Annotated in this window: 37 protein-coding genes, 1 tRNA gene and 1 pseudogene (1 of these 39 running past the window's edge); 24 read left to right on the top strand and 15 right to left on the bottom strand. The window is 62.4% G+C overall.

The features are described from left to right. From yidD to KIH76_RS08185, 7 genes are all read left to right on the top strand, one after another. Nucleotides 1-294, top strand: partial view of a membrane protein insertion efficiency factor YidD gene (gene yidD / locus KIH76_RS08215; protein WP_219070310.1) — the 3' portion only. The gene continues 30 nt to the left of window position 1, outside the view; only the last 294 of its 324 coding nucleotides appear in the window; the start codon falls outside the window, past its left edge; its stop codon occupies nucleotides 292-294. A gap of 5 nt (nucleotides 295-299) precedes the next feature. Then, nucleotides 300-1,310, top strand: coding sequence for a membrane protein insertase YidC (yidC, locus tag KIH76_RS08210; protein ID WP_219070308.1), 1,011 nt, complete (start codon nucleotides 300-302; stop codon nucleotides 1,308-1,310). Nucleotides 1,311-1,418: 108 nt separating this feature from the next. Further along, the gene (locus KIH76_RS08205) at nucleotides 1,419-1,949 is read left to right on the top strand and encodes a Jag family protein (RefSeq protein ID WP_219070262.1); all 531 of its coding nucleotides are present in this window, start codon (nucleotides 1,419-1,421) and stop codon (nucleotides 1,947-1,949) included. A gap of 147 nt (nucleotides 1,950-2,096) precedes the next feature. Further along, nucleotides 2,097-2,813 carry a 16S rRNA (guanine(527)-N(7))-methyltransferase RsmG gene (rsmG, locus tag KIH76_RS08200; protein ID WP_219070260.1) on the top strand — a complete coding sequence of 239 codons (717 nt, stop codon included), beginning with the start codon at nucleotides 2,097-2,099 and terminating at the stop codon, nucleotides 2,811-2,813. A gap of 256 nt (nucleotides 2,814-3,069) precedes the next feature. Next, entirely contained in the window at nucleotides 3,070-4,056 is a 987-nt protein-coding gene (locus KIH76_RS08195) for a ParA family protein (RefSeq protein ID WP_338023632.1), read from the top strand. Between the two features lies 1 nt (nucleotide 4,057). Continuing rightward, nucleotides 4,058-5,476: a ParB/RepB/Spo0J family partition protein gene (locus KIH76_RS08190; protein WP_219070257.1), complete on the top strand. Its 1,419-nt coding sequence runs from the start codon at nucleotides 4,058-4,060 to the stop codon at nucleotides 5,474-5,476. Nucleotides 5,477-5,505: 29 nt separating this feature from the next. Then, a complete protein-coding gene (locus KIH76_RS08185; RefSeq protein ID WP_274608030.1) occupies nucleotides 5,506-5,841 on the top strand; it encodes a GIY-YIG nuclease family protein in 336 nt (111 codons plus the stop codon). A 155-nt stretch (nucleotides 5,842-5,996) separates the two neighbouring features. Here KIH76_RS08185 and trxB read toward each other — a convergent pair whose 3' ends face one another. Continuing rightward, nucleotides 5,997-6,956 (bottom strand): thioredoxin-disulfide reductase, encoded by a 960-nt coding sequence (trxB, locus tag KIH76_RS08180; protein ID WP_219070254.1) that lies wholly within the window; start codon nucleotides 6,954-6,956, stop codon nucleotides 5,997-5,999. A 339-nt stretch (nucleotides 6,957-7,295) separates the two neighbouring features. Here trxB and KIH76_RS08175 point away from each other — a divergent pair, with 339 nt between their 5' ends. Beyond that, nucleotides 7,296-8,708, top strand: a complete 1,413-nt coding sequence (locus KIH76_RS08175; RefSeq protein ID WP_219070252.1) for an ATP-binding protein — start codon at nucleotides 7,296-7,298, stop codon at nucleotides 8,706-8,708. Between the two features lie 148 nt (nucleotides 8,709-8,856). Next, nucleotides 8,857-9,441 carry a sugar O-acetyltransferase gene (locus KIH76_RS08170; protein WP_236036930.1) on the top strand — a complete coding sequence of 195 codons (585 nt, stop codon included), beginning with the start codon at nucleotides 8,857-8,859 and terminating at the stop codon, nucleotides 9,439-9,441. Between the two features lie 799 nt (nucleotides 9,442-10,240). Here the strand turns inward: KIH76_RS08170 and KIH76_RS08165 are convergent. From KIH76_RS08165 to KIH76_RS11685, 3 genes are read right to left on the bottom strand one after another with little or no spacing between them, the layout of a single operon-like run. Then, nucleotides 10,241-14,284 (bottom strand): murein biosynthesis integral membrane protein MurJ, encoded by a 4,044-nt coding sequence (locus KIH76_RS08165; RefSeq protein WP_236036920.1) that lies wholly within the window; start codon nucleotides 14,282-14,284, stop codon nucleotides 10,241-10,243. Further along, on the bottom strand, nucleotides 14,281-16,551 hold the full coding sequence (locus KIH76_RS08160; protein WP_219070248.1) for a DUF6049 family protein: 2,271 nt from the start codon (nucleotides 16,549-16,551) through the stop codon (nucleotides 14,281-14,283). Before KIH76_RS08160 ends, KIH76_RS08165 begins: the two co-directional genes overlap by 4 nt. 34 nt (nucleotides 16,552-16,585) lie before the next feature. After that, nucleotides 16,586-17,359, bottom strand: a complete 774-nt coding sequence (locus KIH76_RS11685; RefSeq protein ID WP_214374457.1) for an NUDIX hydrolase — start codon at nucleotides 17,357-17,359, stop codon at nucleotides 16,586-16,588. A gap of 86 nt (nucleotides 17,360-17,445) precedes the next feature. Here KIH76_RS11685 and KIH76_RS08150 point away from each other — a divergent pair, with 86 nt between their 5' ends. Next, nucleotides 17,446-18,864, top strand: coding sequence for a CCA tRNA nucleotidyltransferase (locus tag KIH76_RS08150; RefSeq protein WP_214374455.1), 1,419 nt, complete (start codon nucleotides 17,446-17,448; stop codon nucleotides 18,862-18,864). Nucleotides 18,865-18,946: 82 nt separating this feature from the next. Here KIH76_RS08150 and KIH76_RS08145 read toward each other — a convergent pair whose 3' ends face one another. From KIH76_RS08145 to KIH76_RS08110, 8 genes are all read right to left on the bottom strand, one after another. After that, entirely contained in the window at nucleotides 18,947-19,639 is a 693-nt protein-coding gene (locus KIH76_RS08145; RefSeq protein ID WP_219070246.1) for a LytR C-terminal domain-containing protein, read from the bottom strand. A gap of 31 nt (nucleotides 19,640-19,670) precedes the next feature. Continuing rightward, complete coding sequence (locus KIH76_RS08140; protein ID WP_219070244.1) at nucleotides 19,671-20,573, bottom strand: 4-(cytidine 5'-diphospho)-2-C-methyl-D-erythritol kinase; 903 nt, start codon at nucleotides 20,571-20,573, stop codon at nucleotides 19,671-19,673. After that, complete coding sequence (gene rsmA, locus KIH76_RS08135; RefSeq protein ID WP_219070242.1) at nucleotides 20,570-21,475, bottom strand: 16S rRNA (adenine(1518)-N(6)/adenine(1519)-N(6))-dimethyltransferase RsmA; 906 nt, start codon at nucleotides 21,473-21,475, stop codon at nucleotides 20,570-20,572. Before rsmA ends, KIH76_RS08140 begins: the two co-directional genes overlap by 4 nt. Beyond that, nucleotides 21,475-23,424, bottom strand: coding sequence for an aggregation-promoting factor C-terminal-like domain-containing protein (locus KIH76_RS11785; protein WP_420829266.1), 1,950 nt, complete (start codon nucleotides 23,422-23,424; stop codon nucleotides 21,475-21,477). Before KIH76_RS11785 ends, rsmA begins: the two co-directional genes overlap by 1 nt. A gap of 790 nt (nucleotides 23,425-24,214) precedes the next feature. Then, nucleotides 24,215-24,288, bottom strand: a tRNA-Thr gene (locus KIH76_RS08125). A 229-nt stretch (nucleotides 24,289-24,517) separates the two neighbouring features. Continuing rightward, nucleotides 24,518-25,507: a DsbA family protein gene (locus KIH76_RS08120; protein ID WP_214374450.1), complete on the bottom strand. Its 990-nt coding sequence runs from the start codon at nucleotides 25,505-25,507 to the stop codon at nucleotides 24,518-24,520. Between the two features lie 212 nt (nucleotides 25,508-25,719). Next, nucleotides 25,720-28,056, bottom strand: a complete 2,337-nt coding sequence (locus KIH76_RS08115) for a serine/threonine-protein kinase (RefSeq protein ID WP_214374483.1) — start codon at nucleotides 28,054-28,056, stop codon at nucleotides 25,720-25,722. A gap of 127 nt (nucleotides 28,057-28,183) precedes the next feature. Then, nucleotides 28,184-29,581 carry an ATP-binding protein gene (locus tag KIH76_RS08110; RefSeq protein ID WP_236036919.1) on the bottom strand — a complete coding sequence of 466 codons (1,398 nt, stop codon included), beginning with the start codon at nucleotides 29,579-29,581 and terminating at the stop codon, nucleotides 28,184-28,186. Between the two features lie 232 nt (nucleotides 29,582-29,813). Between KIH76_RS08110 and KIH76_RS08105 the strand changes: the two genes are divergently transcribed. Next, entirely contained in the window at nucleotides 29,814-30,668 is an 855-nt protein-coding gene (locus KIH76_RS08105) for an alpha/beta hydrolase (protein WP_236036918.1), read from the top strand. Between the two features lie 149 nt (nucleotides 30,669-30,817). Here the strand turns inward: KIH76_RS08105 and KIH76_RS08100 are convergent, their stop codons facing one another. Then, complete coding sequence (locus KIH76_RS08100; RefSeq protein ID WP_219070240.1) at nucleotides 30,818-32,893, bottom strand: cation:proton antiporter; 2,076 nt, start codon at nucleotides 32,891-32,893, stop codon at nucleotides 30,818-30,820. 422 nt (nucleotides 32,894-33,315) lie between these two features. On the opposite strand from KIH76_RS08100, the gene KIH76_RS08095 reads away from it, so the two are divergent. The 3 genes from KIH76_RS08095 (at nucleotide 33,316) to KIH76_RS08080 (ending at nucleotide 39,714) form a co-directional block, all read left to right on the top strand. Next, nucleotides 33,316-33,975 (top strand): nucleoside deaminase, encoded by a 660-nt coding sequence (locus KIH76_RS08095; RefSeq protein ID WP_214374448.1) that lies wholly within the window; start codon nucleotides 33,316-33,318, stop codon nucleotides 33,973-33,975. A gap of 594 nt (nucleotides 33,976-34,569) precedes the next feature. Then, the gene (locus KIH76_RS08085; protein WP_236036917.1) at nucleotides 34,570-37,512 is read left to right on the top strand and encodes an alpha-galactosidase; all 2,943 of its coding nucleotides are present in this window, start codon (nucleotides 34,570-34,572) and stop codon (nucleotides 37,510-37,512) included. Between the two features lie 321 nt (nucleotides 37,513-37,833). Then, on the top strand, nucleotides 37,834-39,714 hold the full coding sequence (locus KIH76_RS08080) for a glycoside hydrolase family 13 protein (protein ID WP_219070238.1): 1,881 nt from the start codon (nucleotides 37,834-37,836) through the stop codon (nucleotides 39,712-39,714). A gap of 39 nt (nucleotides 39,715-39,753) precedes the next feature. Here the strand turns inward: KIH76_RS08080 and KIH76_RS08075 are convergent, their stop codons facing one another. Then, complete coding sequence (locus KIH76_RS08075) at nucleotides 39,754-41,067, bottom strand: ATP-binding protein (protein ID WP_219070236.1); 1,314 nt, start codon at nucleotides 41,065-41,067, stop codon at nucleotides 39,754-39,756. A gap of 484 nt (nucleotides 41,068-41,551) precedes the next feature. On the opposite strand from KIH76_RS08075, the gene KIH76_RS08070 reads away from it, so the two are divergent. From KIH76_RS08070 to KIH76_RS08040, 8 genes and pseudogenes are all read left to right on the top strand, one after another. Then, nucleotides 41,552-41,746, top strand: coding sequence for a hypothetical protein (locus tag KIH76_RS08070; protein WP_219070234.1), 195 nt, complete (start codon nucleotides 41,552-41,554; stop codon nucleotides 41,744-41,746). Between the two features lie 265 nt (nucleotides 41,747-42,011). Next, nucleotides 42,012-43,289, top strand: a pseudogene (locus KIH76_RS11780) (choice-of-anchor A family protein); the annotation flags it as partial. 207 nt (nucleotides 43,290-43,496) lie between these two features. Then, on the top strand, nucleotides 43,497-46,445 hold the full coding sequence (locus KIH76_RS08065; protein ID WP_420829267.1) for a SpaA isopeptide-forming pilin-related protein: 2,949 nt from the start codon (nucleotides 43,497-43,499) through the stop codon (nucleotides 46,443-46,445). A gap of 321 nt (nucleotides 46,446-46,766) precedes the next feature. Next, entirely contained in the window at nucleotides 46,767-48,461 is a 1,695-nt protein-coding gene (locus KIH76_RS08060; protein ID WP_219070230.1) for a SpaH/EbpB family LPXTG-anchored major pilin, read from the top strand. A 213-nt stretch (nucleotides 48,462-48,674) separates the two neighbouring features. Further along, entirely contained in the window at nucleotides 48,675-49,682 is a 1,008-nt protein-coding gene (locus KIH76_RS08055) for a Cna B-type domain-containing protein (RefSeq protein ID WP_219070228.1), read from the top strand. A 724-nt stretch (nucleotides 49,683-50,406) separates the two neighbouring features. Continuing rightward, nucleotides 50,407-51,300, top strand: coding sequence for a class C sortase (locus tag KIH76_RS08050; RefSeq protein ID WP_219070226.1), 894 nt, complete (start codon nucleotides 50,407-50,409; stop codon nucleotides 51,298-51,300). A gap of 253 nt (nucleotides 51,301-51,553) precedes the next feature. After that, a complete protein-coding gene (locus KIH76_RS08045) occupies nucleotides 51,554-52,960 on the top strand; it encodes an ATP-binding protein (RefSeq protein ID WP_219070224.1) in 1,407 nt (468 codons plus the stop codon). A gap of 52 nt (nucleotides 52,961-53,012) precedes the next feature. Then, nucleotides 53,013-54,506, top strand: coding sequence for a THUMP-like domain-containing protein (locus KIH76_RS08040; protein ID WP_219070222.1), 1,494 nt, complete (start codon nucleotides 53,013-53,015; stop codon nucleotides 54,504-54,506). Between the two features lie 13 nt (nucleotides 54,507-54,519). Here the strand turns inward: KIH76_RS08040 and crgA are convergent, their stop codons facing one another. Beyond that, nucleotides 54,520-55,062: a cell division protein CrgA gene (gene crgA / locus KIH76_RS08035; protein ID WP_219070300.1), complete on the bottom strand. Its 543-nt coding sequence runs from the start codon at nucleotides 55,060-55,062 to the stop codon at nucleotides 54,520-54,522. A 202-nt stretch (nucleotides 55,063-55,264) separates the two neighbouring features. Between crgA and KIH76_RS08030 the strand changes: the two genes are divergently transcribed. Both KIH76_RS08030 and KIH76_RS08025 read left to right on the top strand, forming a co-directional pair. Continuing rightward, nucleotides 55,265-56,032, top strand: coding sequence for a DUF881 domain-containing protein (locus KIH76_RS08030; protein WP_214374435.1), 768 nt, complete (start codon nucleotides 55,265-55,267; stop codon nucleotides 56,030-56,032). Between the two features lie 248 nt (nucleotides 56,033-56,280). Next, nucleotides 56,281-57,474 carry a class E sortase gene (locus KIH76_RS08025; protein ID WP_219070298.1) on the top strand — a complete coding sequence of 398 codons (1,194 nt, stop codon included), beginning with the start codon at nucleotides 56,281-56,283 and terminating at the stop codon, nucleotides 57,472-57,474. The last annotated feature ends 197 nt before the right edge of the window (nucleotides 57,475-57,671 follow it).

The following is a 57,671-nucleotide window of genomic DNA, read 5'->3' as shown; positions in this document are numbered from 1 at the left end:
TCGATTTCCGCGAACCGTCCGGCCTGTTGCAAGTATTACCCCTCCTGCTCGAACTATGCCGTCGAGGCATTGGAGCGGTATGGGGCGTTCCGCGGCGGGTTGCTCGCCGTATTGCGTCTGCTGCGTTGCCGGCCGTGGAGTCGCGGCGGCATTGACGATGTGCCGCAGCGGTATTCCGTTTTTTATCGATTTTCATGGTCGAAGGCCCATGAGGAGCCCCGACTGACACCACTGGCCTGGCATGATGATGCCGACGAGCCGGATCATCATGCGCAACGTAAGGAGATGGCCTAGCGATGATCAATTACGATAACTTCCTGCTGGACAGCGGCTTCTGGGGCTGGCTGTACAAGCTGCTGACCCCGGTCGAGTGGCTGATGACCCAGATCATGGCCATCTTCCACAGCTTCCTGACCCTGCTCGGCATGTCGCCCGTCGGCTTCTCGTGGGTGCTGTCGATCATCTTCCTCGTGCTCGTCGTGCACGCGTGCGTGTTCCCGCTGTACTACAAGACGATGAAGTCGATGCGCAAGATGCAGGCGATCCAGCCGCAGATGCAGCGCATCCAGAACAAGTACAAGGGCAAGAACGATCAGGCCAGCAAAGAGGCCATGCAGCGCGAGATGATGAAGCTGTATCAGGACAACGACGCGAACCCGGCCGGTTCGTGCCTGCCGATGCTCATCCAGTCGCCGGTCTTCATGTGCATGTTCTACGTGCTCTCGGCCATTCCGTACATCGCGCGCGGCAAGCGTGAGGCGCTCGGCGCGTTCGACGTCGCCACCGCCAAGCAGTTCTCGCAGACCACCGTCTTCGGCGTGAACGTCACCGACGTGTTCGGCTCTGCTTCCACGCACGGCAAGATCATCATCGGCGTCTTCGTCGCGCTCATGTGCTTCTGCCTGTGGTTCACCACGTACTTCAGCATGAAGCGCAACACGAACCAGGAGGCGATGGTCGGCCAGGCCGCGGCCATGCAGAAGGGCATGCTGTGGATGTTCCCGATCATGTACATCTTCTCCGGCGTGACCATGCCGTTCGCCGTGCTCGTCTACTGGCTCACCAACAACGTGTGCAACCTCGCCCGCACCGCGTGGCAGGTCTACGCCTTCCCGACGCCCGGTTCGCCGGCCGCCAAGGACAAGGAAGTGCGCGACCACAAGCGAGAGAACGAGCGCCGTGCGAAGGCTGGACTGCCCAGCCTCGAAGAGGAGAAGCTCATCAAGGCCAAGGAAGAGGCCGAGCTCAAGGAGAAGCAGGGCTATCAGCGCGCGCAGCCACAGCGCAAGAACCGCAATAAGAAGAAATAACGTGCCATGATCTCACGGAAACGGGCGTGATTCGTTTCCGTGAGATTTTTTGGTTTAGACTGACTGTAGATTTGACCACCTTTGGCCTCGCTGATAAGGAGTTGTGATATGGCGCAGGACGACGAGAAGACGATCGATCAGCTCAACGAGGAAGCTGACATCGCCGCTGACTATCTCGAGGGACTGCTGGACATCGCCGATTACGACGGCGACATCGAGATGGGCGTGCGCAACGGACGGCCGATGGTGCAGATCGTCGCCGACGACGATACCGACATCAAGCATCTGATCGGCCGCAACGGGGAAGTGGTCGACGCGTTGCAGCAGCTGACCCGGCTGGCTGTGCAGCAGAAGACCGGCGAGCGTTCGCATCTGATCGTGGACGTGGACGGATTCCTCAAGCGCAAGCGCCAGCGCCTGCGTGACATCGCGCTCGACGCGATCGACGAGGTGAAGGAGACCGGCGAGCCGGTCGACCTGAAGCCGATGAACTCGTTCGAACGTAAGGTCGTGCACGACGTGGTCCGTGAGGAGGGCATGAAGTCGCGTTCGCACGGCGAGGAACCGCATCGCTATGTGACCGTCTATCTCAAGGCCGCCGCCGACGATTCCGCCGAGACCGACGAGGTCGACGAGTAGTTCGATCCGTATTTTCCTCGATCGTATCGTCATTTCGACCGAGCGCAGCGAGCGGAGAAATCTTCTGGGAGGTGGAAACCTCCGGTAAGATCTCTCCGCTCGCTTTCGCTCAGTCGAGGCGGTATGACCAGTCATGAAGGGCATTCCATGAACACCGACGTTTCACATGAAACATCCGAACCCGTCGAACCGGTCGTCGACCAGCTCGACGGTTCGCCCGTACTCGCCGAGGTGCTCGGCGACGCGCTCCCCAAACTTGAGGTGTTTCACGAGAAACTCATGCGCGAGGGCGAGCCGCGCGGTCTGATCGGTCCGCGTGACGTGCCGATCGTGTGGGAGCGACATATCCTCAACTCCGCGGCGATCGTGCCGTTCGTGCGCGAGGCGACCAAGGACGAGCGGTTCAAGACCGTCGCCGACATCGGATCGGGCGGCGGATTCCCGGGCATCGTCGCCTCGGCCTGCCTGCCGGACCACCGGTTCACGCTGATCGAGCCGATGGAACGCCGGGTCGAGTGGCTGAACGAGTGCGTCGAGGAGATGAACCTCAAGAACGTGACCGTGTTGCGCGCGCGATCCGAAGAGGTGATTACGAACCTGCGCAAGCATGCCTCTGGCCTGCATCCGTTCGCGGTGGTGACCTGTCGTGCCGTCGCTCCGATGACCAAGCTGTCCGGCTGGACGCTGCCGCTGCTGAAACCGCATGGCTGCCTCGTCGCATTGAAGGGGCGCTCGGCCCAGGCAGAGATCGACAAGGCCGCCAAGGAGATCGCCAAGCGCGGGGGAGTGCGGCCGCGTGTGGTTGAAGCCGCCGTCGGACCGGATCTGGAGCCCACCCACGTCGTGATTGTGGATAAACGATAGTAGTTATCCACAGACTTGAACACCAGTGAACGCAAGTTATCCACAATCTGCATCTGTGTATAACTTCCGGCGTCAAGCCTTGAAAAATAGCGACTTTGGCAATCGCCTATCAAAGATATGCACATGTTATCCACAGCTTTATCCACACCGTTATCCACATGCATGTGGATAACGGTGTGGATAACTGCTGAAAACGACGTTTCATGTCCACGCGAACGATGAAACTGGAACGTACTGTCTTGTGAAGGAGGAACTCGTGTCCACAGCAGATGACCAGACCGTTGGGGGCCTGCAGGAACCGGAAACGGTGACGCAGACCATCAATCGCATCTTCAAGGATTCTGCTTCTCCTCTGGGTGCGCAGATCGCGCAGGAATCGTTGCGGTACAAGGCCATCGAGGCCGCCGTCTTCCCCAAGCCGCAGCAGACCCGAATGATCGCGGTCGCCAATCAGAAAGGCGGCGTCGGCAAGACCACCACAACCGTCAACATCGCCGCGGCCCTGGCCCTCGCCGGCGCCCGCGTGTTGGTCATCGACATGGACCCGCAGGGCAACGCGTCCACCGCGCTCGGCATCCCGCACGGCTCGGGCATGCCGTCCGTCTACGACGTGATCGAGGGGCGTCTGACCATCGAACAGGTCAAACAGGTCTGCCCTGACTTCTCCACGCTCGACGTCGTGCCGGCGTCCATCGACCTGTCCGGCGCCGAACTCGAGGTCGCCGACTCGCCGAACCGCAACAACCTGATGCGCGACGCGATCAACGAGTATCTCGCGCACTGCGGCGATCACTATGATTACGTATTCATCGACTGCCCGCCAAGCCTCGGTCTGCTCGTCATCAACGCGATGTGCGCGGTCAACGAGATGCTCATCCCGATTCAGGCCGAATACTATGCGCTCGAAGGCCTCGGCCAGCTCATCCACACGATCGGCCTCGTGCAGGAGCACTTCAATCCGTCGCTGCTCGTCTCGACCATGCTGGTCACCATGTTCGACCGGCGCACGCTGCTCAGCCGCGAGGTCTACGACGAGGTCAAGCAGCACTACCCGTCGATCGTGCTCGACACGACCATTCCGCGAACCGTGAAGATTTCCGAAGCGCCGAGCTTCAGCCAAAGCGTGATTTCCTACGAGCCGCAGTGCATGGGCGCCACCGCATACCGCGAGGCGGCGCTGGAAATCGCGAAGCGTTCGGCGCAGGCGTTGCAGGCGATTGCGATCAAGCGAGGAGAACACTGAGATGGCAAAGTCACGTTTGGGCAAAGGACTGGGTGCGCTGTTTCCCGATCTTCCCGGAGAACCGCACGAGCAGAAGACCGACGAACAGTCGGTGATCGCCGGCATGCCGGCGGCTGCAGCCACCACCGGGACGGGTGCCGTGATCGCGAAGAACGACCATCCCGTCAAGACCACGGTCGTCGTGCCGGCGAAGGACGCGTCGACCGTCGCGGCGATCGCGTCCGCGGCCGCGTCGATGGGCCGGAACAGTTCCGGCGATCCGTTGAGCGCCGTGGGCAAGACCGATGCCGCAACCGACGGCGGCAAGGCCAAGGCGGCCAAGACCAAGCGCGCCGCGATGCCCGGCATCGGCGATATCGCGCATCCGAGCGACCTGTTCTTCGGCGGCGATCACACGGCTCCGTCGGCCGTCTCCGCCGTTCCTGCTGCCGCGGCGAACGTTGTCACGCCGACTGCCGCAGCCGAACGTCCGACGGCCCAGACGGCCGCCGGCAAGCAGTCCAAGAACGACAAGGACACCGAGGAAGTCGAACTCAAGCCGGTGCAGGGCGGCTATCTGGCCGAACTGACCATCACCGACATCGGTCCGAACGCGCACCAGCCGCGGACCGTCTTCGATGAGGACGAACTGGCCGAACTGTCCGCGTCCATCAAGGAAGTCGGCATCCTTCAGCCGATCGTCGTGCGTAAGCGTCCGGCCTCCCAATTGGCCGCCGCGCAGCGCGATCCGAACGCCGACGAGCTGAGCCGCACGCCGTACGAGCTGATCATGGGGGAGCGCCGGTGGCGGGCCTCCCAGTTGGCGGGACTCAAGACCATCCCGGCCATCGTCAAGACGACCGCGGACGACGACATGCTGCGTGATGCGTTGCTCGAGAACCTGCACCGCGTCGCGCTCAACCCGCTCGAAGAGGCCGCCGCGTACCAGCAGATGATCGACGAGTTCGGTCTGACGCAGGCGCAGCTGTCGAAGTCGGTGTCGAAGTCGCGTCCGCAGATCGCGAACACGCTGCGACTGCTCAACCTGCCGGCGAGCGTGCAGAAGAAGGTGGCCGCCGGCGTGCTGTCGGCCGGCCACGCGCGTGCGCTGCTCGCGCTGGGCAGCGAGGACGAGATGGAGCAGCTGGCACAGCGGATCATCGCCGAGGGACTGTCGGTGCGTTCCACCGAAGAGATCGTGGCGATGAAGGTCGCCGAAAGCGATCAGCCGCGCAAGGCCCGCGCCAACAAGAACAATCCGTGGGCCAATTCGCCGATCCGCGAGCATCTCGAGAACCGTTTCGACACCAAGGTGTCGATCAAGGGCTCCGAGCAGCACGGCCGCATTGAGATCGTGTTCTCCTCGCCCGAAGACATGAACCGCATCCTCGACCTGCTCATGCCCGACGGCACCCCCGCCCCCGACTCTGGTTGGAAGTAAGATAATGAAGCTTCCCGTCATTTCGACCGATGTGCCATCTTTTTCTGTCATTTCGACCGAGCGAAGCGAGCGGAGAAATCTTGTACTACGTATACATCTTGACCAACTGGAATAACAAGGTGATGTACGTAGGCATGACGAATAACTTGCTTCGCCGGTTGAGTGAGCATCGAAATCACAGAGTGGATGGCTTTACTGACCGATATAACGTGACCAAACTGGTTCACTACGAATCCGTGGAAGATGTTCGCGTGGCGATCGAGCGTGAAAAGCAGATTAAGAAGTGGAACCGTGACAAGAAGAACCGTCTTGTCGAACTGACTAATCCGCAGTGGAATGATCTCGCTAAGGATCTGGTCGGGTAATAAAGATTTCTCCGCTCGGCTATCGCCTCGGTCGAAATGACGCTCTATTTGTCATTTCGACCGAGGCGTCATATATTCTCCTGTCACTTTGACTGAGCGCTCTACTTTTTGTCATTTCGACCGAGCGAAGCGAGTGGAGAAATCTTAAAAAGCCACTACTCCTGTGTGAGGTAGGACTGGGTGTCGAGGGCGGCGCGGCAGCCCATGCCGGCAGCGCTGATGGCCTGGCGGTAGACGCGGTCCACCGCGTCGCCGGCCGCGAATACGCCCGGCACCGACGTGCGCGTGGACGCGCCGTCGACCACGATATAGCCGTCCTCATCCAGCTTGACCGCGCCGCCGAGGAATCCGGTGCTCGGCGTGTGGCCGATCGCCACGAACACGCCCTCCGCCGGCAGTTCGCGCGTCTCGCCGGTCACCACATCGCGCAGTGTCACCGACGTCGCACCGGAATCGTCGCCGTTCACCGACTCGACCACCGCGTTCGTCACGAACGAGATCTTCTCGTTCTCGCGGGCGCGATCCACCATGATCTTCGAGGCGCGGAACTCGTCGCGGCGATGCACGAGCGTCACCGACGAGCCGAAGCGGGACAGGAACTGCGCCTCCTCGAACGCGCTGTCGCCGCCGCCGACCACGACGATCGGCTTGCCGCGGAAGAAGAACCCGTCGCAGGTCGCGCAATACGAGACGCCACGGCCGGAGAACTCCGCCTCGCCGGGCACGCCGAGCTTGCGGTAGCTTGAACCGGTCGTGATCACCACGGCGCGGGCGCGGTACGTTTCGCCGCCGTCCACGGTCACCGACTTGACCGCGTGCGCATCGGGCTGGTCGGCATCGCCGCCGAAATCGACCGACACCACGTCGTCATACACCAGTTCGGCGCCGAACTTCTCGGCCTGCTTCTGCATCGCGTCCATCAGGTCCGGGCCCATGATGCCGTCCGGGAAACCGGGGAAGTTCTCGACTTCCGTCGTGTTTACCAGCTGGCCGCCGGGCGTGAGGGCGCCGGCGATCACCAGCGGGCGGTATCCCGCGCGGCCGAGGTAGATGGCGGCGGTGTAGCCTGCCGGGCCGGAACCGATAACGATCACATCACGAATCTCATCACTCATGCGCCCCACTCTACCAACCACCGGCTATGTCGGGCCGTGTCACGCCTCCCGCTGAATCGCCGGACTGGCGCCGTGATAGATCGTTTATACGGTGTTGTAACAGGCATCTTTTTGTTATGTAAAGATGCCTTATCGCCACCACCAGCATCACCGCCATGATCCTCATGACCGGACTCCACATGCTCATGCAGTAGCCCCGCCAAGCTACAAGGCCGTCCTAAGAGGAGGTATGAGTCTCACTATATAGATTATTCTAATATAGAATAATCTATATAGTTTTTTCTATATTAGAATAATCTATATAGTGATGGATATCGATGTGGTTTCGGGGAGGCTTTCATGTTCATCGGCAGACAGCATGAACTGATTGCATTGCAACGCATGTACGACAGCAAGCGATTCGAGATGATGGTGATCTACGGTCGCCGACGAGTCGGCAAGACGGCGTTGATCGACCATTTTCTTGACGGCAAGACGGCGTTGTACTTCACCGCCCGACAGCAGAATTCCCGACTGATACTGCAATCGTTCGCCATGGCCATCGCCGCGTATTTCAATCAGCCTGAAGTCGATTTTCGTAGTTGGGACAATGCGATCGATTATCTGGTGAGTCAAGCACGTCGTCACGCGGGCGACAAGCTTGTCATTGTATTGGATGAATTTCCATATGCCGCCGAGGCCGAGCCGAGTCTGCCGTCGATATTGCAAATCGCCATCGACCATGGTCTGAAGGACACGAATACCATGCTGATTCTGTCCGGAAGTAACCAGGGCTTCATGGAGAGCAAGGTACTTGGCGTGCACAGTCCGCTGTACGGCCGACGCACTGGTCAGATCAAGTTGCAGCCGTTTGATTGCTTCGATGCTGCCCGATTCGTAGAACACTGCACGGCCGAGGACGCCGTGAGATATTATGCGACATTCGGCGGCACCCCATATTACTTGGCACAGCTTGATCCGCAGCTGTCGTATGAGCAGAACGTGGCGATGCTATGTTTCGATCAGGCTGGTTTGCTGTATGAGGAACCTATGATGATGTTGCGGGAGGAGTTGAAAAGCCCCGCCATCTATGATTCCATTCTCCAAGCTGTCAGTAATGGGTGCAATACTCCGAAGATCATCGCCGATCATATCGGTTTGGAACCAACATCTGTGTCGTTCTATCTCAAGACATTGGAAGAGCTGCGTCTCATTGAGCGTTCCATTCCCTTTGGGGAAAAGCCTACGTCGCGCAAATCCAGAATACACATCAAGGATCCGTTCTTCGCATACTGGTACAGGTTCGTCGCGCCGAACGTAACCTTGATCGAGACCGGCAGTGGCGTGGAAATCGCGCGGAAAACTGCCGAGAGTGCCGTGTTCGCCGCATATGTCGGACAGCAGTTTGAGACGATGTGCATGCAATGGATATTCAGGGCATTCCAAAGCGGCAAACTGCCGCTCATGCCGGTGCTGACCGGAAAATGGTGGGGCAACAATCCGCTGAAGCGGGAGGAAACGGACATCGATGTGGTGGCTGCCGAGCCTGACGAGAAAAAGATATTGCTGGGCGAATGCAAATGGCGCAATACGGTCAACGAAACTGAAATGATCGCGTCGTTGCGGGATCGAATCGGACTGATTCGCGGATATCGAGAGACGACATTGGCGTTCTTTACGAAGAACCCCGTGCACGAGACCACACTGGCCAAATACCGCAATGATCCTGACATGATCTTCGTGTGTGCGGATGACATGTTCAGGGAACGATAGGTTCGGTATCGGGTTTGCGAAAAGCTTGGTTCTCCGGTTCAATGGAGAAGATTGCGCAAGAAGACGATGGGCGTCCGCTGCGAGACGGCGACGTTCGTCTCAGACAAAGGAGTGTGCGATGAGTGTTCCGCAACGGGTGCTTGACGTGATGCATTCGCCCGGGATCTATTTCTGCAGCGACCCCGAAATGGGCGCGGCCCAGCAGGAGCAAATGAGGTTGCTGCATGAACTGAACGCGACGATGCCGGGCGATCCGCGGCGCGGCGAGCTGCTGCACGAGTTTTTCGCCGAGTTCGGCGAGGGAGCGTACGTAGAGCTGCCGGTGCACGCGAACTGGGGATGCAGCACGCACTGGGGTGCACATTCGTACGCGAATTTCAACCTCACGCTGGTCGACGACGGCGAGATCTTCATCGGAGACCACACGATGATCGGCCCGAACGTCACGCTCGTGACGACCGGCCATCCGGTCCGTCCCGACCTGCGCGAGCGGATCGCGCAGTTCTCCGAGCCGATCCATATCGGTCGCAACGTGTGGATCGGCGCGAACGTGACCGTGTTGCCCGGCGTGACGATCGGCGACAACTCGGTGATCGGCGCGTGCAGCCTGGTCACGCGCGATGTGCCGGCGGACTCGGTGGCGTTCGGTTCGCCGTGCCGTGTGGTGCGTGAGATCAACGACCACGATCGGGAATACTACTGGCGCGACCGCCGCATTCCCGACGGCATCTGATCGCGGTTTCACGGTTCAGGGCACGATCCTTCCCGGGCATACGGTCGGCTCATAGGCGCGAAACGGCCGTAAGCCCGGGAAGGAGCGGCGGTAAGCCCGGAAGAAAGGCTGTGTCTGGGGATCTTCTCCCGGGCATACGGCCGGTTTCCATGTCCGTAACGGCCGTATGCCCGGGAATGAGATTATGATGCGGGCTTCCTTCCCGGGCTTACGGCCTTTTTGGACACTAAAACCGGCCGTATGCCCGGGAGCAACTGGAAACGGCAGGGTATGACCAGGAGCAGCCGGTAACGTCAGAGGGCGACAGGGAGCAACCGGGGACAGCCGGGGAACGGCAGTGTGCAACTAAGGCGCAACCGGGTATGACTGGGAGCAACCGGGGGCGGCAGGGAACGGCAGGGAAGCAACTGGGGAACGACAGGGGAACTGGCCTCCCGGGCTTACGGCCGTTTTGTGCCTAAGAACCGGCCGTAAGCCCGGAAGGGATAGGCTGTATGCCCGGGAGAAGGGTTGTGCCCGGGAAGGTGGATAACAACAGCCGGGGCGGCAGGCGGCACAAGGAATGGGGGTGACTCAACCCCGACCCATAACCTGTGGAGGAAGGAACGGCCGGCTATCACCCCAACAACGAATAAGCCCGGCTGCGGGGCCGGGCTTATTCTCAGAGAGGAGAAGGAAGAAAGGAAGTTCAGTTGTCGCGGTCTTTCAACCGCTGACTACGATATAACCACCTGATTCCTGACGCTTCGTGTGTTCTTCCTGAGTGTTGTCTGGGAATCGCGGCGCAAGGCCGCACCGCCTAGAACAGCTCGACCTTCTGGATGTAGAGCTGTCCGTTCGGCAGTCCGTCCATCGGCACCCAGATCATCACGTCCTGCGTGGTGACCACGGAGTTGAACTTGACCTCGGTAGTGCCGCCCTCCGCGAACGTGAAGTCCGCGACCTGCTTGCCTTTGGTCGGATCGTCCGTGGTGCCGGTGCGCACGTACGCCTTGCCGCCCGACGTGCTGATCGTGATCTTGAGACGGTACACCTTCGTCGCTTCGTTCAGGTGTAGATGGTACGCGAAACCGCTCTGGCCGGCCGGGCTCGACAGGAACGACTGGCTTGCGATCGTGACCGGGGTGTCGTTGTGGTACTTCGGATCCGGAACCTTCTTCGCCTCCTTGTCGGCGGTGACGACCTTGGATTTGCCGGACGAGGACGACGACTTGTCGGACGAGCTGCTCGACGAGTTATTCGAGCTACTCGAGCCGTTCGAAGAATTGTCGGACGAATCGGAATCGTCCGATCCCGAAACCTCGCCGTTCGTCGTGTTGCCGAACGGCACGTCGTTGAGGTTGTCCTTCCACGGATCGGCCTGCGAGGACGAACCGCCGCCCACGTTGCCGGTCGCCGCGTTGTTGAGCGCGCGCACCGCGAAATAGCCAGCGCCGACGACCACCGCGATGCCGACCAGCACCGTGATGATCTTGGTCGGCAGACCGATCATGAGCGTCTCGTCGGCCACGTCGGCGTTCAGCGCGGCGTTGGCGATCTTGTCGGGTCGGGTCACAGCGGTCTTGACCGTGATCGGAGGCATCGCGACCGTCTCGTTCGGATCGGGGGCCGTGTTCTTGACCGGGTCGATGACCTGCGTGGCCTCGAGGGCCGGGTCGGCGACCGGCGGCGGCGCGACCGGCGGCGCGACGGCCGCGGGCAGCGTCTGCGTCGCCTCGATATCGTCGGCCTTGGCCGCGGCTCCGGCTCCGGCGGCCGCAGTCGGGGAGCCCGCCACGATCGGGTTGAGCGGCAGCGTCGGCCGCGACACCGCGTCGGAGACAGGGAACGAGTATCCCGGCACGTTCTGCACGGCCGGAGCCGCGGGCGGGTTCGGGATCGCGTCGTTGTGGCGCACGGACGAGACGTTCAGCGGCACGGTCGGCAGCGCCGCGCCATTGCCGTCGGTGTGCTGCCCGTCGAACGCGGAGAACAGATCGCCGGTCAGCGGCGTCACGTCGACCACGTCGTCGGAGGTCAGCGCGGACGCGTACTTCGGCGTATTGAGCGACAGCGGCGGCAGCGGGTTCGTGTTGACCATGCCGGCCGGAATCTCCATCAGCGCATCCTGCGGGGTCGGGTTGATCGCGGCGAGCATGATCGACGCGGTGCCGGCGATGCTCGGCAGCGCGATGTCGTGCTCCATCAGCTGGTTGAGCGGATACCACGCGCCCAGCAGCGCATCGATTTCAGCCAGCGACGACATCGGCGCGTTGAACGTGCCGTTATCGCCGTGCAGGCCGAGTCCGCGGCGGCAGATCAGCTTGAATTCGCCCGGAATGTCGTCGTTCAGGCGGGACATGTCGTATTCGGTGTGCGCGTTCGACGGCGTGCCGTTGAGCAGCGAGTACAGCAGCGCCGCGAGTTGGCGCACCGCGCGTTCCTCGTCGCCCGTCGAATCGTCGGTCCTGCCGGAAACGTCCTGCAGCATCATGCTCACTGGAATGTCGGCCAGCTGCACGCCGGCCGCACTGATGCGCACGGTGTCGGTGCTGATCGCATGGTCGACCACGCCGCGCGCGAGCAGCGTGCGCACGATCAACGTGGTCTCGCCGAGGATCGATCGGATTGCGGCGTAGCTCAGGATCTTGCGTGCCGGGCCGCGCAGATAGTCGCTCAGCGACAGTCCGGCGTCCTCGCGGGTGACGATGATCGGCAGTTCGCCGCTGTGATGCAGCTGAAGCACCTGCGTGAGCCGCTGATCGTGCATGGACGCAAGGATCGACGTGACGTCGTTGACCTGCGTGACGACGCGGCGGTCGGTGATGACGAACACCTGGCAGTCCTGCGCGAGCATGCGATCGTTCGCTTTCCATGCCTGCAGGCCGGGGGTGTTACGCAACGGTGATACCAGCGTGTATCGATTGATGATGGTATCTCCCAGTTGAGGCTTCATTCCGACTCCATATTGCGAAGATGATTCTGACGAGGGTTTCGGTGTCATTCTAATCGTCGGTGTGGTCGAGGCCATCGGCTGTGCGGACGATTGCGCGGGCTTCGATTCGCGCGTCTGCGCCGGCGGCGCGGGCGGCACATCAGCCGCTGCGGTAGCGGCCGGCTCGGGGTCTGCGGGGGCGACCGGCCGCCGCGTGAGCCGCGACTTCACCATGTCGACCGCCATCATCAGTTCGCGCGACCGCAGCAGCCACAGCACGCCGACATACACGACCGTGATCACGATCGTCAGCAGCACGCACGCGCCGATCGCCTGGAACCAGTTCATGTTCATGGCCTGCGCGGCCGTAATCGGACGGCCATGACCGGCCGCTCCCGCATCGGGCGATCCCGCCGCCGCGGCGTCCTGCGGCGACCAGACGCCCAGCAGCGAGTACACCGGATCGCGCGCCAGCAATCCCACGATCACCGCGGCCGCGCCGGCCACCAGCGACTGCCCGTACGACCACGCGATGCGCCGGCCGTCCAGTCGGCCCTCGAACCGCGCGCGCAACGGCGGGATCAGGAACGGGAACGCGACCAGATGGCCGAGCGCGGAGCCCGCGCCCACCAGCATCACCCACTGCGTCGGCGGGGTGACGCGGCTCAGGCCGAACACCGATCCGATGAACAGCACGTTGAACAGCAGCATGAACAGGAACGGGTTGCGGCCGTCCTCGAACGAGTAGAACGTGCGCTGGATGACCAGATACGCGCTTGAGATCGGCAGGCCGAGACCGAGCGTCATCAGCGGCGCGGCGATGAGCGTCGCCTCGTGCATGCTCACGGACGGCAGCAGCGCGATGATGATCGGTACCGGCATCACGATGAACGCGGCGGTGAAGAACATCATAAGCACGCCCATGCTGCGCAGCGACAGGCTGAGCGTCGAGCGCGCGCCGTCGATGTCGTGGTCGGCGATCGCGCGCGAGATGCGCGGGAACAGGGCGGTCGCGACCGATACGGCGATGAGCGAATACGGCAGCATGTACAGCGTGAACGCGTTCTGATACGTCGCGTTGCCGGCGACCTCGACCATGTCCAGACCGAGACGCGCGTGCGCGGCTCCCGGCGCGGACGTGGTGATGCGCGTGGCGAGCAGGCTCGCGACCTGGTCGACGACGACGATCGCGACGCTCCAGCCGGCCACCGAGCCCATCGACCGCAGGCCGATGCCGTGCAGACCCCAGCGCGGCCGGTACCGGATGCCGCATTTCGTGAGCGGCACGAACAGGATCAGCGCCTGGAACGCCACACCCAGCGTCCACGTTCCGGCCGTGAGCATCAGCTTGTCGCCGGTCCAGAACCCCATCGGCTGTTCGGTGGCGCGGCCGAACAGCAGGATGAACGCGGTGAATCCCGCGCAGCTGATCACGTTCGCACCCACCGAACTCCACGCGTACGCGCCGAAATGATCCTTGGCCGCCAGCACCTGGCCAAGCACCGTGTACAGGCCGTAGAAGAAGATCTGCGGCATGCACCACAAGGTGAACGCGTTGGTCAGTGCAAGCATCTCCGGGGTGCCGTCGACGTACAGCATGGTCAGCAGCGGCGTGGCCGCGGCCATGACGACCGTCATGAGTGCCAGCAGCGAGATTGCCAACGTAATCAGCTTGTTCAGCCGCTCCTCAGCGTCATCCTGCTGCAGCGTGCGCACGATCTGCGGCACGAGCACCGCGTTGAAGATGCCGCCGGAAACCAGCGCGAACACGGCCTGAGGGATCATCGCGCCGGCCTGATACGCGTTCGCCGCAAGGCCGGTCGTGCCGAGTGCGACGGCCAGCAGGATCGTGCGCACCTGACCGGTCACGCGGGAGGCCGCCGTGCCGGCAGCCATGATCAACGAGTTGCGGCCAAGTGATGAACTCATTCGTCGGGATCCTTCTTGCGGTTGAACTGACGCCACAGGCCGAGCAGGCCGAGCACGATGGCGAAGCCGATGATCACGAAGCCGCTCATGTCGCTGATGCGCAGCACGCTGGTGATGCTGGTGGACTGCGCGGCGCCGAACGGATGGCCGTCGCGATCCTGCAGACTGATGGTGGCCGTGGCCTTGCCGGACGTGGCCACGCGGATGGTGAACGTGACCTGCGATTCGCCGTGCGCGGGCACGTTGGTCTCGGCGATGCGCGAGGTGACGATTTCCGGCGAATCGGTGAGCGACGAGACCTTCACGTGCACCGGATACGGATGCTGGTTGCTGATGGTGACCATCATCTTCGCGGTTTCGCTCACCACCGTCACCGATTCGGACGGGGCGATCGAGACGCCGTTGAGCAGTTGCGTGGACAGGCTGACCGCACCGGTGGCCATGTGCTCGGCCGTGGCGGTGTGCCCGGACAGCGCGTGCAAGGCGAACGTCGACTGCGCGTCCAGCAGCGTGGTTGCCCAGTTCTTCGCGTCGTCGCTGTCGGGGTCGAGCACGGAGGAGACGAACTGGGAGACGTTGCTGCGGCTTGCGGTCAGCGACGCCAACGTTTGCTGGAATTGCTGCGACTGCGTATCGGTGAGCGCGACGCTGTCCTGGACGAGCTGCAGCGCGTCGTCCCCGCTGGCGTACGCGTCGGCGTCGCTGAGCGTGTTCAGATCGGTCAGATTCAGCCACGGCGACTGTTCGACGGCGCTCATCAGCGCGTCGATCATGGCCGCGTCGGTGCCGGTGCCGAAGCAGACCAGCAGGTTGCGGCTGGTGTACGGCTGTTCCATCTGGTAGAACGCGCTCTGCGCGACGAAGCGCGCGAGCCGTCCGGCCGCGCTCGTCTCGCTGTCGGCGGTGTCGCTGGTCGCCTTGCCCTGCGCCAGTCGGCTCAGCTCGCGCTGCTCGGTGAGCACGGTCACCTCGCCCGCGTCGGTCGGCACCACGATCTTGCCGGTGTGCACGGTCGAGTCGTCGCTGGCGTCGAACTCGTGGTCGGCGATCACGGTCGAATATCCCTGCCGTTTCGCCTCGGCCAACGATTGCAGCGACCAGACGGCCTTGCCCTGCCACGCGTACGTGTCGCGCGTCGCGTTCTGGTCGCCGATCGCCGAACGGTAGTCGGCCAGCGCGGCGTCCGCGTTCCATGCCGACGATTCCACGCCGGCCTCGCGGTAGGCGTCCGCGTCGCCGTACGCGCTGTACGAGGAGATGTCGAATCCGGCCGGCTGCATGATGCCGCTGACCTGCGGCGGCATGGACAGCGCGTTGAGCGTCGTCGGGTCGGCGATGACCTGCAGCGCCGGATGCTTGGATACGGCCTGCAACCGTGTGCGTTCGAGCTGCGCGTCGTCGCCGAGCGTGACCACCTGGCCCGCGTCCGCGGACGCGTTGGACGGGGTGCCGGATGCGCTGCCGGACGTGGCGTTGGACGAGCCGGTGCTTGCGCCGCCGGACGAGCTGCCGGACACGCTATCGGATGTGTTGCCGGACGATTCGCCGGACGAGGAAGTGCCGTTGCCGCCGGCATTGTTGCCGCCGTTCGCGGGGCCGGAAGGCTGGCCGTTGACCAGCTTGGTGACGGCCGTCTCGTCCGCCTGCCATGCGGTCGACGATATCGGCAGCACGATCGTCATGTTCATGGCCGGCGTGCTCGCGATGTTCAATCCGTCCGTCGAACGGGTCAGGAAGCTGTGCGTCACCCGTTCGATCTGGCCGTCCACTGCATACGTGAGCGCCAGCGGCTTCGGTCCCCACGAGACGATCTGCTTCAGGTCGTCCTGGTCGACGTCGACCGTCACGCTCGTTGACGCTCCCGGCGCGAGTTCGGCCACGTCCGCGGTGCCGAGCACGTCCATTGCGGGGATGGGCGTCGTGCCTTCGGCCCACTGCTGGATGTCGGTGCGCGAGAAGAACGTGAACCGCGCGTTGACGGTCAGCGTGAGCGTGCCGGCCGGCAGCGTGTCGGCGGTCGGGTTGGCGATCGTGGCTTTGAGATGGTAGCCGGAGGATGCGGTGACGACAGCCGTGGCCGAGTCGATCGTGATGGTCGGTTTGGTCGCGGCGTCCGTCGTCTCGCTGGTGCTGGTGTCGGCCGTGCTGGTGTCGGCCGTGTCGGCCGATCCGTCGCCGTCCTCGGCCAGCGCGATTCGCGCGGGCACGGCGAAGCATACGGCCAGACTCATCACAACGACCAGCAATGCGGTTAGGGCACGGTTCATAGCGCGTCGTGCCGAAGCTGCGGGAAGGTTCACGTCATGCCTGCCTGTTCAGTTTCCTGGCATAGAGCCAGGCGATCTTGCGCTCATTAGGATAGCTGAGCACGCCGTCCAGATCGTCGAAATCGACCCAGATGGCGTCCTCGGCCTCATGATCGGGGTCGCCCTCAACGGTCAGCTCGCCGCCGACCTGTTTGAGCGCGAAATGATGCACGAGCTTGTGCACACGTTGGCTGGTTCCGGTGAACCAGTAGTCGATCGTCGCGATCGAATCGACCACCTCGCCCAGGATGCCCGTCTCCTCGTGCACCTCGCGCACAGCCGTCTGCTGTGGGGTCTCGCCTTTTTCGATATGGCCCTTCGGCAGGCACCATTCCAGATGCCCGCTGCGCGAATGCCGCGCGATGATCGCGACGCGGCCACGCTCGTCGAACACGAGTCCGCCCGCGGAATACTCGCGCACGACCGGCAGCTCCTGCGCGTCCAGAGATGCGAACGTTGTCGGGCCGTCTGACGAGCGACGCTGCGGCATGTTCGCCGGCGACGGCCTCGACGGCGTGACCTCGACGGCGATCTCCGCGTCGCTGGCGTCGCCGGTCAGCGTGCCCGGCGTGTCGGAATCGGCCGGATCCGACGGTTTGATCGTCGCCCGCACCCGGATGGTCGTGGATTCGAATTCCCCCGATTCCGCGTCATCCGTGCGCGCGGCGGAGGTCGTGGAGTACATCAACTTGTCCGGCGCCAACGGATCCAGGGCATGACGAAGCGACGCATGGTCGAGCATGCGTGCGAGGTCCGCTGGCGTAATCATGCTAACCACCTTACTCATACTTTGCGCAGGTGGGGTAACGCTATGCTGAGAAGAACAAAAGTTCCCCAAGTTGCGAAAGGGTGCGCGTGAATTTCGAAGTATGGCCCGAGGCCATCGAATTAGGCCGTTTGTTCGCCGAACAGGGCTATGAGCTGGCGCTGGTGGGCGGTCCGGTCCGTGACCTGCTGCTGCGCCGCAAGTCTCACGATCTGGATTTCTGCTCGTCGGCGCGTCCCGAGCAGTTCGAGCCGATCCTGCGGCGGTGGGGACGTGACGGCTTCTGGGATATGGGCCGCAAGTTCGGCACGCTCGGCGCGATGCGCCGCCGTCCCGACGGCACCGAAGTGCAGGTCGAGGTCACCACATACCGGTCGGACGTCTACGATCCGGACTCGCGCAAGCCCGAAGTCAACTACGGCGACTCGCTCGAAGGCGACCTGTCGCGCCGCGACTTCACCGTCAACGCGATGGCCCTGCGCGTTCCCGATCTCGAATTCGTCGACCCGTTCGGCGGCGCGAACGACCTCGCCAAAGGCGTGCTGCGCACCCCGGTCGACCCGCGCCAGTCGTTCGACGACGACCCGCTGCGCATGATGCGCGCCGTGCGGTTCGTGGCCCAGCTCGGCTTCTCGATCGAACCGGAGACGGCCGCGGCGATCACAGACATGGTCGACCGCATCGAGATCGTCTCGGCCGAACGCGTACGCGACGAACTCGTCAAACTGCTGCTGTCTGACCGTCCGCGCGCCGGCATTGAGGCGCTCGTCGAATCCGGACTCGCGGACATCGTCTTCCCGGAGATCCCTGCGCTGCAGCTGGAAATCGACGAACACCACCGTCACAAGGACGTGTTCGAGCACACGATGATCGTGCTCGACCGCGCGGTGGCGCTCGAGACCGGCGACGACGGCCCGGTGCCGCGGCCGGATCTCACGCTGCGCCTCGCCGCGCTCATGCACGACATCGGTAAGCCGAAGACGCGCAAGTTCGAGCCCGGTGGCAAGGTCAGCTTCCACCACCACGACGCGGTCGGCGCGAAGATGACGCGCAAGCGGCTGCGCGCACTGCACTTCGACCACCACATCGTCGAGGACGTGAGCGAGCTCGTGAACCTGCACCTGCGTTTCCACGGGTACGTGGACGAGCCGTGGACCGACTCGGCCGTGCGCCGCTACGTCAAGGACGCCGGCCACCTGTACGAGCGGCTCAACCGGCTCACGCGCGCCGACGCGACCACGCAGAACAAGCGCAAGGCGATGATCTTCTCGTCCGCGATGGACGAGATGGAGGACCGCGTGCGCGAGCTTAAGAAGAAAGAGGACTTCGACGCGATCCGGCCGGACATCGACGGCAACGAGATCATGTCGCTGCTCGGCCTGGAACCCGGGCCGATGGTCGGCCGCGCCTACAAGCACATGCTTGAATACCGTCTCGATAACGGCCCGGTCGAGCACGATGTGGCCGTGGCGGAGCTCAAGCGCTGGTACGCCGAAGCGGCAAACTGACCCGCAATGCGGAAAGGGTCGCACGAACGGGATTGTTCGTGCGACCCTTTCCGTCGAGGGGAGGCCGGATGACCTGCTGCCGTCACTGGGTGGCGGACTGGTCGGTGCTGATCGGCTCCACCGGATCGTGTTCGATCGCCTTGGGCAGGTTCGTGATCTTGTCGGCCGCCACGCAACCTGCAAAGCTCGTGATCTCCGTATCCGAACTCGGCACGTCCTTCTGGTCGATCAGATCGTTGAACGTCGCGCCCAGCACCACGTCGACGAGCATGTCGGTGCGGTCGTCCATGATCATCACCGCATCGTTGAAGTTCGCGTTCACCGTGTACGCCTCGGGAATCGCGTTCTTGCCGAAATAGATCGTCGTGCGCTCGACCGAGGTGTTGTAGACCGCATTGCCCTTCTTGTCGGTGCCGGTCTGCCAGTTGCCGGTCTGCACGTTCGGGAAGTTGCGGTTCGTGCCCAGCTCCTCGGCCACGGCGCGTGCGAAGCCGGCGAACTGTGTACCGTTGATCACGCGCACGCTGATCTTGTTGTTGTCCACGTACTTCACCGGATTGCCGTCCGAGTCCTTGGGCACGCACGGCACGGTCACGCCATAGTTCGGCTTCGTGGCGGCCGTCTTGATGCTGCCCAGTCCGAACACGTGGAAATAGAACAGAAGCGAGATCACCAGCGCCGTCGCCAGGGCCGTGACGGCGATACTGAACACCGTGCCCTGACGCTTGCGCATGTAGGCCTTACGGGCCTGCCGCTCGTCGTAATGTTCGCTCATGACCTTGCCCTCCGAATCGACTGGTTCAACATTAGCGGCACTCGCTGACGCGCGGGACGGCCGGGGCATCGGCTGCGATGATGCGGTCCACGCAGCGCGACGACGTCCAGTTGTCGCGTACGTTCGCAGCTGTTTCGTCGTCCGGTACGAACGCGATGACGGACGGTCCGGAACCGGAGACGAACGCCTGCCGCGCGCCCGCGGCAAGGGCCTGTTCGATCGCCTCGCCGCTGCGCGGATGCAGCGAGATGGCCGCATGCTGCAGGTGATTCGCATCCGTCTCGCCGTTGCGGTCGACGCCCGCGCCGACGAGATCATACTGCCGGTAGACGGCCGGCGTGCTGAGCGCGTCGTGATACGCGCCGATCAGCAGCGCACCGCAGTATCCGGCCTGTCTGAGATCGTTCGCAGCGCGGCTATCGTTGTCAATCGGTTCGATCTGTTCGCCGAAACCGGTGCCGTGCGCGTACCCGCCGCTCAGGCAGAACGGCATGTCCGCGCCGAGCGTCGCCGCGATCGCACGCAGCCGTTCGATCGGCCAGTCGAGATTCCACAGCCGGTTCAGACCGAGCAGCGTGCCGGCGGCGTCGGCCGAACCGCCTCCCAGACCGGCCGCGACAGGGATGCGTTTGTCGAGTCGGATCGCCACGTCGGGGGAGCGACCGCTTGCCTCGGCCAGCGCGAACAGGGCGAGGACGGCGTGGTTGCGGCGCATGTCGCTCGCCGTGGACGCGAGGTCGCCCAAATGGCCGCCCGCAAGATCAAGGGAGAAACCCGCGCCGGGTTCCTTATCGGTGAGGGTGACGGTATCGTAAACGCCCACGCCGCAGTAGATCGTGTCGAGCGCGTGCCGGCCGCCCCATTCGGCGCGGGGCGCGCCCACGTGCAGCGTGAGATTGGTCTTCGCCGGCACGTCCACGATGACCGACGTCATGACCGCACCTCCGCCGCAAGGCGCGCGAAATCGGCGACGGTGAGCGTTTCGCCGCGGCGGGTCGGGTCGATGCCGGCCTTGGCGAACGCCTCGTCCGGCACCTCGTGCTTGAGCGCCGCATGCAGCGTCTTGCGGCGCTGGCTGAACGCGGCGTCGATCAGACGGAACGTCGTCTCGCGGTCCGCGCCGCCGGCCAGTTCGGCCTGCGCCTGCGGCGTGTGGCGGTCGAAGCGCACGAGCGCGGAATCCACGTTCGGGGCCGGCCAGAACACGTTGCGGCCGATATTGCCCACGCGCCGCGCGGTGCCGTACCACGCCAGCTTCACGCTCGGCGTGCCGTAGATCTTGTTGCCGGGCGTCGCCGCGAGCCGGTCGGCGACCTCCTTCTGCACCATCACGAGGAACGAACCGAGGTTCTCGAACCGTTCGAGCAGCGTCAGGATGATCGGCGTGGCCACGTTGTACGGCAGGTTCGCGACGAGTGTGAACGAGTCGTTGTCGTTGAAATCCGGCACGTTTTCGGGCGTGACGGTGAGCGCGTCGCGGTTGACGACGCGGAACCGGTCGACCGCGTCCGGCATGAACTCCGCGATCGTGCGTGGCAACCGCTCGGCCACCGGCGGATCGATCTCGATCGCCGTCATGCGTGCTCCGGTCTCGAGAATCGCCAGCGTGAGCGACCCCAGGCCGGGACCGACCTCCATCACATGCGTGTCGGCGGTCACGTCGGCCTCGCGCACGATGCGGCGCACCGTGCCCGGGTCGATCACGAAGTTCTGGCCGAACTTCTTCGTCGGGCTGATGCCCGCGTCGGCCGCGATGCGGCGGATGTCCGCCGCGCCCAGCAGACGGCCCTGCTGTTCCTGTTCCTCGCCCATGTGCTCCCTCTCTGGTTCCGTCATCAGTACCAACCTACTTCCTGGAAGTACTTCCATGCCTTCGCTGGCGTGCCGTATCGTTGCGCGATGTAGTACAGGCCCCAGTCGATCTGGACGGCCGCGTCGTTCTTCCAGTCCGAGCCGAACGCCGCCATCTTGTTGCCGGGCAGCGCCTGCGGGATGCCGTAGGCGTGCGTCCACGAGTTCTCGGCGTTCCAGCGCCAGCTCGATTCGCGCGTCCACAGTTTGACGAGCGCCGTCCACTCGTCGCCCGTCCATCCGCGTTGTGCGGCGGCGCCGGCGGCATACGTCTGCGCCTGGGCGACGGTCGGGCGCCACAGGCGGGCGGTGGATTCGGAGTCGGTGGAGCTGCCGGAGTTCGAGCTGTTTGAATTCGAGTTGCCTGAGGAGTTGTTCGAATTGCCGGAGGAGTTGCTCGAACCTGAACTGCCCGAGGAGTTGCTCGAGGAGTTGCCGGAACCTGTGTTGTTCGATCCAGAGTTATCCGATCCGGAACCTGTATTGTTCGAGTTATTGGAGTTTCCGGAGTTGCCCGATCCGGCGGAACCATCGGAGTTCCCGTTTGAACCATTGCCGGTGGTGCCCGATCCGGAACTGTTGCCGTTCGAGTTGCCGGAATCATCATTGCCCGATCCGCCGCCGGAGTTTGACCCGGAACCGCCGTTTCCCGTACCGCCCGAATGCTGTCCGGAACCGTTGCCGGATGCTGAGTCGCCTGCGGTGCTGCCCTGCGTATTGCCCGACGTGCCGGAATCCGTGCTATCGTTCGCGTCGTTCTTGCCGGAGGTTCCCGAGTTATTGCCGGAACCACTACCCGAATTGTTGGAGGTGCCGCCCGAGGTACTCCCGGAAGAGGTGCCCGAGTTGCCGGTTGCGCCGCCGTTCGTGTCACCGGCGTCCTGCTTCGAGTCGCTGCCGGCCGAATCGGTCGAGTCCTGTGACGACTCCGACTTGCCATCGTTCGCGGTGCCGTTGCCGCTTGTGCTATCGTTCGCAGCGTCGCCGCTTGTGTCGGCGTCACCTGAATCGCTCGTATCGCTGCCGGACCCGTCGGACTGCGTCTTCTCCGGACCGACCGCGACGATCGTGTCGATCGCGATCTTCTCCGTCGTAGACGAGACGAGCGTTTCCGATTCGGCCACGCCGTCCACATACGTCACGTCGAACACCTGCCGTGTCGCACCATCTTCGCCCTGCTGACGGATCTCGGTCTGCCCGGGCTCCAGCGCGGGGTCGAGTATCGTCTGTGTGCCGTGCGGCACTGCGATCGTGCGCGTCTCCTGCTGATGCGTGATCCGCTGCACGCGCAGGATCGTCTCGTCGCCGTCCTTCTCGACGCTGATGCGGTCGTTCTTGCCCACGGTGATGCCCTTGGAATCGAGTATCGAGGCGGCCGGAAGCTTGCCGTTCGGCGCCTGCGAACGCTTGCCGTCGGCGATGACCGTGACCGGTCCGCACTCGTTGATCACCAGTCCTCCGGTCAGTCTGTTGTATACGTTGTCAATATTGACCGTGACCTTGGCCGCAGCGGCCTCGTTCTGCTCGAAGAAACTGAGCAGCTGCTCCGCGCTGGTTGCGGTCGTCCAGAACGGCACCTTCTGCCCGTCGATCGTGATCGTCGTCTGATATGCGCTGCGCACCGTGACGACCGAGCGGTCGGTGAGCCGGTCGCCGCCCGCGCTCGACTCCACCAGATCGTGCGTCTTGACCGTGATGCCCTGCGATTCGAGCAGCCGCTGCGCGCTCATTGCATACGTGGTCACGGTGGTCGTCTCGCCGTCGACGGTGATCGCCACGGTCTTGCGCGCGGTGAACAGGAACATGCCGACCGATACGGCCGTCACGATAAGGGCGCACGCGGCGACGCGAATACGACGCAACATCACCATCCGTTGCGGGGTCCAGCGTCTGGCCATCGGCTCCTCGTTTCTGTTGACGACTACGTGACGCATTGTATCGGTTCCGTCCGAACGGCGGCCGAAAACCGCCCCGCCGTCACCCATACCCGCACATTTGACGCCCCCGTTGATTCCGTCGCCTCCACCTCCCGGGCATACGGCCGCTGTTGCGTCCCGTACCGGCCGTATGCCCGGGAGGTGGAGGCGACGGATGGGGTTGGTCCCGGGCTTACGGCCGTTTGCGCCCTCCAAACCGGCTGTATGCCCGGGATTGGTGTTGGCGGATGGGGTTGGTCCCGGGCTTACTGCCGGTTTGCATGCCCAAACCGGCAGTAAGCCCGGGAACCATGCCACTCGGGGGTGTCGTCCCGTTGCCGTCATGGTTTCTTCCCGGGCTTACGCCCGTTTGCCTGCCCCAAACCGGCCGTATGCCCGGGAGGCCGGCGGTGCGCGGTTTTCTGTCCCGGGCTTACGGTCGTTTGCATCCCCCAAACCGGCCGTATGCCCGGGAACCATGACCGGTCCAGGGGGTGTCGTCCCGTTGCCGTCGCGGTTTCTTCCCGGGCTTACGGCCGGTTTAGGGGTAGGAGACGGCCGTAAGCCCGGGAGCGGGTGACTGGCTGAGAGACCGGGAGGGCGTCAAAGGTAAAGAAAAAAGGGGGCGGGAGAGAAGGGGAAGTTCCCGCCCCCCTATACATGGGCAGAGCCGGTTGGGGGAACGCCCTGCCCTTTTCACCAGGAAGCCACAAGTTGGGGGAAGGCTCCTGGGATCACTTACACGGGGTAAGTCTGGTCGCAGAAATCTGCTGGTATCTGTAATTATATACCGCGCTTGCGCGCGACGAGCCTCCTGTCGGGATCGAACCGACGACCTGCCGCTTACAAGGCGGCCGCTCTGGCCATCTGAGCTAAGGAGGCGTGAGCCGAAACACCGACGAACTTGTCGGCGAGCAACTCGAACCGAATGACTAGCATACCAGCACGTCCCGAATGTTCAATTCGTGACGTGTCTCGATATGCGAGTGGCGGTTCGCTCTCGCTGAGCGAGTCTCAGCGAGAGAAAACCGCCACTCGGGACCGCGGCAGGACCGTGTTGGAACTGCCAGGGCCGCGCCGGCACGATCATGCGTTCACGCGCCGCTACCGGTCACTCGCCGGTGGTCAGCGAGATCGGCTTGTCGCTCGAGCCGATCGACGGCAGCGTGCCTTCCGTGCCGATCTTGCTGCTGTCGAGGCCGATCGCCGCGGCGAATCCGTCGGTGATGCCCATCTTGGCCGTGCTCAGCTGGGTCGTATCCCAGCGTGTGCCGTTGATCGTGATCGTCGGCGTGGTGAACTGGCCCTGGTACGTGCCGGAGGAATGCTGCAGTTCGGTGCGCTTCGGCGTATACACGTTCATCGCGTCGAGCCAGTCCTGATAGTCGCGTCCATACGCCTTGTCGGCCACGGCTTGCGAGACACCGGCCTTGACGGCCTGTTCCTTGAGCTTGTCGTCGCTCACCGACTGGTAGTTCTGGGTGCCTTCCTCCGGCTGGAAATCCTCGGCGTACAGATTCGAGACATAGGTGAGCAGATGATCGGGATCGTCGTCGTGATCCGCGATGTACAGTGCGGAGTTCGCGGCGCGGCTCGAGTAGTCATCGGTCGAGTACGAATCCATGAACGACAGGAAGTGCAGTTCGAGATTGATCTGGCCGGCGTTGACCATCTTGATCAGCGTCGGATCGAGTTCGCGGTTCACCTGGCCGCAGCCCGGGCAGATGAAGTCCATGTAGATACCGATCGTCGGCGCACCGTCCACGGACTTGCCGTAGCCGTCCTTCGACAGCAGTATGCCGCCCTTCTCGTCGGCGCGCTCCGGCTTGGTCGATGCCTTCTGCACGGCCGAATACGCGTCGCTGATCGACATGTTCGCCTTCGCGTTTTCCTCGGCAGTCTTGCTCACCGAGCGCCAGATCGCGAATCCGCCGACCGCCACCAGCACCACGACGATGGCCACCGCGATGATGCCGATGATCGTCTGCTGCCTGCGTTCCTTTTCGGCCTTCTCCGCGGCCACGCGCGCGGCGGCTTCCTCTGCGGCCCGGCGCTGCGCACGGGTTTGCTGCTTCGCCGCTCGTTTTTGATTCTGTGCCATGAATACAGTCCTTTCGCCCTGCAACCTCGCCCATAATAACCGATGCCGACCGCGATTCCGTCGGTTTTCTCCCTGCTCGACGCTCTCGGCGGAACTGTTTCACACAGTGTTCATCAAGCAGGGTCGGCGCGGGGAATACGGGGTGAAGCGGGGGAGGCTGCCGGCACATGTGGAATGTCGGGCGCGGTGGGTGTACGAACGGCGTCGCGATTTCAGAGCAGGGACGTAGACAGTGCGCCGATCAACGGCCACCAGTCGATCGTGTTACCGAACAGCAGCGGGAGCGTTGCCGCGAACGTAAGCATGGCCCAGATCGCCAGCGATATCATGCCGCGGTGATTGGTCGGGCGACCGTCCGTTGCGCCGTATTCGTTGGTTCCCGGGTTCGCGAGCGACGGTGACGGTCCGCGCAGTGCGCCGCAGCCAATGCGCAGCATCGCGCCGCGCGATGCGAACGTTGACAGTATCCAGCCGACCGCCGCGCCCGCGCCCAGCGTGAGCCCGGACAGGGACATGCATGTGTCGTCGAGCAGGGGGATGGTCAGCATCCGGTCAGCGATGTAATAGGTCACGTGGGTCACCGGCAAGCTCAGCGCGAACGTTGCCGCCACTGCCATCGCTGTCATGATCGCGCAGATCGCCAACGTATGCGGCACACTTGCAGCCAGTGCCTTGAGTAGGTGCCATGGCAGACTCGCCGTGCGCTTGACCCCGTCGAACCGTTGGCGCTCGCCGCCGTGGCGGGTCTCGCGTTCGAGCTGCGATTCGGTGGAATAGCCGATCGTCAGCAGCAGCCATAGGGCACCACTGGCCGCGCAGACCGCGACACCTGGCATGCTGGCGGCCAGTATGGCCAGCGGGATCGTGAGCAGCCACAGCGGCAACAGGCCGCGCGTCAGATAGTCGGCGCGTTTCATGTCGGGGGTGACGAATGCCAGCTGCGGGAACGATTGCGCGTAGGGAAGCACCGGTGGCGGCGGGGTCGGCTGTGCGGCGGCGACCTCCTGCAGGAATGGCGGGATCGAGCCGGGCTGCGGTTCGACTGCGGCCGGCAGCGGCGGAATCGGGCTGATCTGCGCGGGGTCGGGCGAGGGCACGGCCTGCGTGGGTAGGGCTGTGGTGGTGCCCGACAGGACCGACGTTGGCACGGCTTCGCCGGACGATGCAGCCATGTTCGGCAGGACGGCAGTGGCGTATGCCGCATCGTTCGGCGGGACTGTCGTTTCGGACGGTGTTTCACGTGGAACAGCCGTGGCGGGCGCGGGGATGTCGTGCGGCAGCACTGTGGTGGCCGAGGCTGCTACGGCGGGTAGATTCGGGAGAACGGCGGTGGGGGATGGAGCGTCGTTGGGCATGACGGAGGTCTCCTGCGTCCCCTCGGTCTGCTGTGCGGACGGCTTCCCCTGAGGGAGAAGCGAGGGGGCCGGCTGCTCTTCGGTATACGGCGGTGCAGAAGACGCCGGTTGCTCCCCGGATCCTGCGGACGGGATGCGCGCCGGCTGGAATCCGGCTGATGCCGAAATGCCGTCGGTCAGGAAAGACGGTTCGTCGCGCCAAAGCAGTCGCGGGTTGCTCGCGACCGCGCCGTCAAAAGGGCGCACCACCTCGGTCGAGTCACTCGCGTCGGCTGTTTCGCTTGCGTCGAGGGCTGTCTGCGCGGCAGGCGCCGCGTCCTGCCATGCGCGCGGATTGAGTGCGTCCAGCGCGATGGCGTGCAGGAGCTGATCCGGCGTGCAGCGTTTGTTGCGGTCGGGGTTCAATGCGGCTCGGAAGGCCGCCATCGTGCCCGCCGGCAGGCCGGTCAGGTTCGCGTTGCCCGCGGCCGCGCGTTCGAGAACGGCCATCATCGGCTTGGTGCCGAACACCGGTTCGCCGGTCGCGGCGAACGCCAATACCGAGGCGACCGACCACCAGTCCGTCATCGCATCTGATTCCGCCCCGTCGATGATCTCCGGCGCGATGAATCCCGGCGTTCCCATCACCAGCCCGGTGCGGGTCACGTGGCTTTCGCCTCCGGTCATCGCGATGCCGAAATCGACCAGCACCGGACCCGCGGCCGACACCATCACATTGGTCGGCTTGATGTCGCGGTGCACGATCCCCGCGTCATGCACGGCCTTCACGGCCGCGATCAGCTTGCGCGCGAGCCGTTCCAGATCGTCGCCCGTATACCGTCCGTTGATGCGCACATCCTCGCGCAGGTTCTTGCCTTCGATCAGTTCGGTCACGATGAACGCGACCGAATCGTCCAGCTCCATGTCGACGATCCCGCACACGCCGGGATGATCGACCTTCTTCAGTGCCATTGCCTCGCGGCGCAAACGTTCGCGTGCGGTCACCCGTTCGCGAACGCTGTCATCGTTTTCATCATCCGTCGTATCGGTGAGCGAATCGCGCAGGATCTTCATCGCGTATTCCTGACCGCCGTCGTCGCGCACGCGCCAGACCGACCCCATCGCGCCCGCCCCCAGGCGCGACACCAGCGTGTACCCGCCGATCAGATCTCCGGGCTGCAAATTCAACGCGCTCAAATCGCTCATGCCCACCATCCTAGCCAACCGCCCGTTCGACCGGCATCATATGCTGCACGCCGGCAGAAAATCGCTCCTCCCACAAGTTCTCGCCGGTCGCATATGGTCTCGATGTGATCGCTGCCGGCGTGACTTCCGTGGAGGCTTACCGAAGCAATGCCCATTTCCACGTCGGCGTCACATGAATCGTGCCGGCCTCCGTATGAATCGCCTCCTCGTCGTGCAATGTCAGAATCATGCCGGAATCAAGTCCGGTGCGTCTCATCACCGCGCTCAGTGAGCCGATTTCACGGGATCGGGTCTTCTCGGCCGTCATGTACGCGGCGACCTGAACCAGCTCATACGGTTCGGCAGCCAGCGCGTCGCCGATAAGAAAATCAACTTTTTCCTGTCGTTCGTCGGGCACGGTGTACGAGGTCACCGCTTCCGTCCTCCGTCCGATGGTCCGTCTCCGCAATTCACAGAACACGGCCGTTTCCAGTCGTTTGCCGAGATCCTGCTGATTGGCTCGCGACACGGCGTATGCCATGCCCTGATCGACCGCGTAGATCTTGGGCACGCTGGTGCTGTTCGGCTTGAATGATGTGCGGTATTCGGGCAGTTCGTGGATCAGATACGCCTGTTTGAACAAAGTCAACAGCGTATTGACTTTGTCCCAGTACACCTTCCAGCCGTTGGCCTTGAGCGCTGCGACCAGCGAGTTCACCGATAGCTCACATGCCGTGTTGCGTAGCAGATATAGTGCGGTCTGCGTCGCCATCGCGATGTTCTCGCGGCCGAACCGTTCCGCGACGTCCCGTGCGACCACGTCGCGCATGTAGCCCTGCAGCATCTCGATGCGATCCGGTTCGTCAAGCCGCTGCACGCCGGGGAATCCGCCGGTGATCAGGTATCGTTCGTATGCGCTTTCGAAGTCGGTGATTTCTTGCGGTGAGAACACGTCTGCGGTATTGGCAGAGGGGGCGCCGGTCGCCGCATCATCTCGTTCCGGCACGGCGATGCCGTGGAACAGGCAGTACTCGCGGAACGATAGCGGTGCCATCTCGTGAGGGTGCGATCGGCCGCGGAAGTTCGTCGCGATTTCGTCGCTGGACAGCTTCGACGATGATCCGGTGATGACCAGTGTGACTTTCTCGTGTTCGGCGATCCGCTGGCAGAATCCCTGCCAGTTTGCACATTCCTGCACTTCGTCGAGAAACAGGTACGTTCCGTCCCGCCGGGCGTCGGGAACCTGCCGCCAGTATTCGTTGACGATGTCGTCCAGCACGGTGTCCGGCATCGGCAGCAGACGGTCGTCGGCGAAGTTGAAGTACAGGATATGGTCGCGCGGAACGCCGGAATCCAGCAGATCGCGGATTTTCTGGAACAGGTAGAACGTTTTGCCGCAGCGGCGGATGCCGGTGATGATGTGCACGATGTTGAATGCGGCCGGCTCGTCGAGTGTGCGGATGATGTCGTCGCGGCGGAACGGGGTTGGGAAGTCGAATCGCATCGACTCGCGCACCAGCATTGCGTATGATTCTCGCGGGTTGTCGGGGACCATGGTTCGCGCCTCCCTCGGCTGTGTTGCTGACTGCTTCTATGATATATCTTCTCAAAAATTTTGAGAAGATATGGGAAAACTTCTCAAAATTTTTGAGAAGTGCGCGGCAGTGTTGATGTTGGGTGGTGCTCGGCGCTGCGCGTAGACATGTTGTTGCGTTGCGGAAACACTGCGTGCTGCGTGCGATGATATCGGGATCGCGCCGCGCGGCGCTGCGGTATATTGTGGCGGTATGAGCGAAGATGCGACGAACGGCGGCACGCCCGGCATTCCTGGCGCGTCCGGGAAGCCCGGCACGCCTGACACATCCGGTTTGCCTGATGAACCTGGCGAACGTGCGACAACACCCGACGAGTCCAATGACGTGCGTACCACACCCGATAAGCCGCTGGCGGTGACCTACGTGCGGTATTCGCGCGGGGGCGGCGATGCGATGCCCGGCCGTCCGATGTTCCTGTGCCTGCACGGATGGGGGTCGAACGAAGACGATCTCGCCGATCTGATGCAGTACATCGCGCCGTACAACGACTACGTGTCCCTGCGCGCGCCGATCGTGCTGCAGGAACCGGGCGACGACGGCCGCACGTCCGGAGCCTACTCGTGGTTCGCGTACCAGCGGTCGGCGGCCGGTGCGATCCCCGCCGCGGACGACCTCGACCGTGACGCGTTCGCCGCTGCGCGCGCGATCGACCGGTGGGTCGACGAGCATGTCCCGATCGACCGCGACATCGTGCCGATCGGCTTCTCCCAAGGCGGCCTGTTGGCCATCCACCTGCTGCGCATCCATCCTGAACGCTACCGCGCGGCCGTCTCTCTGTCCGGTCCGATCGCGCCGGGCAACGTTCCCGGAACCGCACCGGCCGACGACCGTCTCGCGGATTTCGATACGCCGGTGTTCTACGTGTACGGCAAAAACGACGCGGTGATCCCCAAATACGAGCTGTTCGCGGCCGCCGCGTGGCTCGAGGAGCACACGTGGCTCACCACGAAAAGCTACCGCGCGCTCGGCCACGAGGTCAGCCTCGAGGAGTTCGCCGACCTGCGTCAGTGGCTGATGCTCAACGGCATCTCCTCTGGCGTGCTGTGATTACCGTTTCATGTCATTTCGAGCGAGGTGAAGCCGAGTCGAGAAATCTTACAGAGCCGTTGACCGGCAAGAGATTTCTCCGCTCGCTACGCTCGGTCGAAATGACGGGTGATGGATGGGATACTCGGTCGAAATGACGGGTGGAAGCGTCAGATGCTCGAATCGGCGTCCACGCTCATCACGTACACGTTGCGGCGCAACGTCTTCGCCTGCGCGCGCGTGATGTCGCCCGCCTCGAACATGTCCTGGATCACGCCCAGCTCGATGCCGTAGCTCTCGCGCTTGACGTCCTCGGCCATTGCGATCGTTTGCGCGCTGCCGCTCATGTTCGGCCGCGCGCGCAGCGCGGATTCGGCGCGACGGTAGTCGAGCAGCAGCATCGTGCAGTGCTCGGTGTTGTACTTGTCGCGCGTCATCTCCTCGTACAGTTGGTCGATCACGTGGTCGAACGCGTCGAGCTGCACCATGCGCGAGTGCGCGAAGATCGCGTCGTCGCTGATCAGCGGCGTCGTGCGGCGGATGCGGCTCGACGTGCGCCGGATCAACGTGAGCACACGCCGCTGCAACGCACGCGCGCGGCCCTTGATCTGCCACATCGCGCGGCCCGACTTGCGGTCGGTGTCGATATGCCGAAGCGAATTCATGATCTGATCCAGCAATCGTTCGCACGCCTCGATCTCCAGATCGCGGCTCGCCTGCGTGCCCTCCTTGCTGCGTTTCGTGTCGATCAGCCGCTGCTTGACGTAGTCCTTCTCCCAGCCGAGCGCATCGATCTGCAGCTGCGCGTACCCCTGCGGGTCGAGTTCGCCCGCGCGCTGCTTGAGTCTCGTGATGCGCTTCGTATACGAGTCGATCACCATCAAAATCGCGCGACGATTGTCGTCGGTCACGCGGCCGGTCAGCTCCTCGACCGTGCGCCGCAGCACCTCGATCGTGATCTCGGTCATCTCCAACGACGTGTCCTTCGACCGGTTCGGCGCAAGCAGCGGCAGCAGGAAGTTCGCCAGCAGCAGCGTCACGATGATCACGCCCGACGCGACGAAGATCAGCTCGTCGCGCATCGGGAACCAGTGGCCGTCCTCCAACGCGTATGGGATCGTGAACATCAATGACAACGTAATCGTGCCCTTCGCGCCGCCGAACGTCATCACCGCGGCCGAACGCAGTCGTTCCGGCGTCATCTTGCGCCGCTGGTGCGTGGTCACGTCGCGCGCGAGGCGCAGCATCACGCTCACCCACAGGAACCGCATCACGATCACCACGCAGGACACCAGCAGGATCACGCCGATCAGCAGCGTATTGCTCACGCCCGGATCGTCCCAGCTCGTGCCCATCGCGTCGGGCAACAGCATGCCGAGCAGGATGAACACTGCGCCGTTCAGTGCGAACGATAGCACGCCCCACACGCTGTTCGACACGATGTTCGTGCGCGCCACGTTCGGTCCGATGCCGGTGCGGTCGAAACGGATGAACAGCGCGGACGAGACGACTGCGAGGATGCCCGACACGTGCGCCACGTCCTCGGCCGCCAAGTACAACAGGAACGGCAGGAACAGCTCCATCAGGATGCGCGTGGTGGTCGTCTCCCAGCCGAGCGAGCGGATCGTCTCGAACAGCCAGTTCGCGACCATTCCGATCGCCAGGCCGAACAGTGCGCCGCCGATGAACGACATCACGAACTCGCCCGCGGCCTCGCCGACCTGAAACTTGCCGGTGACCGCGGCGGCGATCGCGAACTGGAAGCCGACGATGCCGGACGCGTCGTTGAACAGGGACTCGCCTTTGAGCACGCCCATCTGACGTCTGGTCAGCGCGGCCTCCTTGCCGAGCGAGCTGACGGCGACCGCGTCGGTCGGGCCGAGAGCCGCGCCGAGCGCAAGGGCCGCGGCCAGCGAGACGGCCGGCCAGATCGCGTGCAGGATCACACCGACGGCGACCATCGTCGCGATCGCCAGACCGATCGCCAATGACAACGATAGCTTGATCGATTTCAGCAGTTCGGACTTGTCGATCTCATGCGCCTCGAGATACAGCAGCGGCGCGATGAACAGCACCATGAACAGTTCCGGGTCGAGTTCGACATCCGGAAAAAACGGCAGCTGCGCGGCGATCGCGCCAAGCACGATCTGCACGAGCGGGGTCGATACCTTCGGGATGAACCGGCTGATGAACGAAGACAGCACGACCGCCGCGATGATGCACAGGATGAGTTCAAAAACCGCCACGTTCTCCTCCTTTTCCCGCGGCTGCCTTTGCCGTGTTCAGCCTACCAGCCCCGCGCTTCGCGACACGTTACGTTTTCGCTGGGCGATTGTGAGCGGGAACATGATTGGGTTTACTGGGCGCGAGGGTGGATTGTGTGGGGTGCGGCGATTCTTTGGGGGTGGCCGCATCGACTGGGAATTGCTGCGCTGACGGTTGCTCGGCGCGACTATTTTCGGAAATCAGCGGCTTCGTCCTGAATTTGTTGCGCTGACCGTTTCTGAACGCAACTATTTTCGGACGAAGCCGGTGATTTCCTGAATTTGTTGCGATGAGTCGCGGTAGTCCCCCTTGGTTTCTTTTCTGAAGGCAAGGCTCAGCAAATGTGCCACCTTCGCCTTACCGGCAGCGATGGAACCGGCCGTGGTTCCGTAGACTGGGATGCATGACGAATGACGAGGCGATGGGCCGCGCGTTGGCGCTTGCGGCCGAGGCGGCGGCGGACGGGGAGGTGCCGGTCGGTGCGGTGGTATTGGATGCTGGCGGCCGCGTGATCGGAGAGGGACGCAACGCGCGTGGGACGCAGCGGGATTCGGGCGAGCTGTTCGCGGATGATCTTCGGTTGATCGACGGTGCCAGGACAACGGTCGGCGGACTCACTGCGGATTGTGTGCATGACGTTAGTCGCGCGGAACAACTGGCAAAGGATACCTGTTTGCCGGAACACGGAACGGACAGTGACAGTGCTGTTGTGCACGATGATGTGGGGACTGGCGAGATGCATGAGACTCGCGCAGCCGATCCGCTGGCACATGCGGAGGTGCTGGCGATGCGTGACGCGGCGCGACGGCTGGGCAACTGGAATCTGGCGGACTGCACGTTGGTCGTGACGTTGGAGCCGTGCCCGATGTGCGCCGGAGCCTGCGTGCAGACGCATATCGGACGGATCGTGTTCGGAGCGTGGGATGCGAAGCTCGGCGCGTGCGGTTCGGTATGGGACATCCCGCGCGACCCGCACGTCGGCCATGTGCCGGAAGTGTACGGCGGCGTGCGCGAGGCCGACTGCGCCCGCATCCTCGCCGACTTCTTCGCCTTGCGCCGCTAGTTTCCTTTCGGGCGGGGTTGTGCTGCTTATACCGTCCCGCTTCCTCCCGGGCTTACGGTCGTTTCTGGGCTGTAATCCGGCCGTATGCCCGGGAAGTTGGCTGGTTGGTGGTGGTGTTCCCGGTGGTGTTCCCGGGCATACTGCCGGTTCCGCCCCTTAAACCGGCTGTATGCCCGGGAGGGGTGTGTGGCGGGCGGTCTGTTCCCGGGCTTACGGCCGGTTCAAGGTCCAAAACCGGCCGTAAGCCCGGGAAGTAGTGGGCCGTTCTGGGGAGTAGCGGGAGCGCTGGGGTGCGGGGGGGGGAGTAGCGGGAGTGCCGGGAGAGCGGGAGCGCCGGGGTGCCGGGGAGCGCTGGGAGAGCAGGAGCGCTGGGGATATTGGAAGTGCCGGTGGATGCTGGAGAGGGGTATTCACTTGCCGGGGTGCGGTTGATTCCCGTTTTTCTCCAGCCGCCGCAAACACTCCGCACCCTGACAAGGAAACCGCATCCGCGTACCATCAGTACCGGTACGCCAACCGGCCGCAGTCAGTCAGTCCGCAACCGTGCACTCGCCGTACCCGCCGCGAGCCGAATCATACGCAAGGGAGTAAGCAATGCCGCTGATCGAACAGTTCCAAGGCACCGCCGCCGACGGCACCGATCTGACCGCCATCTACGCCGAACAGTCCGCCGCAAACGTTGCCATCGCACTGGTCTTCCCCGACGATAACCTGCCGCGGTTTGTCCATTGGGGCCGCCCGCTCGCCGACCCGGGCACCGTCGTCAACCTGTACGACGCCCTGCGCCCGCAGCGTGTTTCCGGCGCGCTCGACGACACCGCATGGCCGTCCATCCTGCCCACGCAATCCGAATCCTGGCTCGGTGCGTCGCGGTTCGTCGTCCGCCGCGACGGCGTCGAACTGTACTGCAAGTTCGCGGTCGAGGCCGTCACCGCCGCACTGCCGCCGGCCGGTCAGCCCGACGATGCCGATTCGATCGATTTGTCTGATTTGGCTGGATCCGGCAGTGCCAACGATGGCAGCTCCCGCGATGCCGATTCGGCGGGACTGGCGGAGTCGGCCGGTTCTGCCGGTTCCAGTGGTATCAGCGATGCCGGCGATGTCAACGAACATCACGTTGCCGGTGGGATTGATCCCGGGCATACGGCCGTTTCCGAGTCGGAAACCGGCCGTAAGCCCGGGAGGTTGGGTGATTCCTGTCCGACTGCCGGAGGGGCGCTGTCATCTGGTGGTGCGGTTCCCGGGCATACGGCCGTTTCGGGGGTGGAAACCGGCCGTAAGCCCGGGGAGTCGGGTGACCCCCGTCTGACTGTCGGAGGATCGCTGCCGTCCGACGTTGTTCGCACCGCGCATGCCGCTACGCAGTCCGCTCATGTCACCGGCTCCGCACAGTCCGCGCGCGTCACCGTCGGCGATCGGCTCGCCGCAGACCGACCTGCGCGCGTCACGGTTGGCGACGAGCTCGCCGCAGACCGGCCTGCGCATGTTGCGGTTGGCCGGTCCGAACACGTCACGGTCGGCGACGAGCTTGCCGCAGCGCGCGACGCCGACCTGCAGCCGACCCCGACCATCACCGTTGAGGCCGCCGACCGCGAGCAGGGCGTCGGCATCACCTGGACCTGCGAACTCGACGGATCCGGCCTCGTCCGCCAAAAGCTCGAGATTGCAAACCTTGGCAACGGTAGTCTCGAGATCGGCCACGTCGAACTCGGCTTCCCGCTGCCCGCCGACACGTCCGAAATCCTCACTGCCACCGGCCATCACCTGCGCGAACGCAGCCCGCAACGCCAGCCGCTCACCGTCGGCCGGTTCGAAAAACTCGCGCTCACCGGCCGCCCCGACTTCGACGCGAGCCTGTTGCTGTCGGCCGGCGAACCGGGATTCGGCTTCACGCGCGGCGACGTGTACGCCGTGCACGTCGGCTGGAGCGGCAACAGTGTGCTGTCCGCGGAACGACTGCCGTACACGACCGGCGTGATCGGCGGCGGCGAGGTGCTGCTCGGCGGGGAAGTCACGTTGCCGGCGGCGAACGTTTGCGCTGATACGAGCGACAGTCCGACGGCTAACGATGTCACCGATGATCGTGCGATCGACCGGACGGAAACCGACGCGTTGCCCGCTGTGCCCATGACGTCTTCCACCTACACGACGCCGTGGGTCTACGGCTCGTTCGGCCACGGCCTGAACGAGGTCGCAGCGCGCTTTCATGCATACCTTCGCAACGCGCATCATGACTGGCGTCGCGCGCACGGCGTGCCCGACAAGCCGCGCCCGGTGATCCTCAACACGTGGGAGGCCGTGTACTTCGACCAGAATTACGACACGTTGACAGCGTTGGCAGACAAGGCCGCGGCGATCGGCGTGGAACGGTTCGTGGTGGACGACGGCTGGTTCGGTTCGCGCCGCGACGACACAAGCGGACTCGGCGACTGGCAGGTTTCGCAGGACGTGTGGCCGGACGGGCCGAAGAGTCTGCGATCGTTGGCCGAATACGTGCACGGACTCGGCATGGAATTCGGACTGTGGTTCGAACCGGAGATGGTCAACCCCGATTCCGACATGTTCCGCGCGCACCCGGACTGGGTGCTGCGCCCGACCGCGGGACGGCTGCCGATGCAGGGACGTTCGCAGCAGGTCGTCGATCTGACCAATCCGGACGCGTATGCATACGTATACGGTGCGATCGATACGCTGGTCGGCGAGCTCGGCATCGACTACATCAAGTGGGATCACAACAAGCTCGTGACGGAAGCCGTCTCGCCGCGCACCGGCCGTCCTGCAATCCATGCGCAAACGTTGGCCGTCTACCAGATCTTCCACGATCTCAAGGAAGCGCACCCGCGGCTCGAAATCGAAAGCTGCTCGTCGGGAGGCGGCCGCGTCGATCTCGGCATCCTCGAACTCGCGGATCGCATCTGGGTGTCCGACTGCGTCGACCCGGTCGAACGCGCGGACATCCAACGGTACACGTCGCTGCTCGTGCCGCCGTTCATGATGGGCGAGCACGTCGGCGCGAGCCCCGCCCACTCCACGCATCGCTCCACCAGCCAGGAGATGCGCATGGCGACCGCGTTCTTCGGGCATCTCGGCGTCGAATGGAACCTGCTCAAGGAACCGGATGCGGACGTGGCCAAGCTCGGCGAATGGATCGCGGAATTCAAGAAGCACCGCGAATGGTTTGCGGTCGATACGTGCGTGCATTCGGACTGCTCCGACCCGGCCGTGCGCGTGGACGGCATGGTCAAGCCGGACCGTTCCGCCGCGTTCTACCGGTTCACGCAGCTGACCACTTCGGCCACGTACCCGGCCGCGCCGATCCGCGTGCCCGGACTCGACCCGGACGGCACGTACCGCATCCAGCCGCTGTGGCTCGATCTCGATCCGATGGGACTCGGCATCGGCAACGAGCAGTCGCCGCTCGGCTGGTGGACGCCGGACGGCGTGCTACTCACCGGTCGTGCGCTCGCCACCTACGGCCTGCGTCCGCCGACCCTGCATCCGGCGCAAGCCGTGTTGTTCACCGCCATTCGGCAGTGAACAACGCCGACTCACGCCGGATGCCTTCGCGGGCGCATATAGCGCGCCCGCTCACTTCGCCTACGGGAAGTCCACTGGGCTTCCCGCTTAACGGCTCAGCCGGCGCAAGCGGTGTTGTTCACCGCCATTCGGCAGTGAGATCGGGCACGGGACGGGTTGCGCCCCCAATTCCGTCTCGTGAACGCGCCGGGCGAGTGGGCATGCGACTGCTTGACTCGTATCCTTGAACGCAGACGGAACAACCGTACGAGAACAAGAACAACCGTACAACAGCGAGCAAGGTACCCTCAAGCAAGGCAACCACGAGCAAAGGAGCCAACGATGACCGCCGCAAATCGCACCAGCCTTCCAGACAACGTTCGCACAAACGGCGCAACCCCGAACCCGTGGTGGGCGAACGCGGTCGTCTACCAGATCTACCCGCGTTCGTTCCAGGACACGAACGGCGACGGATTCGGCGACCTCAAGGGCATCACGAGCCGACTCGACTACCTCGCCGACCTTGGCGTCGACGTGCTGTGGCTGTCCCCGGTCTACAAAAGCCCGCAAGACGACAACGGCTACGACATCTCCGACTATCAGGATATCGACCCGCTGTTCGGCACGCTCGACGACATGGACGAGCTGCTGGCCGAAGCGCACCGGCGCGGCATCAAGATCGTGATGGACCTCGTCGTGAACCACACGTCCGACGAACACGCGTGGTTCCAAGCGTCACGCGACAAGAACGACCCGCACGCCGACTGGTACTGGTGGCGCCCCGCCCGCCCCGGCAAGACGCCCGGCGAGCCCGGTGCCGAGCCGAACCAGTGGGGCTCGTACTTCGGCGGCTCCGCATGGGAGTACGACGAGATACGCGGCGAATACTATTTCCACCAGTTCTCGAAAAAGCAGCCCGACCTCAACTGGGAGAACCCGGCCGTGCGTCGCGCGGTGTACGACATGATGAACTGGTGGCTTGATCGCGGCGTCGACGGGTTCCGCATGGACGTGATCACGCTCATCTCCAAGCGCACCGACGCGGCCGGCCGACTGCCCGGCGAACCCGGCTCCGAGCTCGCGGACGGCCCGGTCGGCGAGGAGGGCTATTCGAACCCGAACCCGTTCTGCGCCGACGGCCCGCGTCAGGACGAGTTCCTCGCCGAAATGCGCCGCGAGGTCTTCGCCGGCCGCGACGGCTTCCTCACCGTCGGCGAGGCGCCCGGCATCACCGCGGAACGCAACGAGTACATCACCGATCCGGCCCACGGCGAACTCGACATGCTGTTCCTGTTCGACCACGTTGACTGCGATTGCGACGGCGTCAAGTGGAAGCCGCTTCCGCTCGACCTGCCGCGATTCAAGCGGATCATGGCCGGCTATCAGTCCGCGGTCGAGCGCGCCGGTTGGACGAGCCTGTTCACCGGCAACCACGACCAGCCGCGCGTCGTCTCTCGGTGGGGCGACGACTCGTCCGAGGAGAGCCGCGTGCGTTCGGCCAAGGCGCTCGGCCTGATGCTGCACCTGCATCGTGGCACCCCGTACGTGTATCAGGGCGAGGAGCTCGGCATGACCAACGCCCGCTTCACGAGCCTCGACCAGTACCGCGATCTGGAGTCGCTCAACGCGTATCGTCAGCGCGTCGAGGAGGCGAAGGTGCAGACAGCCGAGTCGATGATGGCCGGTCTGGCCGCGCGCAGCCGCGACAATTCGCGCACGCCGATGCAGTGGGATGCCTCGAAGTACGCCGGATTCACCGCGCCGGACGCTGCGGCCGAACCGTGGATTTCGGTCAATCCGAACCATGTGGAGATCAATGCGGCCAGCGAATGCGACGATCCGGATTCGGTGTACGCGTTCTACCGGCGGCTGATCGCGCTGCGGCACGACGATGCGACCGTTGCGGCCGGCACGTGGGAGCTGATCGACGCGGACGACGAGCACGTGTACGCGTTCGTGCGCGCGCTCGGCGACGAGCGGCTGCTGGTCGTGGTCAACCTGTCCGGTCGTACGGTCGATCTGCCGGCCGAGTCCGCGGCGTTGCTTGAGGGGGCGACTGGTGCGGCTGGTACGGCTGCTGAGTCGGTGACCGCCGCAACCGGCACAACCACCTCGCCGCTCGCCGAGTCGATCGTGATCTCGACCTACGACGCCGCGCACACGGCCGAATCGCTCACCAACCTCACGCTCGCTCCGTGGGAAGGCGCGGTCATCCGCCTGTGACGATCCGCGATAGCGCCGCCTGCAATAGCGCGGACAAAGCTATTCGTTGACCAGCATCGACAGCATGTACATGGGCAAGTAGATGACGTTCCCCTCGGTGAACACGTTGGTTTCGGCGAACACATACGCCCGATCAATGCCGTAGCCGGGGGTCGCCATCGCCTTGTCGAGCGCGGCGTGGGAGCGGAAATACGCGCCCGACTTGATCTCGAGTGCCAGCACGTCTCCGTCATTCGTCTCGACGAGAAAATCCAGTTCGCCGACGCCTTTTTTGGTGAGGTAGTACAGGTGCGTGAATCCGTGCGCGACGAGCTCCTGCGCGGCGACGTTCTCGTACACCCCGCCCATGTTCATCGCTGCGTTGCCTTCGAGGATGCCCAGCGCTGACTTCTTGCCATAGGCACTGACCAGCAGGCCGACGTCCGAGTAGAACAGCTTCATGACCCGGCGGTCGGCGTTGATGCGCAGCGGGGCGATGGGTGCGGCGACGTTGAATGCCGGAAGCGCGACGTTGGCGTTCGTCAGCCACAGGAACTCGTCTTCGATTTGGGAGAACCGCTTGATGTCGGTGATAGAGCTGACTTGGAATCGGCGGTTCTGGCTTTGCAGTTCGCCGGGAATGAGCCGGTAGATCTCCTGTATTGTCAGACGGTTCGCTTTGGGAGCGTACTGCTTGATATCGTGCTCGTAATAGGCTCGAATGTTCGACTGGACCGCGCGCACGGGATCGATGACGCCGTTCGCGGCGAACGCGGCGACTGCCGCCGGCATGCCGCCGACCAGTAGATAGCGATGGAACAGGTCGGTGAGTCTATCGTGGATGAAATCGGGGATCTCGCTCAGGTTGGCAAAGCTGTTTCGGACAACGTCGAACGCTGATTCGACTAGTCCGTTTGCCCAACAGAATTCCTCGAAATCAAGCGGATACATGGCGAATTCGTCCAGATATCCGACCGGTAGCGATCGCACATCCTCCAGTTCCACGCCAAGCAGCGATCCGGACAGGATGTAGTCGTAGTCGCCCTTGTCCACAAGTCCCTTGATGAAGGTCACGATCTGCGGGCACTGCTGAATCTCATCGAGGAACACCAGCGTGCGCCCCGGCACCAGCGGCACGTTCGATGCGACGGAGATGCGGAACAGAAGATCGTCGGGGCTGGTGGCCTGGGAGAACGAGCGGCGCGCGTTGTCGTCGAGCACCAGATTGAATTCGACCATATGCTCGTACTCGTTGCGGCCGAATTCCTCGATGATGAAGGTCTTGCCCACCTGACGTGCACCGGTCACGAGCAACGCCTGCTTGGTCTTGTGATCCTTCCAGAATTTGATGCGGTCATAAGCCTTGCGTTTCAATGGTTTTCACCTCTTCCTCTTGCACTCGTCGCAATCTGTATAGTGTATTATTCTACACTCGTTGGATTCTGTGTGAGGCGTTTTGCGCACTCGTCTGATTCTGTGAACGTGGATTTTGCGCACTCGTCGGATTCTATGCCCTGTTGTCGGGCGGATTCCTACGTGCGTCCGCCGGAATCCCGGGGGGGCGACCGTATCTCAATAAAAGGAGCGGTGCCGGCGGGGTGTCGTGTCCGGTTTGGCGTAGCTCGAGGCGGTTCTGGCAGAAGCTGGACACTGATGAGGCGGATTGCGTCCGTTTGCTGCGAGGATTGCGCGGTTCTGGTGGAAAGTGGACGCTAGCGGGGTGGATTGTGTCCGGTTTCCGTTAGTACTAGATGGATTCTGGCGGGAAACGGACGCTGGAGAGGCTGGTTGTGTCCGTTTCCCGTTAGGATTGCGTGTTTTTGGCGGAATGCGGACGCCGATAGGGTGGACTTGTGCGGTGCTGATGGTGTTGTGCCGGGGTGCAGGTGGTGCCCGTGATGTGCCGGTGGCGCTGATGGTATCGGTAGTGCCGGTGCCGATGATGCCGTGGGATGGGCTGATCGATGGCTGCGTTGGATTGCAATCGTTTGTGATCGGTGGAGTTGGTTTGCTTGCGATTGCATCGGATGGTTCATTATGTGGACGTTTGTAAGGGAGAACCTGCAAACGTAAACACGACACGCCAATTAGTCAATGACGGCAAAAGCCTCGGCATTGTTGCGGTGTTTGCGTTCACTTTCTTGATGCCAAGTATTGCGAAGGTTTGCAACTTGCAAACATTTGCATTATGCTGTTGGGCAGTAGTGGAAGAAATGTGACAAGCCGAGGGCGGCAGAGTTGATGAGCCCGAAGGAGAGACGGATGTACGGACTCAAGAGAAACACCACGGGGGGGGGTATCGTAACCGCCTAGCCGCGATGACGCTTGCCGTCGCCATGCTCGTCGGCACCGCCATCACCGGCACCCTCACCGCCCCCTACGCCGCCTACGCGGACAACACCAATTCCGGTTCTAATGAAGCCGGTCTGTGCACGCCCACGAACATCAATCTGGGCGACGACATCACGAACAGCACTACCGATACGGGTGTGGCCACCTATGTTGGCCGTGATATGTACATCGGCGCGAATCTCAACAATGCCGAGTACCTCGAAGACGGCAATGCTCCCGACGGTTCGTATGCGGTTGAAGCCGAAGGCCTGACTGTTGTCAACGGTAAGCTGGCGATGAATCCTTTGAACAACAGCTGGCGCATCAAGGACAATGATGGCAATCTGAATTCAGCTGGTTTCCGCTTCGGTACCGTAGGTTTCGGTGCGCAGTTCCGTCCGAAGAGCGGCCCCGCACTTGTTGTTGGCGGTCAGAATTCCGGTATCAAGAATATGCGAACCGGTAACGTGAACAACACAAATGTTGGTGCATGGACCAAGGGTGCATGGACGGGTCAGTCCGCGGAATGGGCGTCCAAGGACAATTACACGGTCAACACATCCAGCCCAGCATATACGTCGCAGATCGTTGGCACGATGGGCAAGTGGCAATCCGATAGCACTGACAATAAGCATGATGCGGTGGTCGGGCAGCAGGGCCACTGGTATAAGGATGCCAATTCCGATAGCAAGTCGTACTCCGATGCAATGAAAGTCACCGGTACGAGCGACGACAACACGTCATACACCAACGACTATTCCTCTTACAATTCAACGATTGACACCCTGTCCAAGACCTTGGCGCTCGGAAAGACTACGGCTGATGCAACTGAGGACACTGATGGCAGTAAGACGTCGCTGAATGGTGTGTGGCGTGGCAAATACAACTGGGATGTCAGCAATACATGGGCTTCCTACAAGTTCGAGTTCAACGGCGGCCAATCCGAAAAGGTTATCAAGTTCAACGGCGACAACAAGTCGTCGATGCAGTTCTTCAACCTTCCCGCGTCGATGCTGTCAGGAGATCAGGGCATTTCGTTTGAGTTCACCAACATTCCTGACAATGCGTCTGTGGTCATCAATGTGACTGGTGCGAACAATGGTCCGATCGGCTTCCACAACGGTTGGCGCGTGTGGTGGAATGGCACGGATGTGTCGGATGGCTACCGTAAGAATGCTGATTCGACCATCGCGAGCAAGTATGCACATGCCGCGCAGGCGGTTATGTGGAACTTCGCTGACGCCTCGAAGGTTACGATTTATGGTGGCAAGGGTACTGGAAGGCTGACGATTGCAAACGTCCAGCAGGTTGATATCAACGAGCATGGCGCGACCAACAACGGTACGTATGACAACGTCACCACTACCGACGACCCGGCCGCCGCGTTCCTCGGCAGTATCCTCGTGCCGAAGGGCAGCCTCGAATCGCACGTGAGCACGAACGGCCGTGTGTGGGTCGGCGTGGATTTCTCCATGTACAACCCGGAGAGCGCTACGATCAAGATCAACGGCACCGAGCTGAAGACCTCCGAAGGCAAGACCACATCCGTGATCAACATGGACCAGGAACGCCACAACCTCCCGTGGTCGGGCAACTTCACCCGGAACTGCGCGGTGATCGGCTGGAACAAAATTGATGCGAACACCCAGCAGAAGATCGGCGGCTCCGAATGGGGCATCTACAAGTCGGAAGCCGACGCGAAGGCCAACCAGAACGCCTTGCTGGTGGTCGATGACAATGGCAGCAACGATTCTGATTACACGGAAGGTGTGATCACTGTTCGCAACCTCATGCCGAATGCCACCTACTACATCAAGGAGCTGAAGGCGCCTGACAACTACATAGCATCCGACACGGTGTACGAGATCAAGGCCGGAGCCGGCGGTGAAACCATTTACAAGCCGACTGCGGGTGAAGACATCGAGAACACCCCGTCCGGTGCATCCGTCCGCTGGGCCAAGTACGAGAACGGTGACACGAACAAGACCCCGTTGCCCGGTTCCGAATGGCAGCTGACCAAGAAGGGCGCGAACGGTTCCTCCGACGAAACGTGGACGATCAAGGACAACACCCGCTCTCTGACCAAGGTCGACATCCTCAACGCGTCTACCAACACCGACGCAGGTGCCACGTATTCGATGAGCCAATCCTCGAGCGTGCACTTCAAGGCTAGGATCACATACCGCGACAACACCACAACCGACAACGACAGTGACGTGACCTGGACGTCCAGCGACGAAACCGTCGCCAGTGTTACCGCCGATGGCGTGGTCATTGCCAAGCAGCCCGGTACCACGGTCATCAAGGCCACGGCCGTCGCGGACGATACCAAGTTCGATTCGATCACCGTCACCGTGAGCAGTGTCAGCGTGACCGGCATCACCATCAAGAACGGTAATCAGGTCGTGGCTGCGAACAGTACCTTGGAAATGGCGAAGAACGGCACTCTCCAGTTGGACGCCGTCGTGGAATCTCAGAACGGTACCACCGTATCTGCGCTGTGGGAATCGTCTGATCCGGATGTGGCGACGGTCACCGCGAATGGTCTGATCAAGGCCGTATCCGTGGGCGTATCAACTATCACCGTGTACGCCGGCGACAAGCAGACGTCGGTTGTCGTGCGCGTCACCGACAGCACCGAAACGCTCGTGTACGTCAAGAAGAGCGTCGTGCTCAAGACGTACCCGAACTGGGGCAACGACTACTACATCGGCTACGGCAGAACCGGTGCGGCTTGGTCGTTCGTGAAGATGACAGCCAGCGAATGCAACGATGACTGGATGTACGTGACCGTCCCGCGTCAAGGCAACGACACGGCGTTCAAGATCGTCAACCAGGGCAACAGCAACGCCGGTGGCTCGTGGTACCCGGCTGGTACCGGCTCGGACATCAAGTTCAACAGTCGCGCGGTCATCGTACTGGACGGCAGTAACTCTGCTGGAACTGACGATATGCCTGACTGCACGGTGCGTGCGACGACTCGGGCCGCGACTACTGACGAACTCAATGCGCAAGCTGATGTCGCGGATGGTATTGCTGAAGCGGATGCTGACGTTCAGTCCGCCGACGGTGCCGAAACAACTGTCGATGCCCAGAGCGACGAGAAAGCCGCCGCTTACGACTGCACAGCAGCAGGATTCCTGTGTGACATCGACCCGGCCAGCGGCATGTTCCGCGTCAAGGACTTGACCGACGGTACATACGAGCTGAAGGAAACCGTTGCGCCGAACGGCTACACGCTGAACACCACCGTGTATAAGTTCACTGTCACCAACGGCGTACCGACTTGGGACAACGGTCAGCAGGCTGGACTGGTGAACGATGTCATGTACATCGACGATAAGCCAACCGAAGTGACATGGTACAAGCAGGATGCGAAGCACTCCTTCGCGCTCGCCGGTTCGCAGTGGAAGATTCAGCTGAACGGCGGTACTGCTGTCTACTGTGTGGCTGACGACAATGCGGCTATTGACACGAAGGCATGCTCCGGCACCAAGCTGGATGATACAGCTTCGGACGCCGGCACGATCACCGTCAAGAAGCTGCCCAAGGGCACGTACACGCTGACCGAAGTCGTGGCTCCGACCGGTTATGACAAGTTGAGTGATTCGTATACGTTCATGGTTGACGATTCCAACACGACAGTGCAAATCGGGAATCTGAACGGTAACAAGATCGACAACTCTCTGACTCCGGTCGAGGCCAAGATCCCGGTGACGAAGAACGTGACCGGCGGAAGCTGGCCGACTGGTTCGGACGGTCAGCCGGTGACGTTCCAGTTCAAGCTGGAGAAGTACGGAACCGATACGCAACAGGCGATCCCGACTCCGACCAACTGCGCGAACAAGTCAGAGGCCGATATCGAAAAAGGTGTTGCCTGTGTCATCGACGTGAAGCCCGATGCGACCGGCAAGATCACTGCGAATGGCATGTTTAGTGGGTTGCACTTCAATGCCAATAACCTTGGCTCGGATGCGACTAAGAACTACGCGAGGACGTACACGTACAAGATCACTGAGGTGAAGCCGGAGAATGCGGATTCGTCCATCGAGTATTCGCAGGCTGGGTACAAGGTGGTCGTGACGGTCGAGCAGATCAAGAGCGGCGACAAGTGGGGTGCCTTGAAGGTGTCGTATTCGATGGTTCGGATGACCGACGACTCGAATACGAAGGTGAACGGCGAGGACGGCACTGAGGTCGGTACTTGGGCGTCGGACGGTTCCCATCAGGGAACTGCCGGCGGATCGGCTGGTACGACTACATCGGGTACTCCGGTCGCCACCTTCACCAACAAGATTTACGGACCTGAGCTGCCGGCGACCGGTGGCGAGGGTACGGCGATGTTCCTGCGGGCGGGCACGTTCGCGGTCATCGTGGCGACGGCCGGTATGGCCCTGATGGTCAGGAGGCAGCGCCGATGAACCACTCCACCCCGAAGGGAGGCTCCGACCCATAGCCCTTCATTCCCAAGGTAGCGCGTTCCGCGGTAAAGGACTCGCCTAGCGGCTCGCAGACGCTCCCTCAGTCCGCCTACGGCGGCCAGCTCCCTCAGCCGAGGGAGCCGAGGCTCCGCCAGATCTTGTGCCGCGAAGCGGCACCTCGGCCCCCTCGGTTGAGGGGGCTGTCACGCGGAGCGTGACTGGGGGAGCGTCAGCGCTACGGAACGTTACGAAGCTACCCCTCCAAAAGATTTCATAACTTAACCCAAACCAAATCAAGGAAGATCACTCAAAGGAGTAATCATGAAGAAGTTAGGCAAGGCCATTCTCGGCCTCGTGGCCGCCGTGGCGATGCTCGTCACCGGCCTAGTCGCCCCGCTCACCGCGGTCGCGGCTGAATCCACACCGAATACGACGATCACCATCAAGAGTGTCAACAAGGGTGATGAGTTCAAGGCGTGGCGTCTGCTCGACGCATCTCAGGATGCTGCCGACGCGACGAAGATCTCGTACACGTTGAACGCGACGTACAAGAACATCCTGAAGACTCTGGCCAACTCCAGCGCAACCACTGATGAGCAGCTGCTCACTGATATTACTACGTACCTTGGCAGTCTGACCTCCGAAACGACGCGTACCTTTGCTGACAGCGCATATGCTAAGGTCAAGGATCTGACTGAAGATGCGTCTGCCAAGGCAGCTGCTGATGGCGATGTCACTCTGAGCAATACTGCCGGCACGACTCTTCCGCAAGGTTATTACCTTGTTGCTCAGACTGTGAATGGCAAGACTGGTGACTCTGCCACGTCTGGTGATGCCTACTCGCTGGTCATGCTTGATACCAAGGGTCTGGCCGACGCCGAGATCACGACCAAGAAGGGCGTGCCGACTTTCGAAAAGAAGGTCCAGGACATCAATGATTCCACCGAATCAAAGACGGATGCCGTTTCGGGAAACGGTACTTGGGCTGATTCCGCAGATCACGATCTTGGCGATGTCGTGCCGTTCCAGTTCAAGAGCACCATGCCTGACAAGATCGACAGCTACACCACCTACAAGTACATCTTCCACGATTCCATGTCCAAGGGCCTGACTTTCAACAAGAACAGTGTCAAAGTGTACCTGGACTCTGTTTCTGCTGATAAGGAGATCGACAGCAACTCTTACACTGTCGCGTCCTCTAAGGACGAGGGCTTCTCGGATGCCAATCCGGCTGTTGCGGACAATGATGGCACCAACTTCACCATCTCGTTCACCGATCTGAAGACTGCGACCATCAATAATAATAAGATCAACCTGACCAAGGATTCCGTGATCTACGTCGAATACACCGGTACCGTGAACGGTGACGCCAAGATCGGCAACCCGGGTAACCCGAACGAGGCTTACCTCGAGTTCGAGAACAACCCGAACGATGAAGGCAAGGGTACCAGCCGTACTCCGAACGACAAGGTCGTTGTGTTCACCTATCAGGTGGATGTGAACAAGGTTGATGGTGAGAACCAGCCGCTTCCTGGCGCCGGATTTACCCTGTACAAGAAGATCAAGGATTCCACGAAGGACGAGGGTGCTGGCGCTGGCTGGGAGAAGGTTCCGACTGGCGTGAACGCTGACGGTACTCTGAAGTATGAGGAGATCAAGGCCACCAAGACCGATGATGGCAAGTATGTCGCTCCGTTCCTGCGTGTGGATGATGGCCAGTACAAGCTTGTGGAAACCACGGTGCCTGGTGGCTACAAGAAGGCTAAGGATGTTGAATTCACGATCACCGCTGAGCACGATACTACAATCACTTCTCTGACCATCAAGGTTGGGGATACGACCACGAATGGTGATATCACGAGTGGTACTGTCGGCACGACCGTCATCAACAATGCTGGTTCCGAACTCCCGTCCACTGGTGGCATGGGCACTGTGATCCTGTACGCTCTGGGCGCTGCGTTCGTGGCTGCCGCTGGCGCGTGGTTCGCGTTCCGCCGTCGCCTCTCCAACCGCTGAACCGAATAGGGTAGCGGTTCCGTAACCATCACCTTGTCATTTCGACCGGAGGCCGTAGGTCGGAGCGGAGAAATCTTTAGGGGCTTGCAGCTTTGAAGATTTCTCCACTCGGCTTCGCCTCGGTCGAAATGACAAGAGGTGAGGTTGTTTTCGCCTCGGTCGACATGACACATGATGAGGCTGCAATGAATGGATTGAAGCAAGGGAAGAATGATGACTAACGCTAACTGTGGCTGCGGGGAGGCTTGCGGCCGGGGCGTGTTGGCGCTTGGGGCGCGCTGGGCGACGTTCGCTCTTGCGGCGGTCTGTTCGCTCGCGCTCATGCTGGGCGCTTGTGTGCTGTCGCTGGTTCCGGCAGTCAGCGCGCAAGCGGCCGAATCCGGGAGCATTACCGTCGAGTACAAGGATGACGGCGAGGCACTGGCTGGCGCTTCGGTGAGTCTGTATCGCGTTGCCTCGTGGAATGCGAAGGGTGACGGGTTCGAGCCGACAAAGTCGTTCGCGGATTACTCCGTGGACTGGGATGTGTTCGGTGCGGATTCCGAGACGTTCCGCCAGCTGGCCGAGACGCTATCCGGCTACGCGGCGCGTGACGCGGTGTCCGCCGATGCGACCGCGAAGACGGATGCCGACGGACAGGCGTCGTTCGACGGTCTGGCTCGTGGCCTGTATCTGGTGAACGTGGCCGCGTTCAAAACGAGTGCGCTGAGCTGTGGCGCGTCTTCGACGTTGACCGCGGTGCCGTCGGGTACTGCCGCGAACGCGTCGTATGACGTGAAGTTGCAGCCGAAAACCGAATGCACTCCAATCGAGAAGCCTTCCACCGTCGAGCGTTCCGTGCGCAAGGTGTGGAAGGGTGATTCCGCGTCTGTACGTCCCGAGTCGATCGCCGTGCAGTTGCTGCGTGACGGCAAGGTGTTTGACGAGGTCAAGCTGACCGAGTCCGGCAAGTGGTCGTATTCGTGGTCGGGGCTTGCTTCCGATCACGAGTGGAAGGTCGTGGAGAAGAGCGTGCCGGCCAAGTACACGGTGCTGGTCGATCGTGAGAACGCGGAAACGCTGATCACGAACACCTACACGCCCGAACAGCCGCCGTCGACGCCGAAGACGCCCCAGACTCCGGCGCACACCGGTTCCGACATCACCAAGGCCGCCGCGGCCGCCGCAGGCTTCTCCTTCGTCGGCCTCCTCCTGATGCGTCGCCGTAAAGCGCGTAGCTAGGCCTTCCGATGCTGGCGGAGCCTCGGCTCCCTCTGTGAGGGAGCTGGCTCGCGAAGCGAGACCGAGGGAGAGACTGCGGCGAAGCCGCTGTGTAACGGCATCGGCCGTAGGCCGATTCAGTTATATTGGCGGCCTTCGGCCGCGACGCTCCCTCAGTCAGCCTGCGGCTGACAGCTCCCTCAGCAAGGACATTGCCGTTAAGCAAACAGCAGAGCTGTTTGTAGGCAATGTGCGAGCCGACAGGCGAGCCAGCAAGCAGTCAGCCGTTAGGCTGTCCGTAATTGCAGGACGCCGAGGCTCCGCCAGCGTCTAAACAGCTCCTCCGAAAATCGGAGGAGCTGAACGTGTTTATAACCGAATAAGTCTTGATGGCACGGGGATTCGTGGAGATACCGCTTTACTCTCTCACCTCCCGCGGGACTCCCGACTCCCCGCCCCATCGCCCTGAGTAAGTCAGGATTCTTCCGGAGTGCGTTCGTTACTTTTAGCACTCCGGAGGAGTCCGCCTCTTCTTTTTGATAATTGAATCGGCCGGTGGCCGATGCTGTGTTGTTGGCGGCCTTTGGCCGTGACGCTCCCTCAGTCAGCCTGCGGCTGACAGCTCCCTCAGCCGAGGGAGCCGAGGCTCCGCCAGCTTTTTAACGATCGCGAGGTCTCGCAACAACATAGCATCGCGCGAAGCGCGATTCCGATATCCCGTCCCACCAGAAAGGAAAACGCAAACATGGCCGCCAAACGTAAACGCACGGTGCTGGATGTCATTTCGACGATCATTTCCGCGTTTTTCGTGGTCGTGTTTGTTGCGGGCGTCGGGCTGATTTCTTATCCGACGGTGGCTGACTGGTGGAATCGGATGCATCAGTCGCGCGCGGTGGCGACGTATATCGAACAGACCGAGGATCTGTCGAAAGCACAACGCAAGCAGATGTTGGAAGCGGCGCGCGCATACAACGCGAAACTGCCAACGATTGCAGACCGGTGGATGCTCAACGACCAGCAGAAGGCCGAGTACGAGTCGCTGCTTGACGTATCGGGCACCGGCATCATGGGCTACGTGACGATCCCCAAGCTCAAAGTGCGCTTCCCGGTCTACCACGGCACCGACGAGGGCGTCCTGCAGATCGCGATCGGCCATCTTGAAGGCAGCAGTCTGCCGGTGGGCGGCGCGACTACGCATGCGGTCGTTTCCGGGCACACCGGTCTGCCGAGCGCGAAGCTGCTGACCGGTCTCGACACGCTCGTCAAAGGTGACACGTTCGCGTTCCACGTGCTCGGCGAAACGTACACGTACCAGGTCGACAAGATCAGCGTCGTCCTGCCGAACCAGCTCGACAACTTGAACATCGAGGACGGCAAGGACTATGCGACCGTTGTCACCTGCACGCCGTACGGGGTGAACACGCATCGCCTCCTCGTGCGCGGCCATCGCATCCCGAACCCCACCAAACCGGACACGACCGATTACGACACCCCGGTGCGCACGCTCACGATCGGCATCGTCTCGGTCTCGGCCGCGGTGCTCATCATTGGTATACTGCTCGTGCGCTGGCTCGTCGTACGCCGTCGCCGCCCCCGCGCCGGCCACTCCACCGGACAACTCACAACGCGTATCCGGTAGACAACGTCTCGAACTAGAACATTGGTAAATTCATCAATAGAACATCAAGGACGGCAAGGATCATGCGACCGTTGCACGTTTCTAAGGGTTAAGCATGCCATCGGATTGCACGTTTCTAAGGGTTAAGGATATTGCAGGATTGCACGTTTCTAAGGGTTGATAGAGTTTGGCGTCGGATCGGCGGCTATCTCATATAATCGTAATTTGTATAGTCATGACTATACAAGTCATGACTATAGTATAGTCTACTTATATGGTATTCATCGGGCGCGAAGACGATCTTTCTTTCCTTCAGGACTGCTACGAGGATCCGCGGGCGCAGCTGGTCATCCTGTACGGGCGCAGACGCGTGGGCAAAACCGAGACGCTCGCGCATTTTTCCAAGGATCACCCCACACTGTTCTTTTCCGCGCAGATGGGCACGCGCGAAGAGCAGCTGGAACAGTTCTCTCGCGTCATGTTCGAGGCCGGCGCACCGGCCGGTAAATATCTCAGCCGATACGCGGACTGGCATGCCGCGCTTGACGATCTGGACGCGCTGCCCGTTCCTGCCGATGGCCGTCGTCGGCTTATAATTATTGACGAGTTTCCCTACTTGGTGAAATCCGATCCTTCGCTGCCATCGATCCTGCAGAATATGTGGGATCACAAGCTCCGTCACGCGAATCTGATGATCGTGCTGTGCGGCAGCGCCATGAGCTTCATCGAAAAGGAAATCCTCTCCGAAAAGGCTCCATTATATGGGCGGGCCACCGGCGTGCTCAAGATGCAACCGATGCCGTACTGGGACGCAGTCAAGTTCTTCCCGGATTATTCGGATGAAGACAAGGCGCTGGCGTATTCGATTCTTGGCGGAGTACCGCAGTATTTGGCGACGTTCCTGCCGGATCGAAGCTTGGCGTGGAACGTGAAGCGATATATTCTGCGACGTGGGGCGGCCCTGTACTCGGAACCCGACGTGCTCATGCGTGAGGAATTCCGCGAAACATCCAAATACAGCACCATCATTCGCGCCATCGCCTTGGGAGACACGCGTCTCAACGACATCGCCACCCATACGCTGATTCCCGTGAACGCTCTGGGATTCTACCTGTCGTCCCTCATGGAGATCGGCATCGTGGAACGCGAGTTCCCGGTCACTGCGAAACCGGTCGAGCACGCGAAGGGGACGCGCGGTCTGTATCGGCTTGCAGATGAGTATTTCCGATTCTGGTATTCCTTCGTCTACCCGAACCGTTCGCGATTGGACGGCGGCGATACGGACGGCGTATGGGATGATGCCGTTCGCCCGATGCTGCATGACTATGCGTCCCATACATTCGAGCGAATGTGCGCCGCGTGGTTGATGAGGAAAAGCATTCGAGGTTTGCTGCCGTTCCATGTGGGTAGGGTTGGCCGTTGGTGGGACAAGACCGACGAGATGGACGTTGTGGCGGTGGACGGCACCGGCTCCAAGGCGATCGTCGGCGAATGCAAGTTCCGCAATGTGCCGATGGATCCGTCGATGCTGGAGTTGCTGCGCACCCGTGCGGTTAAGATCAAGGCTTCGGAACGTTGGCTCATGCTCTTCTCGCTGGGTGGATTCACTCAGCCGCTTACCGATATCGCCGCTGCAGATAATGCCGTTCAGCTTGTGGAACTTAGCGAACTGATGGCGTGACGATGCCCGCTGTGCGTGCGCGCAATCCCGGGAGCTGGATACGATGAAGGGCATGCTGATATCGCCTGAAACCGCCCGATTCGTGGCCGAACACCGTCTGGAGAACGTGCGCGACCTGGCACTCAAAGCCAAGCGCGCCGACGGGCTGGACCTGCCGTTCGCGCTCGACCAGATCGCCGGATGGCAGACGGCTCGCGGCAAACTGCCGCAGTGGGCGGCGTGCGAGGGAATCGTGTACCCACCGCACATTTCGATGGAACAGTGCTCGTCCGAATTCACCGCGCGATACAAGGCGGAGGTCGCGCGGCGGATCGTGGGGGAGAGCCGGGCGGCAGACGGTCGCGATACCGCGGGGGAACCGCAGGCCGTTGCAGACGGTTCCGTGCACCCCGGAACGATGATCGACCTGACCGGCGGATTCGGCGTGGACTTCTCGTACACGGCCCGCGGCTTCGCACGGGCGATCTATGTGGAACGGCAGGAGCATCTATGTGCACTGGCCGAACACAACATGCACGCACTCGGACTGGATCACGTGACGGTTGTGAACGGCGATGCGGAAGCGGTGCTAGGGGATGTGAACACGTTATTGCGATCGGGCGGGGTGGCCTTCGATGAGGCGCAGGGTGTACGCTCCCCCACCCGCTGCGCGGGAGCCCCCTCAGCCGAGGGGGCCGAGAAGGCCGAGAAGGTTGAAAATGGGGCCATTTCCTTGATCTTCCTCGACCCGGCGCGACGCGACGAGCACGGCGGGCGCACGGTCGCGATCGAAGACTGCACGCCGAACGTGCTCGCCCTGCGCGACCGACTGCTTGCCGCCGCCCCGCACGTCATGATCAAACTGTCCCCGATGCTCGACTGGCGCAAGGCCGTCGCCGACTTCCGCGGCGCGGTCAGCGAAGTCCACATCGTCTCCACCGGCAACGAATGCAAGGAACTGCTGCTCGTCCTCGACCGCACAGCCAACGCGACAGTCCGCGTCCACTGCGTCAACGACGCCGACCGTCTCGACTACGACTATGGCGTCGTCTCGAACGGAGCTACAAGCCGGATTCGGGGAACCGCGCGAGAGCGTGAGGAAGATTTCTCGACTTCGCTGCGCTCCGCTCGAAATGACAGTTATGGAGCGTCGTCCGCGGCATCCGATCGCGCACTCGGCCTTGCGCCGCTGCCGGAGAGGATCACGTATCTGTACGAGCCGAACGCGTCGATCATGAAGGCCGGCTGCTTCGCACTGGTCGAAGACCGGTACGGACTCACGCAGATCGGCCCGAACAGTCACCTCTTCGTCTCCGGCAGCGACCGGCCGATCACCGATTTCCCCGGCCGTGCCTTCGCCGTCGAAACTGTCACCACAATGGGCAAAAAGGAACTCAAATCGGCGCTCGCCGGCGTCGCCAAGGCCAACGTCGCCGTGCGCAACTTCCCGCTCACGGTCGCCCAGTTACGCAAAAAGCTCCGGCTGAGCGACGGCGGCGACACCTACCTGTTCGCCACCACGCTCGCCGGAGCTAAGCATGTGATCCTGCGCTGTCACAAAGCGTGACGGGACGGGAACGTCACCGCCACCACATGGTCATGATGAAGCCGACCATGATGATCACGAACGCGATGAGCAGGTTCCACGCGCCGATGCCCGGAATCGGGTAGCTCGACGTGAGGTAGTAGCAGACCGCCCAGATCAGGCCGATGATCATGAGCGTGCAGAACAGCGGCACGAACCAGCGCGGATTGGACTTGGTGCCCTTGATCGTCTCCTCGACGCGCTTCGTGTTCTCCGCCTGACGCGCCATCATGCGCTGCATCTGCGGGGTCAGCGAGCTCTTGTCGGCGGTCGCGTTGAGCACGGCCTCCACCTGATCCATCGGCACGCCGTAATCCTCGTCCTCGGCCGCCGCGATATCGTCCGCCGCGGCATGCGTCGTGGTGGTGGTCGTGGTCACGGTCGTGGTGGTAGTGGTGGTCGTGGTCGCAGTCTTGGCAGGCTTCTTGTCGGCAGCCTTCTCGTCCGCTGCGTCCTCGGCTGCAGCCGTCTCCTCGCCGTCCGTCTCGGCCGTCTCGGCCGTCTCGCTCGTCTCAGCTGCGGCGGTCGCGGTCGTCATTTCAACGGTCTTGTCGTCGTTCGTCTCGATCGCAGTCGTCTCGGCCGTCTCAGCGGTCGCCGCATCCTCGTCGGCGGTCTCGGCCTGCCAGTCTTTCTGCTCGGTATCTGCCATCAGCGTAGTCTCCTTATATTTAGGCTAGAAGTCATAATAGTGGTTAGACTCGAACTCAGGAACAGGCCGCTCAGCGTTCGGAGGAAGCATGGCGAAACATACCGGCAGGCATGTCGCGAAGCGCGCCTCGTGGCTGAGCGGTACCGCCGTGTGCCTTGTGGTGGCGCTCAGCGGGTTCCTGTTGTCGACCAACGTGCGCATCAACCGCACCGTCGTACTGTCGTCCGACACCGCCGACCTCGTCGAACAGCGGGTCGAACGCGCGGAGGAACTGCAGCGCGACGTCGCCAAACTCAGCTCGCAGATCGATACGCTGAACAAAACGCTCACCGACGACGGCGGCACGACCGACAGTGAAACCGCCGGTTCCAGCACCATGCTGTCGGCGGTGCAGGGCCCCGGTGTGACGGTGACGCTCAACGATTCGCCGCTGTGGGAGAACATGGTCGACAATTCCGGTTCCGCCACGAACATCAACGACTACGTGATCCATCAGGAAGACATCGAATCCGTGATGAACGCGTTATGGGCCGGGGGAGCCGAGTCGATGATGATCCAGGACCAGCGCGTGCTGTTCAATTCGGCGGTGATCTGCCAGGGCAACGTGCTGCTGTTGCAGGGCAAGAAATACTCGCCCCCGTACACGATCTCCGCGATCGGACCGGCCGACGGTATGATGCAGGCGCTTGAAAATTCGAGCGCGATGAAGATCTTCCAGGAATACGTCAGCGCATTCGGCATCGGCTACAAGGTCGAGCAAAAGGACAATCTGCAATTCCCCGAAACCGCGGCGCTGCTACAGTCGCTGCAATACTCGAGCGTCGACGACACGGCGCAGGAAACGGACGCACAGTGAGACACGCAAGAAACGACAACCAGTTCGACGGGAACGACGACGAGATCGAGCTTGATTCGATCGACCAGATCGGGGATTTCGCGGAGCCTGTTTCGATTCCGACGATTCCGCCGGCGCCGCCGGCCGCTGCGCCGAGGACCGCTGGAACGAGCGGCTATGCCGGATATCTGAACGCGGAGAGCACGGCGGCACGGGCCGGCGTGCAGTTCCAGAGCGGTGCCGGTCAAACCGCAGCGGCGGCAGCCTCGATCGCTGCGTCGCAGATTGCGGGTCAGCCGGTCACAGGTCAGCCGGTTGCCGCAGCAGCAGCCGCGTCGGCCGGCCACGTTGCCGCCAACTCTGCAGCGGCAGTCGCCAATCCCAAGTCCAACGGCAAGCACGGCTGGTTCTGGCAGGCGCTCGGCATCCTCGCCGAGATCCTGCTCACCGCCGCCGCGATCTGCGCGCTGTACATCGTCTGGCAGATGTGGTGGACGGGCGTGCAGGCCGAACACACGCAGCAGGAAACACTCAAATCGGCGCAGTGGTCGTCGCCCGCGAACGGCGACACGTCGAAGATCGCGGCCGCGCAGGACGGCGAGCCGCCGGTCCAGCCCGAATCGGCCGGCGAAGGCCAGCTGATCGCCACCGTATACATCCCCCGCTTCGGCAAGAACTGGGAACGCAACCTCGTGCAGGGCACCACGCTCGAACAGCTCAACAAGCACGGTCTCGGCCACTACGACGACACGCAATGGCCCGGCCAGGTCGGCAACTTCGCGATCGCCGGCCATCGCAACGGCTACGGCCAGCCGCTCGGCGACGTCGACAAGCTGCAGGAAGGCGACCCGATCATCATCCGCACGCAGGACTACTGGTACGTCTACCAGTACACCAGCAAGGAGATCGTGCTGCCGACCGAAATCCGCGTGATCGGCGCGAATCCGCAGAACCCCGGCCAGACGCCCACCAAGCGCATGATCACGATGACGACGTGCGAGCCGAAATACTCCGATCCGATCTACCGTTGGATCAGCTACGGCGAGCTCAAGTACTGGGCGAAGGTCTCGGACGGCGTGCCGAAGGAACTGGCGACCGATTCGAGCACGACGGGCGTGGCGTTCACGAACAACACGACCTCGCTTACGTCCGCGGCCGCGCAGCTTGATTCGCTTGAGCCGGTGATGATCGCGGCGCTGGTGGCGTACGCGATCGTGTTCCTCGCGGCGCTGGTGGCGTGGCGGTTCCCGGTGCTGCGTGCGATCCGCGCCGGTGAGCGCCGCCGCCCGGATGCGAGCGTGTACGGCTGGGTGCTGCGGCATCAGCCCGGCGTGCTGCCGATCCGGTTGCTGCTGTTGCTGATCCTGGTGCTGCTGGTGGTGTGCGTGCTGTTCCAGTGGGGATTCCCGTGGGCCGCGTCGAACATCCCCTACCTGCGCCAAATGTCCAATTTTACTGTCTGAGTTCGCGCCTCCGCCTCGGCTCCTTACCCCTGCCGGGGGAGCTGAATTTCTTAAGCTGAGTATTTCTTGAAGGCTATTCGCTGTTTGTGGTGGGTGGTTTGGGTGTGAGGTGATGCCGGTCGGGTAGGTTGGAGGCATGGATACCTCTTGTCTGTTCACCGCCGCGTTGCAGCTTCAGTCTCCTTGGAAAGTGGAGT

It is taken from the genome of Bifidobacterium simiiventris, from assembly GCF_019331715.1.
Lineage (GTDB): Bacteria > Actinomycetota > Actinomycetes > Actinomycetales > Bifidobacteriaceae > Bifidobacterium > Bifidobacterium simiiventris.
The sequence above is the reverse complement of the archived record's forward strand: the minus strand, read 5'-3'. Positions and strand labels throughout refer to the sequence as shown.

Coding starts and splice junctions, on each gene's coding strand:
- KIH76_RS08185 (WP_274608030.1), top strand. CDS start 5,506: ATGTGCCATCTTTTTCTGTCATTTCGACCGAGCGAAGCGAGCGGAGAA.
- KIH76_RS08040 (WP_219070222.1), top strand. CDS start 53,013: ATGCTGATATCGCCTGAAACCGCCCGATTCGTGGCCGAACACCGTCTG.
- KIH76_RS08105 (WP_236036918.1), top strand. CDS start 29,814: ATGAGCGAAGATGCGACGAACGGCGGCACGCCCGGCATTCCTGGCGCG.
- KIH76_RS08165 (WP_236036920.1), bottom strand. CDS start 14,284: ATGAGTTCATCACTTGGCCGCAACTCGTTGATCATGGCTGCCGGCACG.
- KIH76_RS08160 (WP_219070248.1), bottom strand. CDS start 16,551: ATGAACCGTGCCCTAACCGCATTGCTGGTCGTTGTGATGAGTCTGGCC.
- rsmA (WP_219070242.1), bottom strand. CDS start 21,475: ATGACGGAACCAGAGAGGGAGCACATGGGCGAGGAACAGGAACAGCAG.
- KIH76_RS08115 (WP_214374483.1), bottom strand. CDS start 28,056: ATGGTGGGCATGAGCGATTTGAGCGCGTTGAATTTGCAGCCCGGAGAT.
- KIH76_RS08055 (WP_219070228.1), top strand. CDS start 48,675: ATGACTAACGCTAACTGTGGCTGCGGGGAGGCTTGCGGCCGGGGCGTG.
- KIH76_RS08080 (WP_219070238.1), top strand. CDS start 37,834: ATGACCGCCGCAAATCGCACCAGCCTTCCAGACAACGTTCGCACAAAC.
- KIH76_RS08145 (WP_219070246.1), bottom strand. CDS start 19,639: ATGAGCGAACATTACGACGAGCGGCAGGCCCGTAAGGCCTACATGCGC.
- crgA (WP_219070300.1), bottom strand. CDS start 55,062: ATGACGACCGCGACCGCCGCAGCTGAGACGAGCGAGACGGCCGAGACG.
- KIH76_RS08205 (WP_219070262.1), top strand. CDS start 1,419: ATGGCGCAGGACGACGAGAAGACGATCGATCAGCTCAACGAGGAAGCT.
- KIH76_RS08175 (WP_219070252.1), top strand. CDS start 7,296: ATGTTCATCGGCAGACAGCATGAACTGATTGCATTGCAACGCATGTAC.
- KIH76_RS11685 (WP_214374457.1), bottom strand. CDS start 17,359: ATGATTACGCCAGCGGACCTCGCACGCATGCTCGACCATGCGTCGCTT.
- KIH76_RS08060 (WP_219070230.1), top strand. CDS start 46,767: ATGAAGAAGTTAGGCAAGGCCATTCTCGGCCTCGTGGCCGCCGTGGCG.
- KIH76_RS08170 (WP_236036930.1), top strand. CDS start 8,857: ATGCATTCGCCCGGGATCTATTTCTGCAGCGACCCCGAAATGGGCGCG.
- KIH76_RS08190 (WP_219070257.1), top strand. CDS start 4,058: ATGGCAAAGTCACGTTTGGGCAAAGGACTGGGTGCGCTGTTTCCCGAT.
- rsmG (WP_219070260.1), top strand. CDS start 2,097: ATGAACACCGACGTTTCACATGAAACATCCGAACCCGTCGAACCGGTC.
- KIH76_RS08085 (WP_236036917.1), top strand. CDS start 34,570: ATGCCGCTGATCGAACAGTTCCAAGGCACCGCCGCCGACGGCACCGAT.
- KIH76_RS08030 (WP_214374435.1), top strand. CDS start 55,265: ATGGCGAAACATACCGGCAGGCATGTCGCGAAGCGCGCCTCGTGGCTG.
- KIH76_RS08045 (WP_219070224.1), top strand. CDS start 51,554: ATGGTATTCATCGGGCGCGAAGACGATCTTTCTTTCCTTCAGGACTGC.
- KIH76_RS08120 (WP_214374450.1), bottom strand. CDS start 25,507: ATGGCACAGAATCAAAAACGAGCGGCGAAGCAGCAAACCCGTGCGCAG.
- KIH76_RS08050 (WP_219070226.1), top strand. CDS start 50,407: ATGGCCGCCAAACGTAAACGCACGGTGCTGGATGTCATTTCGACGATC.
- KIH76_RS08110 (WP_236036919.1), bottom strand. CDS start 29,581: ATGGTCCCCGACAACCCGCGAGAATCATACGCAATGCTGGTGCGCGAG.
- KIH76_RS08095 (WP_214374448.1), top strand. CDS start 33,316: ATGACGAATGACGAGGCGATGGGCCGCGCGTTGGCGCTTGCGGCCGAG.
- trxB (WP_219070254.1), bottom strand. CDS start 6,956: ATGAGTGATGAGATTCGTGATGTGATCGTTATCGGTTCCGGCCCGGCA.
- KIH76_RS11785 (WP_420829266.1), bottom strand. CDS start 23,424: ATGCGTCACGTAGTCGTCAACAGAAACGAGGAGCCGATGGCCAGACGC.
- KIH76_RS08065 (WP_420829267.1), top strand. CDS start 43,497: ATGTACAACCCGGAGAGCGCTACGATCAAGATCAACGGCACCGAGCTG.
- KIH76_RS08140 (WP_219070244.1), bottom strand. CDS start 20,573: ATGACGTCGGTCATCGTGGACGTGCCGGCGAAGACCAATCTCACGCTG.